The following is a 57,671-nucleotide window of genomic DNA, read 5'->3' as shown; positions in this document are numbered from 1 at the left end:
GCGCGACCCATCGTGAAGGCCATCGCCGAGAAGCTTGGCAACGCCATCGCGATGCCTGTGCTGCCGTTCTCGCCGACGGGCATGTCGGCTGATCTGCCGGGTAGCCTCGATCTGCCCGTGGGGTTGCTCGGGCCCGTGCTGGAGCAGCTTGCGGAGGACGCCATCGTGAGCGGCTTCAAGACTGTCATTTTGATGGGCGACAGCGGCGGTGGTCAGGGACCGGACGGCGTCTATGCGTCCGTCGCGAAGAAGCTGGATGACAAGCACAAGGCCAATGGCGTGCGTGTGTTCTACGCGAACGAGAGCTACACCAAAGCCAACCGCGAGTTCAGCGACATACTCGTCAAGGAAGGCTATCCGCAAGGGGCGCATGCCGGCATCCTCGACACTTCGTTGATGATGTATCTCGATACCGATAACAAATATGTGCGCCGTGACCAGATCGCGAATGCGCTCGGCGATCCTGTGCGCCCGCGCGGTGAGAAGCCCGACCCCGGCTACAAGCCGGTGAACAACGGCATCACCGGCGACGCGCGCCGCTCGAGTGTGGAGATCGGCAAACGTTTCTTCGACCATAAGGTCGAGACAGCGGTGAAGCAGATCAAGGCGCTCCAGGCCAGCCGCTGAGCTGTTTCGTAAGCCGCTTTCCGCTTAAGGTATTTTACCGATCGGCAGGATTCTGCCGATCGTCCTGAGCATTCCTCGTCCCGCACCGGGGTCCCTGGCCTTCAGGGGCGTGGCATGGGGATTGCAATCTCGCTAGTCGAGCGCGCAAGCCGGCGCGCTCAATTAATAACTTGATATGCGCGCAGTCCGCATCGCGTGCGGTCGCGCTGAACTAGCGAGGGGGACTCTGATGATTCGGTCTGATCGTAATTGGTCGGCTCGCACTACGATGCAGTTCAGAAAGGGCGCGTACCCCAATGCGTGGGCTGTGGCAGATGTCCGCCGCTTGCGAGAGCTTGCCGGGCAAGGGATATCGCCAGGGCAGGCGGCCAAGCTGCTACGCCGTTCCGAATCGGCGGTTCGCAACAAGGCCTGCCAGCACGGCATCTCATTTCAGCGGCAGGTGCAGTTGGGCCTGAGGCGTGAAGCGGCGAGAGTTTCATAGAATCGAGCGAATTCAAGTCATGCGCGTGAGCTGGGTGTACTTCAGCCGCCAATGACCGTTCTCCTTGGTCCAGACGTGCACGATCCGAACTCGGCGGTCCTGTCGTTTGCCATCCTGCGTCCAGGTGAGATGCAAGCGCCCCGCTGACAGCGCGGTATCGCCCCAGATCTTCTGCACCGGTTCTTCCATCACGTACGGATCGAGCTTGAATCCTGGAACGGTGAAGTCGGCCAGATAAGATTGTTTGTTTTGCAGCGTCGAGTCGGAGTTCACCAGCAGGTAGTCGTCGGCGACAAGCTTCCCGAGCGCGACGATATCGTTGCGGAAGGTCGCCTGCTCATGCTGCTTGATCGCTGTGGCGAGATCGGGTGGCAGGTCGGCAGTCCCTGCTGGCGCAGGCTCTGCGGCGCCGGCGATTCCCGCAACTAACGTCGGCGCGATCACGGCCATCCCGAGCAGGGTTCGTCGCGGCAAGTCGGCGCTGTCATCAAGTCGGCTTCGCATGAGTCCCCTCTGGCCTTGTATGGCCGCACCGAATCGAGCGTGCCGCAGATCCTGGTGTTTTCAAAGGTCCATTCTCCCTGTCCTTCGTAATACCACTTCGAACGACGACGCCCCCGACCCAACAGTTGCGGTACCGCTAACAATGGGCGTATGTTCGGTACCGCGTCTGGATCGACGCGGGGAGAGAGTGCAAAGGAACTGACGACATTTCATTCATGGAGGGGGGACTCCCAATGACTATTCGCACGGCCGTCACTGGCCGAATCCTGGCTATTGTCTTGACCCAGGCCATTGTCCTGGGCGCCGCGATCGTTTTCGCTCAACCGGCGCTCGCGCAGATGGCCAACGGCAAGCCGAAATTCGTCGGCAACGTCACTGGCAACAGTGTGCCGGCCAACTTCAACACGTACTGGAATCAGATCACTCCCGAGAATGCGACGAAGTGGGGTTCCGTCGAAGGCACGCGCAACCAGATGAACTGGGCCGGAGCCGATGCGGCGTACAACCACGCGCAAGCGAATGGCTACAAGTTCAAGTTCCACACGTTCGTGTGGGGTTCGCAGTTTCCGGGCTGGCTCACGGGCCTCACGCAGCAACAGCAACGCGCCGAGATCGAGGAGTGGATCCGGCTTGCCTGCGAGCGTTATCCCAACACCTGGGCGATCGACGTGGTCAACGAGCCCATCAAGACGGCGCTGCCATGGAAGGCCGCGCTGGGTGGCGATGGCGCGACGGGCTGGGATTGGGTGATCACGGCGTTTCAGATCGCGCGGCAGAACTGTCCGAATGCCAAATTACTCATCAACGAGTACGGCACCGAGAACGATCCGCCGGTGCGCACCACTTACAAGAACATCATCAACCTGCTGAAAACCCGCGGCCTCATCGATGGCATCGGCATCCAGGCGCACTACTTCAACATCGACAACATGAACCGTAGCGCGGTCACGACGATGTTGAACGACTACGCGACGCTCGCGCTCGACGTGTGGGTGTCGGAGCTCGATATCGTCGCCAACGGCAGCGATGCCGGACAGCTCGCGAAATATCAGGACGTCTTCCCAGGCTTCTGGGAACACAGCGCTGTCAAAGGGATCACGCTCTGGGGCTACATCGTAGGCCAGACCTGGCGCGACGGCACGGGGCTCGTCACGACGGGCGGACAGGAGCGCCCGGCGATGGTGTGGCTCAAGGGATACGTGTCGGGAACAACAACTCCTGGCGACGATACGCAGCCGCCCAGTGTGCCCGCTGGCCTCACGGCGCCTGCGACGACCAGCAGTTCGATCTCGCTGGCGTGGACGGCGTCGACAGACAACGTGGGAGTCACGGGTTATCAGGTGCTGCGAGCGCCGGGCGCGAGCGGAGGTACGTTCACGCAGATTGCAACCGCCAGCTCCAATTCGTTCGTGAACACGGGCTTGGCCGCGAATACCACTTTCCGTTATCAGGTGCGCGCCACCGACGCAGCGGGCAATGTTTCAGCGGTGTCGAATACCGTGACTGCGACGACTCAGACAGGAGGCGGAACGGGCGGGGGCTGCTCGGCGGCGCCGACCGTGCAAACCCAATGGCAGACGGGTTACGTGATCGAGCCGGTGCGAGTGACCAACACGGGAACGGCTACGATCAACTCCTGGACAGTCACGTTCACGTTGCCGGCCGGCCATACCGTGACCGGGTCGTGGAACACCGCGCTCACCGTCAGCGGACAGACGGTCACGGCGCGCAACGCGCCCCATAACGGAACGGTCGCGGCGGGCGGAAACACTGCGTTCGGATTCCAGGTGAGTCGTCCGAATGGCAACACGCAAGTGCCGGGCGGTTACACGTGCGCGTCACCGTAAGCCTTGCAGCGCTCATCGCCGTCCTGACGGCGGTGAGCGCTGCTCACTTTTCAGTGACCCGTGATGCAGACGAGTCGAGCCGGCAATCGGCCGCACCGGCGCCGGCGCCTATCGATACGCAGATGATGTCGAGCGCGCCATCGGCCAAAGAAATTGCTTTTGCCGCGCCAGAGCGCGATCGACAGCTCGCGTTAGCGATCGAGCGCGCGCTCGTGTCACGCGATTCGCAATATCTCGAAACAGTGTTCAACTTTGTCCTGCCTGAACTGCTGCGCGAGGAGCCCGAGCGTGTGGTTGCTATGTTTGCGCAGCAGGAGCCGGGCGAGTCACGTAATGCCCTGCGCGACGAAGTCGCGCGCCAATGGATCATGAAAGATCGCGATGCTGCTATTGAGTGGATGAGCTCACTCGAGCAGGCCGATCGCACGGCAAGTGTGATAATCGCCACGCGAGCGCTGGCAGCTATCAATCCGGCGCAGGCTATTACCCTGGCCGACCAGTTTGGCGTCGGCAGCGACGACGGCTCGCTCGAACACATAGTGCAGATCTGGGCTGCGGAAAAACCCGATGAAGCGGTGCGCTGGATCGAAGGGCAACCGCCCGGCGAACCGCGCACCGCGCAGCTACGGGCACGTATCGAGCATGGACGCTCGCGATGACGATGCAGTCTTGGGTATCACTGCGTATCCGTTTCTTGCAATACACTAATGCTTCCACCCCACAGGAATGATCCATGGATCGCAGAACTTCTCTTTCGCTGCTGACTGTTGGACTCGCCACCGCAGGGCTCAGCGGGGCGGCGACAGCCGACGACACCGGTGGAATCAAGCTGATGGTTCTTTATGGCCCCCCACCGAATCCCGAGGAATTCGAAAAGTATTACCTCGGCGTCCATATGCCGCTGGTCGCCGCCATCAAGGGGGCGCGGAGAATGGAAGCGGCCAAATGTCTGCCGCAAGCGGACGGCTCGCCGCCAGCGTTCTATCGAGTGTTCGAGATGTGGTTTGACAGCCCGGAACACATGGCGGCTGTGTTCGATACGCCGGAAGGAAAAAAGGTGCGTGCGGATGTTCCAAACTTCACGTCCGGAACGACCGTTACGCGGCTGGTTTGTAAGCGGGATTGAGCGGCGGGTGTTCCTGAGAGCGGAGCCCATCGCCGAGGGTTTATTTCTACCAGAGCGGAAAGCCACCGATCGACGCGGAAGTCATGGTGCAATAGGCATAGCCGCCGGGGAAGGTCGAGATAGTGTCCTTTATCCTGAACATTCGAACCTCTTGTCCGCTCGCCTGTGCCGCCACGAGAGTGGCCAGGATATCTTTGTAGTGCGGGGTGGAGTAGGGCAGGTACACGACCGGGCTGCCGTTGCAAGTCACTCCATCGGTCAAGCCTACGCCGATGCCCTCGAAAAAATTGACCGCGACGCTGCTGATCGGGCCGACATAATTACCGTTTGGATCGATCCAGCTGGCACTGGCAGTCGAGCTGAGCGCCGCACTCATGACTAGTGCGCAGATTGTTTTCTTCATGGTTCATCCTAAACACTTGATTGTATCGCCAAGAGGAAATTTGCAGACCGAAGCTCGCATTGTCAATGCCATGCTCGTTTTCATCTCGCTGACACGAGCAGCATCACCGCCGGCCACTCGGGCGCGCCGGCGAGGCCGTGATGCTTGCGCTCGAGGTCCGACCTACGGTAGGGTCTGCCCATGATCCGCACGACGATCAAGCGCACGAAAACAACCAAGAAGCCCAGCGGTGGGATTCTCGGGATGCGCGTGCGTTAGAAAAGTCGGAAATAACGCGAAACTCGAGGCCTCGCCGGGAAACCGACGGGGCCTTTTCATTTTCTGGAGTCACTTCGATGCAATCGTTTGCTGCCGCCGGCTCGCGCCGGGTTCCCGCCAAGCCGGTCATCGCCGTCGTCGGTGCGACGGGCGCCGTTGGTATTGAAATACTCGGATGCCTGGAGAAGCGTCGCTTTCCGCACTCGAGCATCCGCGCGTTGGCATCCGCCCGCTCGGCCGGCAAGCAGCTCTCATTCGGCGATAAGCCGCTCGCGGTGACGGAGCTCACTGAGTCATCGTTCGACGGTGTGGATCTCGCCTTCTTCTCCGCCGGCGGTTCCATTTCACGCAAGTATGCACCGATAGCGGTGTCGCGCGGCGCCGTAGTCGTGGACAACTCGTCTGCCTTCCGGATGCAGAACGACGTTCCGCTGGTCGTGCCGGAGATCAATCCGGAAATGCTGGCGCGCCATCCGGGGATCATTGCCAACCCGAACTGTGCCGCGATCATCTCGATTACGCCGCTGTGGCCCATCCACAAGCTCAATCCGATCCGCCGTCTCATCGTCTCGACCTATCAGGCAGCCTCGGGTGCCGGCGCCGCTGCGATGGAAGAGCTCCGAGAATCCACTCGCGCAGCGCTGGAAGACAAGCCGTACCAGCAGAAAGTTCTGCCTCACCCATACGCCTTCAATCTCTTCAGCCACAACACGAAGGTGGATCCCGCCACCGGTTACAACGAGGAGGAATCGAAGGTAATTGCCGAAGCGCGCAAGATCTTTGGCGAGCCCGACCTCATGGTCTCCGCCACCTGCGTGCGAGTGCCGGTACTGCGTGCGCACTGCGTATCGCTGACGTTCGAGTGCGAGCGCCCCATCACGCCGGATGAAGTGCGCACGATCCTGTCGACCGCTCCCGGCGTGCAGATCGTCGACGATATCGAGCGCAACTACTTCCCGATGCCGAAGGACGCCACCGGCGCAGACGACATCCTCGTGGGCCGGATCCGCAAGGACCTGAGCGACGTCACAGGAAAGTCCATCTCGTTGTTCTGCGCGGGCGACCAGCTGTTGAAGGGCGCTGCGCTCAACGCTGTGCAGATCGCGGAGTTGCTGCTATAGCCGAAATCTGTCTCTCTCTACTCAGCGGGACTCCCGATCCAGGATGGATCGATGGAGATGTAGCCCGGAGGCGGCGCGCTGTAGCGTGACCCGTAGCATCGTTAGCGTTGAGGACGAGGAGGTGAGTTTACGAAAAGGTACGATTCGTCGAAACCCTGAATCTCTCGGCGCGCTGTTGACATCAGAACAACCTGCCGGTAATTCTTGCGGGAAGAAAAGCAAATGCGAGCAGCTCAATGGATATGACGTCGCGCTCAATGTCACGGCGGCAGGGAAGCCGGTAAACATCCATCTTCCTCTCCGCAAAGTTCTGAGAATGTGATCTTCCAGGGCGCAATCGACCCTTGTTTTCTCTGAATTTCATCGAGGGTGTCCCGTGCAGCGGGCATCGCTTTGCTCTCTAGGGTGCTTCGGATCTCTGGTGTCGATCTGTCGAAGGTCACCGGCGGAATTTAGTTGATAAGGAGTATCGCGATGAAATCATTACGACCGCTCATCGGGGCCGCGCTTCTGATGACAGCCTCGGTCTCTGCTCATGCATACACAGAATGTCCTGGGCGGGTGATAAAGATCTTTGCGGACTCCTCGGTGTATGTTTGGTTTGATAACGGGCTCGTTTGGCAAAGGGCCGCCTGGTATGGCTCGGGCGTCGTGGAGCTCCAAAGCCAAGCCACCGTGAAGAATATTGTGGCCCTCGCAACAGTGGCGATGACTACGGGTCGGCCTTTGACAGTCAGGTTCACTGCCAACGGAGTCTCCTGTTCTGGAGACCAGCAAACTCAGGAAGTTTGGGGCGTGTATCTGAGCGACACATGACGACTCGGAGCGCGCACTCGATCAAGGTTTCCTGATCGAGCGGGACAAGCGGATCTTCGTGGCAATGACATTACCGAATAGTGGAGATCAGGAATGCGAAAGGCGTTAGTTGCGGCACTCTGCACCTTATGGGCAGGGGCCACTTCGGCCGAAATCATAGTGACCAGCACAATAGCCGCATTGCAGATTTACCCTGCGTCCAATGGCGGCTATGTGAAGCTAACCGGCCATCCAACGATCAGTTATGACTTATGTTCGGGCGAGTACGGATACGGAGATCTGAATGACGAAAAGTTCATGATTTACATCTGGCCGGCGCTGCTGCTTGCTCACTCGAAAGGTAGAACAGTAAAGATAGGTTTTTCGGGGGGGTGTGGTCCGGGGGCGGCTCCGCGAATTGCATGGGTAGAGGTCAACGCAGGCACTCCTTAGGAGCAGTCACCACTCACTTTCCCAGGCGGAAGTCGGCGACGCTGGTCTGGGTGAGAGACACATCTTCGAAGGTTGCGGAGGTGCCGTTGCCGAGCGGCGATTGAGCGCTGACGCCCAGCCAGATCTTCTCGGGATACTCATTCCTGAAGAGTCGGATGAGCTGCCAGCTCTGGTTGTCCAGAGAAAAGTAGAATCCGACAGTCTGGGTATCCGAGGATATCTTCATATGCACGCCGCGTTCGGAGATCACCTCGTGATTGTTGTCATCCGACGTCCCGGTGGTGCGAACCGTGACCATCCGAGTGCGGCGGCGCTCGTCCATCTCCATGGCCATCTTCAACCATAGATCGTCCCTGACCCAGATATAGAGCGCACCGGCGTCGTAGGTTTCGAGAAATGTCGGAGTTACGCGCGCCGTCAGCGTGAACGGCTTCTTGTTGTCGACCGCCGCCAGCAGAACAGGCGCCGTATTGTTCGACAGCTTTCCGTTGGGATCCCGGAAGTTGTCCCGTTTCGCAGCGCTAGTGAGCGTCAGTCTACTGCCACTGACCTTGGTGTTCTCGCCGGCCTCATTGAGCGAACGAGTAAAGCTGATGCCCGGCAGGGCGATGCTAACGCTGTTGCCGGGGTCCTGTGCGGAAGCCAACGCTGGTAAGCACATGGCGGCAATCAGTGCGGCAAATGGGATCTTCTTCAACATCATGTTGGCCTCGTGCGGACTTGGGGCAAGAGGTTTGACATCGCGGCGGATCGGCGGACAATGACAGCGCTTGCCAAGCCGGCCCAAGGTGGGGCGGTGAACGGACACTTGTATGGTAATGCGTACCGAGGGAAGGTGCTATGTTTCAGCTCGCCCGCGCGCTCCGCTCTGTGACGATCGCGTTCCTGAGCGGCGCTGTCATGATTCTCGCTGGCGTGGCCGCGCCGGCAATCGCAAAGGGCAACGATAGAGATGGGCAGTCTCACGTCAGATTCCATGTGAGAAGTCCGAACCCGGCGGCGCTCCGGCAGATCTATGAGCTGATTCGGCAGCGGCAGTATAAAAACGCCGAGCTCCTACTCAAGCTCGTGCTCGTGCCGCAGGCAACGTGGTTGGTCGGTGGTTCGCCCCAGGAGGTGGCGCAGGTTGCCCGACGTACATTGCTCGAGGCCAAGCTTCAGCATGCAACGCCGGTCTTCGTTCTATACAACATACCGGGCCGCGATTGCGGCAGCTATTCCGGCGGTGGTGCGCAAACGACGGCCGCATACGTGGCCTGGATCGACGCGATTGCCGGCGCCCTTCGTGACCGCGAGGCCATGGTAATTCTCGAGCCGGACGCTCTGGCCAATCTGCCGGTGGATTGTGGTTACGATCCGACGGGCGCGCTCACCGTGGATCGCTACACACAGCTGCGCCATGCAATCGATACTCTCGGCGCATTGCCAGGAACCCGTGTGTATCTCGATGCGGGTCACAGTCGCTGGCATGCCGTGGGCACGATAGCAAGTCGTCTTGTGCAAGCGGGGGTTGCCGACACTTCGGGTTTTTTCCTGAACGCGTCCAACTACCAACCCACACCCGCGCAGGTCCAGTACGGCACGTGGATCAGCAACTGCATCGCTTTCGCGAGCGATCCGTCGGACGGCGGCTGGCGGTTGGGACACTATGACTATTGCGCCAGCCAGTACTATCCGGCCAACGCAGACGATTACAGCACCTGGTCGCTCACCGACGAATGGTATGCGAACAATCTATCCGGGCCGCCGCAGAACCCGACGCATTTCATCATCGACACCAGCCGCAACGGTCAGGCACACGCTGCCAATTCACCAAACGATCCGACGTATGAGACCGAACCGCCCGGACGCATGACGCTGTACGCGCAAGCACCTTACAACCAGCCCTCGAACGTCATCTCCACTCTGGCCGCGGGCAGCTGGTGCAATTTGCCCGGGGCTGGAGCCGGCGCTCGCCCGACGGCGTCAACGGGCAATGCTCTCGTCGATGCCTATCTTTGGATCAAGATCGTCGGCGAGTCAGATGGCTCCTGCGACGCAGCTGGCGGAGTTCGCGCCTGGGATTACGGCTCCTACAGCGAGCCGGGCTGGCCGACAATATTCCTCGAGCAGCAAACATTCGATCCGTTGTGGGGGCGGAAAGATCCGAGTGCAGGGGCCTGGTTCCCGGAGCAGGCGCTGGAGCTTGCGAAGAAGGCGGTGCCCCGTTTGTGAGGGTATCGGTCCGGTCAGGCGGAGTGGTGCATGTGAAGTCGCTGTCTCAACCCGCGCGCATGCGCAGAATCGTCGGGATATCGATCTTGCCTGCGTACTCGCACAGCTCCTCGTTGGCGCACTCGACAGCGAACATCGCCATGCGATCCGCCAGCTCGTTGCCTTGCGTGCCCACGTGCGCGCTGACGTGAGTCAGGTGCACCTTGGATTCGATGCGGCTGTAGATCGCGTAGGCGGCTTGAATGATTTCGAGATTCTTGATTTCGCCGCCGGCCTTGCGCCAGCCCTTCTTTTCCCAACCCGCGGCCCACTTCGAGATGCAGTTGATCGCGTAAGTCGAATCGCAAAGTATCTGCACGGTTGAGCCGCTGGAGAGGCCGGCTTCCGCCATCACCAGGGCGCGATGCAGCGCATTGAGCTCGGCTGTGTTGTTGGTGCCAGCAGGGTTGTAGAGGCCGTGCCAGAGCTGCGCCAGCTCGCCATTGCGATAGACCGCGAGTCCGGAACCCGCCCGGCCAGGGTTCGGATCGCAGGCGCCGTCGCAGTAGATCTGTAGATCGAACGAAGCTGGGCCGGCTTGCACTGAAGCCGGCTCGCTTGCCTTGGTTGCAGCCCGGCGCACGAAGGTGGACCTGGGCGCACCGCCCGCGAAAGCTCGCTCCGCTTCTGCGCGGGTCGGGAATGACTTGTAGCGCGCACCCGCGAATCTATCGACCTGTCGATGCGTGGTGGCCCAGTCTGTGAACACGCCAGTCTGCCGTCCCGCCCAGACCACATAGAATTTCTGTGCCAACGCGCTACCTTCGTTCGATCGGATGATTGGTGGCCAAGTTTAAAGCACGCGCCGCGCGGCGAGTACTACATCGACAGTTCGCTGCCACTGCCGCACGTCGAGTCCTGCGTAACCGCACACGGCGTCGACGATTCGGCGTCTGACGAATGGCAACTTGCTGCCAAAGCCGCTGGCGATCCGGTTGGCAGTAGCACCGAATGCCCCATCCGATTCTGTCAGTGTGGCGGCGATGCGGCTGGCTGTTTCGTAGGTTCGTAGTTGGGATTCGCGTGCCGCTCGATAGGTGGCGAGCGCATCGGGTACCTGCCGCGGCGTCACATGGTGTAGTGCCGCTGCCAGAGTGATTGCATCTGCCAACGCCATGTTCGCGCCCATCCCCAACTGTGGATCGAACGCATGCGCCGCGTCGCCGATGCAGACCAGGTTCTTTGAGTGCCAAGTCTGCATTCGAACGTGTGCGAACGACCAATGCTGAAGAGCGTCGAATCCCGTCAACTCGTCGAGCGAGCTGCGTAGCTCGGGATACTTCAAGGCCAGGACCGTTCGCCAAGCGTCGAAGTCGCCTCGCTCCAGTGCCTCAACTTGAGACTGCGACTTATTGATGAACAGCGTCGCGCGGTGTTTGCCTCGTTCATCGACACCGGTCGGAAGCACGCCGATGTATTCATCGTGGCCTCGATGGATCTGCAAGAGTTGGCTCGAATCGCATCCTGACGGCAAGAGCGTGTCGACGCTTAGCGCTCCCCGCTCGCGGTGTGTAACTTCAACGGCTGGTGTTACACGATGTCGCAATCGAGAATGGACGCCATCACTAACGATGACAACGTCATAGGGGCCAGAAGTTCCGCCGTCGTCCAGAGTGAGCCACGTTGCGACATCGTTCGTTGCGATGTCTTGAACGCACACGCCGGATCGGACATCGGCGCACGCGTTCGTGAGTGCACCCCAAAGACTGCCATGAAGCGAGGGGCGGCGAATGCCCACGGCGTGGTCGTGCAAGCCCGATGGATAGACCAGGCGGAAGGCGGCGTCGCTGGTCGTATCCACCCGGCAGATGCGATCGATACGGGCGCCTTGCGATTCGATCGTGGCGAGTATCCCCAGCGCTCGCAACGCATCCAGTCCAACCGGTTGCAGCAGCATACCGGCGCCTTGCGGTACCGATGGTTGGCGGCGCTCGAACACAGTTACGCGGTGACCTTGCCGGCCAAGCAGGATTGCGACACTCATGCCGGCGATACCGGCGCCAATGACTGCGATATGTAGGGCGGTCATCGCGGCTCGCTCATCGGAAGAGGCGCCATGCGGCGCCCAAGCCTGTTGCCGACCTGCAGACCGACTGGTGATTCGAGCGGCATCAGTTCAGCTCGTGGCGGCAGATCTTCGGGCAGTCGCACATCCCACACGAGTCCAACTCTTCGCAGGGCGGCCAGTACCCACCAACCCGGGTCCCATTCGCCGTCGAACAAGCCGAGCTTTGCAGAGCCTGGGTACGCGTGATGATTGTTGTGCCAGCCCTCACCCATGGTGAGCAGAGAAGTCCACCGGATGTTCCGTCCCTGGACCGCCGCGCCGCTCACCCGATAGTGCATCTCGCCGTGATTGTGGGCGAAGTATCCGATCAACCAATGTCCGAACACTCCGGCTGTTACACGCGCACACACGCCCCAGAAAACGAAGCTCCATCCGCCCCAGACAAAGAACACCAGCGCCCATGGCAACTGCTGCAGCATCCAGGTGCGTTCGAGAAATCGGTAGAAATTATCGTTCGCCACCGCGGCTTCGATGTGAATTTCAGGCGGCGCATCGAGCTGTAGATCACAATGCAATTGCCACCAGGCGTCGCGCCAGAACCCGCTGCCGTGACGGAGGTAGTCGTGACACCTCGGCAACCGCTGCGCGTAGTCACGCAACTCGTGCTGTCGTAACAGAGAGAGCGGCCCCGACAACCCGACCAGCGTCCCGCAATACACGAACAGGTAGGCGAGCCAGCGCGGACACTGGTAGCTATTGTGGATCAGCTTGCGATGACTGCCGAGCGAATGCCCGAAGAGCAGAACGATAGCCGTGCTGATCCCGAACAGTGCGACTGCCGAAGGCGTAGCCGTCGCGAAACCGCCCACCACCGCGCCAATCAACATCATCGTGAACCATATGGATCGAGCCGGTGAATAGCGGACGTCGCCGTGACACACGGCAGCTATCCCTGCAGCCTGGACGCGGTGGCCCTCCACATGGCCCGTGGCGGGGGGGAGAGTGTTGTCATTGATCATTGCATCGCTCCTCCGCCGTTTGCTGATGTGGCTTCCGGGGCCACACGCCGACGCTGAGCGCAGATGCGATGGATTGGCTTCCTGATTGATCCGCGAGGAATAGAGAGCTCTCGCTCACCCACGCATCAATGACTTACTGACTTCCGGAAAGATCTTTTTGGAACCCGCGCCGTCTAAACCCTCGCAACTGCGCAGGCTCCAGCCGCGATCACAGATGACATAAGCGCTTTTTACGGAGCGGCCCTCGTCGCCGCGCGCAGCGTGTTATAAGGTCGCTCTCGCCGAATGACAGACAAATAACACTCGCCGGTGCGGTGGGTTCGCGGCGAAGGCATAACGGAATAGCTCAGCGGGAGCCTTGAAAAATGCGGTGTCATGCGCGCTGGTCGTCTCTGGCTGTCGGCATTCTTTGCGTTTCTCTGTTGAGTGCCTGTGGCGGAGGCGGAGGAGGAAGTGGCGGAGGAGTCACGCCGCCACCATCGTCAGACAACCCGAACACACCACCGCCTTCGGGCAATCCGAACACCCCGCCGCCTTCGAGCGATCCGAATACCCCTGACGAACCCGCGGGTTCATTCACCGTCTCGAGCGAGTCGCTGAGCTTCGTGTCCATGGCGGACAACGAATGGTCGCCGCTGCCCAGTCAGACGATCACGATGAACGTGACGGGCAGGGAGCGGAACGATGTTTACTATCAGATGGCCGTCGACGGTAGCGCCATCGAAGCCTACCTGAACTTGGGTGGATCGGTGGAGGTGAGGCCGATCCTGCCGTACCAGCTGGACCCCGGTCTGCATTCCGCGACCGTCACGATCCGGGCGTGCGCGCAAGTCGCCTGTACTCAGGAGCTCGAAGGCAGCCCGAAGACCGTCAACGTCACGTATGAGCGGCGTGGCTTGAAAGTCTCGGTGTCGCCGCTGGATTTCACAGTGCGTAATGGCGCCTCCACGAGCGAGCGCACGCGCTCGTTTACTGTGATCGGTTATCCGGAACAGACCTGGTTCCTCGATACGGATCAGTCCTGGTTGACGCTGTCCCGAACCATGGGCAGCACGGCGGATCCAACGCCTGTCGACGTGGTGGTCGACGAGTCGGGAGGCTTGCTGAAGAATGGTCTTTACCGCCCGACGCTCAGGGTGGTCGGCCCAATCCAGACCGCGTACGTCTGGGTCAACGTCAACATCGATCGAACCGAGATCCACACAGTGGCGCCGTACCTCGGTGTGCTGTTCGGAGAGCGCGAGGTCATCGTCCGCGGCGCCAACTTCAATGCGGCGGACGTCACCGGCGTCCAGTTTGGCGGCGTCGATGCGACCTCCTTCAACATCGTCAGCGCCAGCGAGATCCGGGCCACCACGCCAGGCTCGCTCGGCACCGGAAGTCACGCGATCACGCTGACGGGCAACGCGGCGTCGGCACTTTCGGATGCGAATTTCAAAGTGGTTGCGCCCGCGCCCTATGTCTCGACTCGTCTGCCGTTACCCTCGGGCGCAGCTCCGAATGCGCAACCTGGCGCGATTGCTTACGACGCGGTCGGTCAGCGCATTTTCGTCGCGGTGGATCAGCCAGAGGGCACGCCGGATTTCGTGGCCCGTTACACGTATCAACCGATCGGCGCAGGCTCGTGGGCACGCGCGAATGCCTATACGAGTTACAACTCGCTCAAGGCGATGACGCTCGCCCTCGACGGCGATTCCCTGTTGCTCAGCGAAACCGGCGCCACGTGGCCCGGTACCGCTGGCAGCAACTCGGGGATGGCATTGTCGAACTTGAAGCTGGATGGGAGCCGCTACGCGACGTTGCACAGTGGCTGGACGGACAACTTCATCAATTCCATCGCCGCCGCCAACGACGGCCGGGCAGTGATGGTGTCCGCGGCGATCAGTGGCGGGCGGCGTCCGGTCTATCGCTACTCGAGTCTCTCACCGGTCACGGACGCGGCAGGGACTTGGTACGCGCCGTCATTCGATCAGGTCGTTCTCGGGACAGGCGCGGAAGACGGTTGGTTCGACAATGGCGTGGCCGGCGCGGCGGGCGACGGCTCGCGTGTGCTCATTGCCAGTTCGGCGGCGGCTGCCCAGATGTATGAATACGATTCGGCGACGAGCACGATGCGCAGCATCGATCAGATCATGCAGGCTGCCTCCATCCAGCTCGATCGAACGGGCAGCCGTATTCTCCTGAACAATACTCACGTGTACGACCGCGATTTCCAGCTGCTGGGCCAGCTGCCCGCGAACACGATCGCCGCGGTGTTCTCGCCGAATCTGCCCCGCATCTATGCCTACGACTCGACCGGACAGCTGTCGAGCTACGATCTCACCGGCACGTCCGTCACTCCGATACGTTCGTGGTCACCCAGTGCCAGCGCCGGCGATCCGAACCGGCGTGTCGTCATGACCATCACCGCGGAAGGTTGGACGCTGCTCATCGCGGGCACCGACGGCGTGTTGGTCGAATACATTCCGGACAACGCGCGCTGAGAAAGGCCGGGCTGCGAGCCCGGCCTGCTTGATCATCTAGGCGTTGCCGCGTCACAGGACACATGCGGATTGTTGTCCGCAAAGTGGCCGGTTGGATTTTTCTTCCAGGCCCAGACATGCAGCTCATAGAAGGGGTCCAGACCGTAGCGGTTGGGAGCGGGGTTGAAGTTGAACAGCTGGTTCTCCAACGCCGCCGGTCCCTGGAAAGTGATGTATTCCACCGCCACGAGCACCAGTCTGCCGTCGGCCGTGGGTTCGTACATCACCGCTTCCGGCCTTGCGATGTCGATGACGCCGTCCTTGAGAAGGTCGCCATTGACATAGTGAATTCCCATGGCGCCGCCCTGCTGGCCGCTGGCGCAGGGAATGGGCGCATAACCTTCAGCTACTGCGACCGCGACGTCTTCGAAGCGCTGATTGGCTTTGCGCACATGTTCGACCAATGGCGCTCTCACATCGGAATGCGCCGCTGCCGAACCGGCGGCTGCCAGAGACACGAGGGCAATGACCCACGAGATGGATTCCATTTTTTTCTCCGTTTGATTGATTGTTGAATAGACGCCGACGTCCTTCAGGCAGCCGCGGCCGGGTCCGGCCGGACGATGACCGTGGTCGCTACCGGGTAGAATTCCTCACCCGGCATGCCGACGCGGCGGGCATGCTCGCGGATGGCGTCGCCATCCTCGGCTTCGTAGATGCAGAACGTGCCGATGCGGCCGTCCGCTTCGTTCACCACATAACTGCGGATCCAGCGGACGCGATCGGGCATCTCTTCGTTGCCGATCCTGGCTGACTTGGCGCCAGCCATCTCCAGTTCGGCGAGCGACGCCCAGGCGCTCGGCCGGCGAATGACATAAAGTTTCATGGATAGTTTCCTCTGAACGGCCGGGCCTTGCCCGAGCCAGCCACTGTGGTCACGCACCGTGCGTGACGAGGCGGAAACTTATGAGAGAAGGGCGCCGACCGTCCTTACCGGCGACTGATCATTCCATGATTATTCGCTCGCGCGGGCGGCGGTTTACTTTCCCACTGCGGTCAATCGCGGCGGCTGCAGAGCCGCCGCCAACTTCAAAAGTCGCTTGGAGCCTATGCGGGTGGCGATGCGCTCTGCCGCCGCGATCTCGACCTGCGCGGCGGCGTCGTTTCCCCCCTCGGCCAGGACGCGGGCCAGTTCCAGCCGGACGCGGGCTGCATGGTATTCAAGCCCGGCGCTCGCCCAGAGTTGCCGGGCGAGTATCAGGAACGGCATCGCCTCGGCTCCGCTCGCGAGCAGATAGCGCGTCTCGTTCATCAACGCATGCACCGCGGGCTGCGTCCAGCGCGCCGATTGTGCCGTCAACTCGTCCATTGCCTTGGCGGCGATATCGCGATGGCCACTCATGGCGGCAATGCGCGCCTTATGCGCCAAAAGAAATCCGCGCCGTTGAATGTGATACCAGCTCGCGCCGCCAAGTGCGCTATCCAGTGCCGCCAACGCCATGTCCACCTTGCCGGTTTCAGCAAGCAGTATCGCGTTTCCCGGCTCCGCGTCCCAACCTGCAGCGTATGCGGCGGCGTAGTCCTTTCGCGCCGAGTCCAAATCGCCAATCATTGCGTGAACGTCACCGCGCACCCGATAACCATCGCCGATAGACCAGGATTCCTCTTCGAATAACTTCGGCAGGGCCTGGTCAATGGCCACAAGCGCGCCGTTGAGGTCGCTCTTTGCTCCAAGGATTTCGGCACGGTGCAGATCGCAGGTGCCCGGAACGACCGCATAGCTCGCTGCGCACCAGCTGTCGAAACCTTCGCTCCATTGGCGGGCGCGCGACCAGTCGGGATAAGTGCGGCAGCTCCACAGAATATTGCAGTAGACAAGGCTGCCGAGGACCGGATCCACGTTGCTCGACAGAGCGATGGCCGCAGCGTGGTTCTGTTGGCTCACGCCCTCCTGCATGTGGCCAAGCGAGATGTTATAGAAGCCCATGTAAACCAATGTAAGGGCGATCAGCCCCGAATCGCCGCAGCCCATAGCGGCGCGATGGGACTTCAGTGCGAGCTCGAGCGCCTCCGCGGCATTTCCCGCGAAAATAATCTGCCGCGCTTTCATCCATAACAGATAAGCGCTCGTCCGCGGGTCGTCGGTATCGCCTAGAAGGGCTTCGGCACGCGCCATCCATCCGGAGGCTGCAGCCGGCGCCGATCGCTCGAATTCAAGCTTGGCAATTGTCACGGCCACTCTTGCGGCCAAGTTGGGCTTGCCCTCAGCGACATGCGCGGCGAGTGCGCGGGTCAGCACCGGTATCGCCGCGGCAGGACGGCCCTGGCATTCCACGGCCAGCGCCCAGACTTCGACATCGGCTGCACAGAGTTGTCCTTCCGCGTCGAGCCGTTCGAAGACCATTGCAGCGGCGTGCCAGTCTTTCTCCCGGGCAAGCTCCAGCGCCCGGGCGCGATTGGCTTCACTCGCGTCGAAGCTCGGCACAGCGACGGCAACGCCGGGTTCGTCAATTGCAAAACGATAGCCGTGCCTGACAAAGCTGCGGATCGCCTGTTCGAGCCCGCCCGCAGCGAGCGCGGCACGGGCAAGGCTGACGGCACGCTGCAGCGAGGCTTCCGTAACGGTCAGGTTCGGCCACAAGGCATCCATCAGTTCGTCCTTCGGCACCACGCGACCGGCGTTCCGGACGAGATAGACCAGCAGGTCGAAGACGCGCGGCTGCATTTTCTGAGCGACGCCCCGCAAGGTGAGGGAGCGTGCCGCTTCGTTGAGCTCGAACAATCCGAAACGATGCAACATCACGGTTCGTCTCTGCAGCAGCCCGAAAAACAACCAAATGATAAGGCAACGATCAGCCACCGATAAGGACTGGCATCGGCCTGTATCGCTAAGTTCCCGCCGCGTTGTGAGCGGAAGGCGAATGCAAGGCGACCCAATCGTGTCGGAACTTCACCCAAATGTATTGTCACCTCTGGACGGCAGCTCCGTCATGCCGGCAAAAGTGTCGGCCGGACGTTGGCGCGATGCTGCGATTGGCGCGAGTGGCTATCTCTGGGGGCTTGGCGCAGCGGCAATCTGGAGCGGCTGGTGGACCGTGACGCGCGTTGGCGTGGTCAACGACCTACCCGTCGCGGACCTCGCCGGATTGCGCTTTGGTATTTCTGGTCTTTTACTCCTGCCGCTCGCTTGGCGCGAACGGCGGGCGATAGGCGCGGTTGGGCCGCGGCTCTTGTTCTTCATGGCGGCAGGCGCCGGTGCGCCCTATGTGCTGGTCGCGGGCACGGGTGTCGCGCTTACGTCGGCCGGTCTTGGCGGTGCGATCACGGTCGGACTTCTGCCGGTGTTTACATTGATCCTGTCCATCCTGTTCCTACGCGAGAAGGTCACACGTCACCTGGCCGCCGGCATCGGCTGCATCCTCCTGGGCGCGGCCTTCGTGACCGCCGGCACATGGGAGGCGGGGCGGGGCGGTTATGGCCTTGCCCTCTTCGTGGCCGGAGCACTGATGTGGGCGGCTTATACCGTTGCGCTGAAACGTTCTGGACTGCTTCCGTTGACCGCGACCGCCGTCATCTCCGTCGCGTCACTCGCACTCTACACGCCGATCTGGCTGGCATTGTCCGGGTCGGCCCGACTGCTTGCCCACCCGGAGGAACTGCTGATGCAGATTCTTTATCAGTCGCTGCTCGCGGCCATTGGCGCACTCTACTGTTATGGACGGGCAATCAACCGGCTTGGCGCCGCGCGCGCCTCCGTCTTCGCGGCGATCGTACCGTTGTTCTCGGTGATCATCGCTGCCGTCGTTCTGCATGAAAGTCCGGGCCTGCTCGAACTGTCCGGTGCGGCGCTGCTGGCTACTGGCGCGCTTATCGCAGCCCGGCAGAAACCTTCGTCACGTTGCTAGCAAAAGAGGATCCTTCGATGTCTGACATCTACACATCCATCCTCGATACGATCGGAAATACTCCTATCGTGCGGCTGGCGCGCCTTTCGCCCGCCGGTATAGAGCTTTACGCCAAGCTCGAAGCGTTCAATCCATTGGGTTCGGTCAAGGACCGGCTGGCCCTTGGCGTGATCGAGGCCGCCGAACGCGACGGCAGATTGAAGCCCGGTCAGACCGTGATCGAGGCGACGAGCGGCAACACCGGGATCGGGCTTGCGATGGTTTGTGCACGCAAGGGCTATCCTCTGGTCATCGTGATGGCGGAGAGCTTCTCGGTTGAGCGCCGGAAGCTGATGCGGTTTCTCGGGGCGCGGGTTGTTCTGACGCCCGCTTCCGAAAAGGGCACCGGCATGATCGAGAAGGCGCGCGAACTCGCGGCGACGCACGGCTGGTTCTGGACGCGTCAGTTCGAAAACGAGGCCAACGCCGACATTCACAGTCGCACGACCGCACGCGAAATCCTGAAGGCTTTCGGGGAGACCGGGCCTGATTACTTTGTGACAGGTGCGGGCACCGGCGGCACGCTCAAGGGCATTGCGCGAGTCCTGCGAGCCGAGCGTCCGGCGACGCAGATCGTCGTTGCGGAGCCCGAAAATACCCCGATGCTGGCAAGCGGAATCAGGCAGCAGTACAAGTCTGACGGTACCCCGGCCGAGAGTCATCCGCTGTTCCGCCCGCATCCCATGATGGGATGGGCTCCCGATTTCATCCCGCAGCTCACCGCTGATGCGATCGACACCGGCCTGATCGACGTCATCCAACCTGTTGGCGGCTCAGAATCCCTGCGGCTCGCCCGCGAGCTTGCGCGGCAGGAGGGCATCTTCTGCGGCATCACCGGTGGCGCGACGCTGGCAGCAGCGCTCGAAGTTGCGAAGACGGCGCAACAGGGCAGCCGAATCCTGTTCATGGTCCCCGATACGGGCGAGCGCTACCTGTCGACACCGCTCTTCGAGTCGATCGAACAGGAGATGAACGCCGTCGAGAAAGAAATTTCAAACTCGACACCGTTGTGCCGCTTCGGCGCCCCTGCATCGCAGCCCGCGGTGGCAGCGGCTGTCGCGATCGAACCGGCGCCGGATAGCGCTCGTGACTTCGTCGAACAGGCGATCAAGGATCCGGAACAGCCCGTCGTGATGTTCGCGCTGGAATGGTGTGAGTTCTGCTGGGCGGCGCGCCGGTTCCTCCGTGACCTGGGCGTTGCATTCCGGTCGGTCGATCTCGACTCGGTGCCGATGCAGGCGAACGGACTCGGCGGAGATATCCGCAAGGTGCTGCACTCCGTGACCGGCCAACGCACCATTCCGCAGATATTCATCGGCGGCGCGCACATCGGCGGCGCGGTCGACCTCCTTGATCTTCACGACCGCGGCGAACTCGTCACGCTTCTGGGCAAGGCCGGCGTTGCGCCTGCCGGCGACCCGACGATCACTGCGCGGAGCTATTTGCCGAAATGGCTGGCCGCGAGATCCGCCACGTGAAGGATCACCGACGCTACACCCTCGGCGATCTCAGCGTGGACGAGGGACAAAGCCGAATCAGCCGTGCAGGCGTCGACTTGCCGCTGCCCAAACTGTCGTTCGACATGCTCGTCGCGCTCGGTCGCGCCGCGCCCAACGTGCTATCGCTCGACGCGTTGATGGATCAAGTGTGGCCGGGCCTGGTGGTGAGCCCGGAGACGGTGAGCCAGCGTGTGAAGCTGCTGCGCGATGCGTTGGGCGACGATCCAAGGAATCCGCGCTACATCGTCGGAGTGAGAGGCCGAGGATATCGGCTTTGCGTTGCTCCATGCCCCGATCGCGTGCTCGTCACAGGGGCTGCGTCGCGCTCGATCGCCGTGCTGCCATTCGAAAATCTGGGCAACTCACCGACCGATCACGTGATCTCGCTGGGAGTGCCCGAGGCCGTGCTCCATCTGCTCGCCAGTTTGAACGAGGTGGTCGTCATCGCACGCACATCATCGTTCGCGTACCAGGGCGCTAGGGACGCTCGCAGCATCGGCCAGGCGCTGAATGCACGATATCTGTTGGAAGGCAGCGTGCAGAGTGCCGATGGGCGACTACGCGTGACCGCTAGACTCATCGACGCACAGTCGAACGCAGATATCTGGTCCATGCGTTTCGATCGCGCTCGCGAAGACGTATTCGCTCTGCAAGACGAATTTGCCATGCAGGTTGCACACGCGCTGCAGGTGAGTTTCGATGTTTCCTCGAATGGCAGGCCGGTGTGCGAAGGGAGGCGCCTGCCGCTGGCAAGATCAGGCGGCAGGCGCGCATCCGATAGGCCATCACGCGACGCCTTCCCAGTCGTCGCGTTGACGCTGCCATTGCCGTACTAACCGGCGCTGGCAAAGGCGCCCGACGCATACTGCGCCAGGGTCGGCATGTTGATACTGAGCACAGCACGGTCGATTGCCTCTTCAGCGCATTTGCGAGCAGCGTAGACCTGCTGCAAGTCCCTGCCGTTGGGCCGCGCGCAGACGCGTTTGGCCGCCCGCTCGATGCGACGATAGAGAGAAACGACCGAGGCGGGCTGTTGCAGATTCAAATCGCCATAGTAGACCGTAACCCGCGGCACATCGTTCGGGCTGGCGTTACCGGCCGATACCGTTGCCGTGGAGGCCAGACATGCAGTGGCGCAGAGGACGGACAAAGTCAGCTGTTTGAGATTCAGGCGGGAGCGAGCATTCATGATCATCACCTTGAGTGTGTGGGTTACCCGTTGTGGGTGAGCTCAATGTGCCGCGAACCTCGCGAGGGAACATGAAGAAACGATGCAGATTGGCCAAAGAGCGGGCTTCGGCCAGCCATCGGGCGATGGCAGCCTTTCGGGTAGCTTGGCATTACACAGCAAGAATTGGAGCGCGACAGTCGACCTGCGCGACTACTGTTGAGCGGCACCGAGGCATTTGCCTTTCGCATCAACTGTAGGAGACTCCACCGTGTCCAAAGAGCAAGACAACAAAGCAATCGTCGGTCGCTGGTTCGAGGGTTTCTGGGGCAAGCAGTTCAACCCCAACATCATCGATCAGCTCGCCGCTCCCGACATGCTGCTGCAATATTCCCTGCACGAGCCGCGTCGAGGCTGGGCCGATATCAAGGCATTCATGACCGATTTCCGTGCAGCCTTTCCCGATTTGAATTTCTGGGGCGCCGCCGACCTGATTGCCGAAGGCGACTACGTGGTTGGTCGCTGGGAAGGCGGAGGCACGCACACCGGTCCGGCTTTCAGTGACTTTCTCATCGGGTCGCTGCCCGCAGCAACGGGTCGGAAGATGCATTTCACCGGGACTACAGTACTGCGTCTCGTCAACGGCAAGATCATCGAAGAGATCGGTCTCGATGATGGAGTGACGGCCTTGCAGCAGTTGGGTCTCATCACCGCATTGGCGCGCGCCGACATGCGATAGGCTTTACACGCGGAGACTGCTCCATTCATATAATCGCGATGCGCACCTGTGATGTGCGCATCACGCCTGATCGCTGGCTCGTGAGCAAGCCGTGCTCTCACCAGGGCGCGGGTTTGTAATCCTTGAGGAACTGTCCCCAAACATGCGTGCCGGTCAGTCGGCCGACGAAGATCGGATCGATGATGCGCGCGGCGCCATCTATGATGTCGAGCGGGGGAGAGAAGCCTTCCTGGGCCTTGCGGGCAGCGTGTGCGGCGGGATCCTCATCGGTGACCCAGCCGGTATCGACCGCATTCATGTGGATAGAGTCCTTCACGAAGTCCGGCGCGCTGGTGCGCGTCATCATGTTGAGCGCGGCCTTTGCCATGTTGGTGTGCGGATGTTTGTCGGTCTTGAAGGTTCGATAGAACTGACCTTCCATCGCGCTGACATTCACGATGTGCTTGTGCTGTCCGGGCGCGCGCATCATCAGTGACTTGAGGCGCGCGTTCAGGATGTAGGGTGCGATTGCGTTCACCAACTGCACCTCCAGCAATTCCGGTGTCTGCACTTCGTGCAACCGCAGTCGCCAGCTGTTCATCTCTCGCAAATCGATCTGCTGGCGGTCCTCATCGTAACGATGAGCCGGAAAGAGCGTTTCACCGCCGCGATAGTCCTCGTCGAGGTAGTGTCGCTGCGAGAGCGCGGCGCTGTGGATCAAGCCTTCAGCGGGATTGTGGTGCGCAATCGAGAGAAGTGACCCAGTCTCAGGTTGCGCGGAGTCTCGTAACGTGCGGCACAGCTCGTTGTGACCTGCCAGCGTGCTGCGCCAGGACGAGGGTAGTTCACTAAACGCGGTCGCTTCTCGAGTCAGCAGATGCTGGAAAAAGTTCGCCGGCCGTCGCACGGTTTGACATGCGTTGTTGACGATGTAGTCCAGCCGCGGCAATCGATCCGCCAGGAAGTGCGTGAACAGCTCGACACTCGGTGTGTGCCGCAGATCCAGCCCGTGGATCTCCAGCCGCTCATGAAATTCCGCGAAGTCGGCTTCCTGGGAATATCGATGGGCGGCATCGATTGGAAAGCGAGTGGTGACGATCACATGCGCACCGGCCCGCAGCAGTTTCAGCGACGCTTGATAGCCGATCTTGACACGTGCACCAGTCACCAGCGCGTAGTGCCCGCTCAAATCCGCGGTCTGTTCGCGCTTGGCATAGTTGAAGTCGCCGCACGTCTTGCACATGGAGTCGTAGTAGCGATGCACCGTGGTGAACGATTGTTTGCAGACATAGCAGTTACGCTCGAGATTCAACGTAGGCGCGTCGTCCGACGCAGCCTCTGGTGGCGGTAACCAGAGTGGCGTATAGACTGAGGAGCGCCGCTGGGTGCGCAGGCCGGTCTGTTCGACGACCTTGCGGTCCTGCTCCTTGAGCGCGGCCCGATCGGCCTTGCGAAACGCCTTGGCCATTTTCACCAAGTCGTGACGCTCAGGCTTTGCGACCAGGCCGGCCAGCGTCAGCAACTCGCGGCGTTGCTCAGGGGTGAGCTGTACCAGGTGGGAACGGTCGGCTTCGATCTCGCGCAGGATACGAATGCATGTGAGTACGTCGTCTGCGGGGAGCGGCGTACCGGAAGCGGGGGCGGTGGGGTTCATCTGATATCGGCGGAAGACAGGGGCGGGCGGGGACACAGCGTATTGTCCGCAGCGATGTGCGGAGCGCGCAAGTGAATTCAGCGGGTGAGCTGATGAGGCCGATCCGTTCCCGGCGGTCGAATTCGAGAACTGGATATACCCCTGGATCGTTCGATGTATCGCCTACCGCTATTGCCTTTCCAAACAGTCAGCCGTGACAGCAAAAGAGTGGCCCGAGTATCTGGACTCCTCGCCGTGATCGACCTGCGAGCCAAACCCGACCCACAAGTACCCAAACTTGTCGATCTCCATAACTATTGCTGATTGCCCAATGAACGACAGAATTTCGCGCTGCTCGTCTTCTGGCAAATCCTTGAGCAACCAATCCGGCACCTTGACGAGGACCACCCCGTCGCCAACGTTCAAGTCACTCATAGTGGCTTCGCTCAAAGTTACAGATCTCCTCTTTCTCCTGATGGATTCGACCGGAACACATCATAGCGCGGCCGGGCGCAAAGGCTCAGGGTGGCGCAATTCGATCTGCTGAGCTCTACGTGCGGTCGAGCGCGTTGACAGATTGGCCACCCAAGAAAATGAGATTGACAGTTTCATGGGTGCTGTTGCAAATTTAAATAAACAACAGCATCAGCGGCTACGGATAAGGACAACGGCTGCACACCCGCTCCTGGTTGCGGGCTCCCTAGGAACTAAACAAAAGGAACATGATGATGAAGCGAAGAACGATATCGGCAATTGTCGCGGCTGTTTGTTTGGGTAGCGTCAGCAGCGCTAACGCTTATCAGGTATTTGAAGGAAGAGTAGATGTGCTACAGCCGACGTATCTCCCGGCTGTCGTGACCTTCAGCATGACGGCTGGAAGCAGTTTGTGTCCGGCCGGAACCTGGTTGAGATGGCAAAACGCCAACACGGATAACAACAAAGCTGTCTACGCAACTCTATTGGCTGCCTTCACGGCCGGCAAAGGTGTGCGCCTCTACATAAACGATGGGGATACCACGTGTACGGGCGTCTTTTTGCACGTCTTCGAATAGACATCGTGCGAGCGTTTCGTAGCGGTTGGGGTTGAGAGACGGCGAAGAATCAACTCCCTTGCCTGGAACATCCCCCGCATGGTCTTGCGTCCGAACGCGCCCCATGTTTACACTGTAAACATGGATTCACGGCAGTCGATTATTCAGTGCGCGCTGCACGAGCTGGAGAGCAAAGGGTTGAGCGGCTTCAGTCTGCGTGCGGTCGGTGTCGCGGCCGGACTGTCCGCGATGGCCATCTATCGGCATTTCAAGAATAAAGAGGATCTGCTGCGAGCGGTCGGCGAGGAGGCCTTTGCCGCTTATCGGCAGCGCGTTGCGAATATTCCAGAGGGGCCGATCGAGGAGTGGCTCCGCTTGGTCGGTCGTGAGTATGTCGAGTTCGCGCTGGATGATCCGGGTCGATTCGACGCGTGCTTCGTGCTGAAAACGCAGGCGGAGCGCATCTATCCGCAGGATTTCCGGGCTGGTAAGTCGCCGGTCATTTCGTTAATGGCAAAAAAGATCGAGGCCGCGCAGGCAACTGGCCAGCTCAATTCCGGTAATGCGCTGGAGATAGCACTACTGCTGTGGGCGCAGCTGCATGGGCTCGCGATGCTGCATCGTTCCGGGCGTTTTTCGTTGAATCGAAACGCGTTTCTCGCGCTGTGCGATCGCGCGATTGAGCTCATCATCAGGGGCCTCACATGTATCCCGACGCAGCCGTCCGCGCGAACAAGAAGGCAGTTACGATGAAGTCGGGAATTCGATGCGTCTCACTCCTCTTCGGCTTGCTTTCAGCAGTCGGTGCGTTCGCCGCCGCGCCGGACCCGATACCGGAACGGTTGGCGATTGAGCATGTCACCGTTCTGCCCATGAGCAATGAAGGCACTGTGCTATCTGACATGACAGTGCTGATCCAGGATGGGCGAATTGTATCCATCGCGCCGGCGTCAACGACTCGCGCGCCGCGTGGAATGAAGCGCATCGACGGTCGTGGCAAGTGGCTCATGCCGGGCCTGACGGACATGCATGTTCATCTCGGCAACGTGCGCATGATGCGATTGTTCTTAAGGATGCCCGACCTGCAACAAAGTGCGCTGCGCACCGAAGATCTGTTCACCCCCTTTCTCGCCAATGGCGTGGTGCGGATCATGGACATGCAGTCTATGTCGGAGACCATCGGTCAACGGGTGGAAGTCGATGCGGGTCGGATGCTCGGCCCTCATATCGTTGCCGCAGCGATGATCGATGGCCAGAAACCGCTTTGGCCAGTCGGAATGACTCGAGTTGCCGTCACACCGGATGATGGACGTCAGGCCGTGCGTGACGCCAGCGCGGAAGGTTACGATGCCATTAAAGTCTACAGCCGCCTGAGTTTCGAAACGTTCAGCGCCATTGTCGATGAGGCGCGTCGCCTGAAACTACCGGTGGTCGGACACATTCCCGAGCGAGGCTCCGGCCGTACCAAAGATTTCTTCCAGCCGGGTTTCACAATGGTCGCGCACGCCGAGGAATTTGCACAACGGGCTGCCCAACCGTCCGTAGCGGCGATCCCGCAGTATGTAGACATGATGAAACAGAACGGTGCCTGGCTTACTGCGACGCTTTCGTTGGATGAGCGGCTGCTGGAGCAAACCAAGGATCCGCAATCCCTGCACAGCCGACAGGAAATTCGCGTGCTCCCGCCGTTGATGCGCGATATGGTGCTCAATCAAAATCCCTACGTCGCCGCTGCGAGTCCGCAGCGCATCGAGTTCTTGACCCAGGTCGTGGAGTTCAATCGCGAACTGGTCCGCGCGTTCGTTGCGGCCGGTATTCCTGTCGTCGCTGGTACTGACGCGCAGGTGCCGGGCGTCGTGCCGGGATTTTCCATGCACGATGAGCTTGCGGCGCTTACCCGGGCTGGCATGAGCAATCGTCAAGCGCTCGAAGCGGCGACGCGCCGGCCATGCGAGTGGCTCAACTTGTCGGCAGAGTGCGGTACGGTGGAGGTCGGCAAACTCGCGGATCTGATACTGCTCGATGCCGATCCACTCGCGGACATCGGCAATTCGCGACGCATCGCTGCTGTCATCCTTGGGGGCCGCTACCTGCCGCGTGCCATGCTCGACCGGCGCGTGGCAGCGCTCGCTGCACGCAGATAGCAGTCACTCCCGAAGGGGTGGCGATGGGCGTCATCGCGCTGACGACGCCGCACGCAACTCCGACACCACACGGCCGCCATCAATCCGAATGACTCGATCTGCCATCGCGATCGTTTCCGGACGATGCGCAATGATGATGCGAGTGACGGCGAGTTTCTGGATCGCGGCGTTCACCTGCCGTTCCCTCGCGACATCGAGGTGACTGGTCGATTCGTCGAGGAACAGCAGGGCCGGTTGTTTGTACAGTGCTCGTGCGAGCAGCACACGCTGTTGCTGTCCGCCTGAAAGGGCCGAGCCCATATCTCCGATGAGCGTGTTGTACCCCATGGGCATGGCCATGATCTCGTCGTGGATGCCGGCGAGTCGCGCGCAATGCTCGATGCGCTCGTCGTCGGGGATCGTGTCGAAGAAACAAATATTCTGCAGCAACGATCCGGCGAAAAGCTGATCGTCCTGCAGTGCCGTGCCGATCATGCGACGATAGTTCGACATTCCAATACGCGCCACCGGCACGCCGCCGACCAGGATGTCCCCGGATGCGGGCTTGAACAGTCCGGTCATCACTTTGAGGAGCGTCGTTTTGCCGCATCCGGAAGGACCGACGATCGCGACGGATTCGCCCGCCCGTATGCACAGGCTCACGCCATCGAGCACCCACGGCTCACCATCGGAGTAGCGGAAGCGGACGTCGCGCAGCTCGATCGACGGCTCGAGGGGCTCGCGAATCGCACGAGCCGGCGGATCGTCGGCTTCGGGTTGCGTAAATACGATGTCCGCGAGTCGCTCGCCTTGAAGCTGCAACATCTTCAGCTCGACCGCTTTGTCGATCAATGCGCTCACCCGCTGCGCGAACTGATCCTTGTACGCAATGAAGGCGAATAGCGTTCCGACCGAGAACTTCTGATCGAGCACCAGCAACGCTGCGAGCCAGATCACAGCCACGCGCTCGACGCCGAACAGGACGCCGTTGGCAGCCTTGTAGGCCAATGTCAGCCTTTCGGTTCTGACTTGTGCGTTGACCTGTTCGCCGAGCAGGTTCAGCCACGACGCGCGGCGCTGGTCCTCTCGGCCGAAGAGCTGGATGCTGCGTACGCCGCGCACGGTTTCGAAAAAATGACTTTGTTGTTTCGCCGCATGCACGATCTGCTCTTCCGTGGCGACGCGCAACGGCCGATACCACATCCACCGCAGCACGCCGTACGTCGCTACGGCGGCCACGGTGATCGCCGCCAAGGTGGGGCTATAGATCAGCAGCATCGCCAAGGTGATAACAGCCATCAATCCATCGAGGATCGCCTCGACGAAGCTGTGTGTCAGGATGCGTTGAATGGTCGTGGTGGATTCGAAGCGGGAATACACATCGCCCAGATGTCGCTTCTCGAAATACGCCGTGGGCAGCCGCAGCAGGTGACTGAACACGTTCGTCAGCCACTGATAATTCAGCAGGGTGCCCACGTAGACGACGACCCAGGACCGTGCAGCCGCGACCGCCTGTTGGACCAATACCAGCAGCACAAAGCCGAGGCCCAGCGCGGTCAACAGGTCGCGATCAGCTGTCGATAGCACGCTATCTACTACCCACTGCAGATAGAACGGGCCGACGATCGCGAACACTTCCAATGCCAATGCAAGCAACATCACCTGGCCTGCAGCGCTGCGCCAGCCGTGAACTTCACCGACGAGGTCGCGCAGCCTCACGCGCTGACGCTCATCGCGTGCTTTAAAGCTTCCGATGGGCCGCAGCTCCAGCACGACGCCGGTAAAGCGGCGAGAGACTTCCTCGACCGACAGCTCGCGAACGCCAATCGCCGGATCGTGCAGCACGACGCGCGATCCCCGCACCGAATGCAGCACGACGAAGTGATTGAAGTCCCAATGCAATATGCAAGGTGCTTCGAGCTGGGACAGCTCATCGAGTTCTACCCTGAGCGCGCGAGCTGCGAACTGCAGGCCCGCCGCAACCTGAACCAGGTCGGCAAGTGTCGAGCCCTTGCGTGAAACTTCGAACCTCGCGCGCACAGAACTCAGGTCGGTCCGATGTCCGTGATAGTTGGCGATCATCGTGACGCACGCGAGCCCGCATTCCGCCGCCTCGGTCTGGATCAGGACGGGCAGGGTGCGTCGACGCAGAAATTGCAGCGAGCTGAGCGATAGTCGATCAATCATGCCGATCCGCCATGCGATTGGAGAAACCGAGCACCGGTTCGAAGATCCACTCGATCAGCCGCCGCCGATCCAACAGTACCGCCGCATCCACTTGCATGCCGGCGTGCAGCGGGTAACGACGTCCGTTCACGTCGATGTGCTGGGACGGCAACTCGACCTGGACCACATAAACAGGGTCATGGTGGTGCGAGCCTTCAGATTCGCCTTCCTCCGGTGCGACGGTCGTCGCGCTCACGTCGATGACGCGCCCTTCGAATTGGCCAAACTTCTGATACGGATAGGAGTGATAGCGCAGCTGGACGCGCTTTCCCGGCACGATGAATCCGATGTCGCGGCTGGCGGCGTGCAGTTGAGCTTCCAAGGTGGCGCCCTGCGGGACGATCACCGCCAACCTCTCGTTGCTGACAACCGCGCTTCCCGGGTCGCCCCCCAACGCGGTGATGACGCCGGCCTGGTGCGCCTCCAGAACGAATTCACGCTCTGCCTCGACGCTGGCAAGCTCCTGCTCGATTTCCGCCATCTGATCTTCGATGGCGGTGAGTTGCGAGCTCAGGCGCAACGGCATCGACTCGATCTCATTGCGCAATTGAGTCGCATCTCGCTCGAGCGCGAGGCGATCGCGCTTGAGACCATGCAATGCAGCCTGCTCACTTAGACGATGCTCACGCTTCTCCTGCACCTGGACGAGAGAGACGTGACCTTCCGTGCGGAGTGTTTCGAATCGTTGCAGTGTGGCGTCGATCGATTCGAGGCGAGCGGTTTGTGCGTCGATCTGCGACTGCAACTCGCCAAACTCCGTGGTCAGGTCGGCGAGCCTGGCTCGTAGCGCCTGCTCCTCGCGCAGCATGAGTGCTTTTTGGCGGTCGCGCTCGGCCACTAGCGCGCTACGCCGTTGTCGCAGCTGAGCGCCGATCAGCGCTTGCGTTCCTTCCTGGGCGGCGCTGCGGCGCTCGGCAGACACGACGAAAAGAACATCACCCTTGCGAACGCTCTGGCCTTCTTCGACGCGTCGCTCCAGCACGATGCCGCCTGCAGGTGCGTTCACCGCGACGATCCCCTCGCGAGGAGCCAGCGTGCCTGCGATCGTCGCCTTTTGTGTGTATTCGGCGAAGAACATCACAGCGATGATGCCCAAGGCGAACAGCGCAGCCGCCGCGGTGATGAGTCTGAACGCCAGGGGCCGAACGAGCAGTATCGGGCCGAGGAATTGCTGGCCTCGCTGGGCTATGGCCTCGTCTCGGAACAACGGTCGTGTAGTCATCGCGGGCGGATCACTCCCACAACAGCACCGAGGGCAAGGACGGATCGGCCAGGCGTAGCAGTTGATAACCGATGCCGGCGGATCCGGCCAGGAAGCCCGGGTTGAACACCGTGCAGGGCAGGTTCGGGAATAGCTGATACGCACCTTTCTGCCCGGCGCGTGCAATCACATTCGCCGCGTTGACGTACGCGGTGTGGCGCCAATGATCCTGCTGACACTGTTCGGCGCCGACGAGGAGCACTTCGATGCGCCCGAAGTTCCCGCAGCACAGATGATCGATCGCGGTGAGTTCGCACGCGGCCGTCGTTTCCAGGGCGTGAGATATATCCAACTGCACCTGTCGATCGTCGATATACCGGGCCGCCCCCAATCGGCCGAGACCGATACCCGGAGCGCCGTGGCACCAGCGGATGGCGAAGATCCGCTCGGACGTGTCTGCTTTGCTGCGAAAGTCCGGCCAGTTGCCTCGCGTGGGATCGAACAGCGCGGCCTCATACGCCACGGCCTTGTTAGCGGCCATCAGACAGCTCTCGTCGCGCGTGAGATGGAAGAGGCGATACAGTGCATAGGCCACGCCCGCCGCGCCGTGCGAATATCCCGTGAGTGGACGAGGCCACAATCCCTTCCAAGCCAGCGGAAAATTCGGGTCGGCGCCCTGCCTCGAAACCAGGTGGCGCGCGCAGCTGCGGGCGATCTCCAGCGCGTCGCTGCTGCCATTGGTCTCGTACAATGCACAGAGTGCGAGCACGGCGCCGGCCGCACCACTCATGACATCGAGCTGCTCATCCGCCGCAATCAATTCCGGGGTCAGCCACGACGCCATGCGTTCAGCATCGTCCAGCAGGGCTTCGTTCCCCAGAAATCGTGCGACCTGGACCAGCGAATAAACGGTCGAGGCAATACCCGTGGCGCCGCCGATGCCGGTAAGCCGCGCCACTTGCACCTGGCTCTGACGATCGAGTGCATGAATCTGCTTCTTGATCGAGCTCAATGCGGAGTACGCTGATTCCGCGAACCGACCGTCGCCTGTCATCTTCGACAAAGCAGCAAGAAACAAAGCGACGCCGCCGCGGCCGTCGCAGAGCGAGTTGTTCAGCACGATCTGCTGAAAGCGCTCCACGTGCGGAATGAACTCGAGGCCGATCCAGTTCACACCGCCGTCGCCACTGGGAATTGCGCGCGCGGTCAGTTCCTCCCCAATACGTACCGCTTCCGCGATCAGTTGCTGTCGAGAAGGCACTGGCATTGCCTGCGCTTTCCATGTGCTGCCTGAGCGGCTGGCGACCGTTGCGATTTTGGCGTCGAACGCGCCATTGATGATGGCCACCTGCAGTGACAGGTCGGCGTCGCTCATCCTCTGGATCTGGAGGCGAACGTCATCGAAGCTGGAGCGACGAAAGTAGTCATGCACGGGCAGCGGCGAGCCGGTAGTCAGTGCATCCGCGTCCGCCGATGCGGTAAAGAGCGGCACATCCAGCTGCTGCATCGATCGATGTTCCGCACGAAGAATGGGAAACGCGGTCGGTCGGTCCTGCGCGACCAGAAAGGCGCGGGCGAGGTGGTCCAGCTCGATGCTGAAATCGGCGCCGTCGGTGAGATGCTCTGGCGCCGTGGCCGCCTCGAGGATGGCGCCGTAGGTGCGCGTGCGACGGAAGATGAAGCGCACCGGTCGGTTGCGAAGAGCAAGCAATGGACTGGGCGCCGTGAGCAAGTCATCTGCTCGGGCCGCCAGAAAACGGTACATCGCCGTAAAGCCTTCGACAATCTGCTGCTGATAGTGATGGGGCGACAAGGGTTGTTCGCCCAGCAGCGCGACGTTCTTCCCCCAGGGCGTCTGCACTTCACGCGTTACGAGTCGCATGCTGTCTGTGTTCACGTCTACCCATCGCGTGACCTGGCGGGGGCCGGCATGGTCCTCCGCTCCGCCGAGCCCACTGATGTCATAGGCGCTGCGGAGATCCTGACCTGCCTCCCAGCGTGGCAACAATCCTGTGCGCAGCACGGAGTTGAAAAGCGTCTGCACCGCGTGACCCTCGAGCTGCTCCGACATCGCCGAGTCGTCGATCAGTTTTGGCTCATGGTGCAGCAGTGTTTCCATGTCGACGAGCACTGGGAAGGCGCCGTGCGCGACGATGTTCTCGTAGTGGCAGTCCGTCGCTCTCAGAATATAAAGCAGGGCAAGCAGCGACCCTGCGCGCGTATAGAACAGTCGAGCCTCATGCTCATCTGCGCACGGGACGGCCGACATGAATTCCACCCAGCCATAGCCGCCCCTTTCCAATACCTGCGCGCTGCGCAGATGTGGCAGGCCGCTGCGTTCGTTGCACCAGCGGATGAGATCGCCAAACACACTCTCCAGCGCCACATCCTTCGGCTTGTAGACCACGCGCAGACCGCTTGCGAACGTGAGCATGGCGACACTGCGTCCGCGCTCATGCGGATCCGAGAGCGAGCAGTCGATCTTCACGACCCGGCCCGGTGTTTGCCCATCGGGCGATTCAAAGATGCGTGCAATGGCTGCCTCGTCTGCGCTCAGGCGGCTGAGCAGTTCGGCGCCTGCTTCAACCCAGAACTCGATCACGGTCGCGATCAAGCGCGCGAGCACGGGATAGCCCAGAAAGAGTTGAGTGAAGCCGTCGCGCAAGTGACGCTGGACGAACGACCGATATCGCTCAGTGCGCGGAGCGCTTTCGGCAGGACGCTCATCGAGTGCGTTGAGCAGTGCTTCCCCGAACGGCAGGTCCTTCACGAACTCGGCGTGAAACGTGGGTATGCACAGCTGAGCGAGTCGCCCCAGCAGGCTTCGCTCCAGGTCTCGCATCGCGCTGTCTGCAATCCTGTGGGAAGGATGGGATTGGTCGCGCAACCGTGTGCGGGCGACGTGAATCATCGGCAACAGCAGATCTTCGTAAGGCGTGGGATGCCGTGAATCCAGAATTGGATCGCTGATGCCGGGCTGCATATCTCGTGCGGCACTCATCATTGCCGAGGCCAAGGCAACCCAGGATGCGAAGGCGCCTTTCGCTCTCGCAGCCGGCGTGTCCAGCGCGGCCTGCGCGGCGGCCGGGTCCAGGGAGTCCCACTGCAGTCGTTTGTGTAAAGCCGCCTCGTCGCCGGCGACGTATTGCCAGCGGATCCAACGATTCAGCGCTTCGGGGGTAGACAGCCCGGTGGCGCCGGACTCGCCGACGCGTTCCCAAAGGAATCTTGCGCGCGCCTCGATCGTAGCAAGCACCGGGTGAGGCTCGGGCAGCGAGGCGGAGGAAACATCGAGTGCGGTCACGGCATTCATGAGCATCACATGCAATGGGTCGAACGAAACCGGACGACGGCGAACCACCGTCCGGCAGTTTCATCACAGAGCGAACCGGCGAGGCGGCCGGTTACGTCCTGCGACAGTCGCTCAGCCTGACCAGCAGCAGCCCGCGTGATTGCCGCCACACGAAGCGGTGTGACAAAGCTTCGGAGCGCTGTCGGAAGGCATGCCGCCGCTGACCATCAGCAACTCGGACTCGCTCAGGCCGCGCGAGCGCATCGGATTCATCGCCTCCAGGGCGCGGCTCACGCCGGCGACCGTGAAGGACAATCCGTGACTGCTGCCGGCGTCGACGAGCGTCTTGACAGCTGCTTCGCGAGAGGACGCATTGCGCACGGCGTCCCGCACTTCAGTCTTCTCAAGCAGACGCTTGATTTGGTCGAACATAACTACTCCGTATGAAAGGACGAGGTTCACGGACCGGTCGGTCCGTGGCCGGCATCAAGGCAGGCGACGAACGCCTATGAACTTGGGGCCAACATCTACCATCGCGGAATCCACATAGAATTTGGCTCACGGTGCCTGCGACGGAGCGAGGGTTGCGCGAGGCAGCGTAGGGAGGTAGGCACTGCGCATGAAGCCCATCAATGACTTAAACGCTCAACCGCTCACGCAATTACTGGTCGAATGGCGGAACGGTGATCAGCGAGCGCTGAGTCAGCTCACGGCCGTGCTCTATGAGGATCTGCGCCGGATGGCAGAGCGCTATCTGCGCCGGGAACGTCCCGATCACACGATCCAGAGAACTGCGCTGGTCCACGAAGCGTTTGTGCGACTGCTAGGTCAACAGGCGACGCACTGGCGCGATCGATCACACTTCTTTGCTTTGGCCTCGAAGTTGATGCGAGGCATCCTCGTCGATCATGCTCGCGCCCGGTTTGCAGACAAGCGCGGCGGCGGTAGGCCGGCGCTCAGCCTCGACGCCCTTGTCCAACAGCGGCCCGAGGAGGAGGGCGTATCGTGGCACATGACCACGCCCACAGCGCTGCAACACCTGGACACGCACACAGAGGAAGATGTGTCGGCAATCGACGAGGCGTTGTCGCGTCTGGAGCGCATCGATCCACGGCAAGCGCAGATCGTGGAGATGCGCTACTTCGGTGGCCTTACCATAGAACAAACGGCTCAGGTCATGGGCATTTCAGACGCTACGGTCAAGCGCGAATGGATGCATGCGCGTGCGTGGCTACGATGTGAGCTCGGAAAGATCTTGTGATGCCCTCAGAACGCTGGCGCCTGATCAAGGATGTATTCGCGTCCACTGCTGAGATTCCTCCCGATCAACGTGATGCGTTGTTGGATGTGGCATGTGCGGACGATCCCAGCCTGCGGCAGGAAGTAGAGGCGCTGCTCGGGGCTCACGACAGTGCGAACAGCTTCATCGAATTGCCCGCGGTCCGTCGCACAGGCCTGGCTCATGCCGCCACCAATTGGATCGGTCGGCGCTTCGGTCCTTATCGGGTGGTTGCCGAAGTGGACCGGGGCGGGATGAGCGAGGTATACCGCGCGATACGCGACGACAACCAATATGAAAAGGAAGTCGCGATCAAGCTGCTGCGCAATGGCTTCGATTCCGAATCGCTGCTGCGACATTTGCGCGATGAGCGCCAGATTCTCGCTCAGCTGAGCCATCCCCACATCGCGCATCTGCTGGATGGCGGCACGACTGAAGAGGGCATGCCCTATCTGGTCATGGAGTACATCCAGGGCCAGCCGATCGATGTGTATTGCGAACAACGGCAACTGGGCCTGCTCGAGAGGCTGGAGTTGATCCGCACGCTGTGCGGCGCTGTTCTGTATGTGCACCAACATCTGATGGTGCACGGCGACCTCAAGTGCAGCAACGTCCTGGTGACGGATAAAGGGGTGCTCAAGCTGCTGGACTTTGGCATCGCCAAATTGCTGAACCCGACGCCGGCTTTGACTGCCGGCGATGCGGAGGTCAGCGGGTTTCTGGCGCTGACGCCCGACTACGCGAGCCCCGAGCAACTGCGCGGTGAGCCGATCACAACCGCCAGCGATGTCTATTCGATGGGCGTTCTGATGTATCGGGTGCTTGCGGGCCGGTTGCCGTTTCAGCCCAGACACATGATGAGCCGTGAGCAGGCCATGGAGATCTGCGAGCTGCAGCCGGCGGCGCCCAGTGCGACGGCGGCATCCTTGGGCGAAAGCTACAGACGCTTTGCGCGGAGTCTGGAGGGCGACCTGGACAGCATCATCCTGAAGGCGCTCCGCAAGTCGCCGCAGGAGCGCTACGGATCGGTCGAGCAACTGTCCGATGATGTGCACCGATATCTCTCCGGGCTGCCCGTCCGTGCGTACGGCGGTGGGCCTGCGTACGTGGCGAAGAAGTTCGTTCGCCGTCATCGAGCTGTGACCGCTGCCATGTCGATGTTTGTAATTGCGCTGCTGGTCGGGGTCGTGGCCACCAGCTGGCAGGCGCACGTTGCCCAGCGCGAGCGCGCACGGGCGGAACGTCACTTCGATAACGTTCGGCGATTCGCCATCAGTTACATGACTGAAGTTCATGCCGCGGTCGAAAATCTCCCGGGCTCCACGACCGCTCGAAAACTGCTGGTCGAAACCTCGCTCCGGCATCTGACCGAGCTGGCCAAAGAGGCCGGCGACAATCCCATCCTCAGGCGAGACCTGGCCGATGCTTACGAGAAGATCGGCGACCTGCAAGGACGATTGCGTGGCGCCAACCTTGGCGATACCAACGGCGCTATCGAAAGCTACGAACTTGCTCTGAGAACGCGTGAAGCGCTGATTCGGGAAGGCGGCAAGATCGATCTGCAGCGCGATCTGCTGCGCACGCATGGCAAGCTGGCCGAACTGCTGGTGATCCAGAATGCGCCCGATCAGGCCACGGAGCATTTACGACATGTGATGCGGCTGGCGAACGCGTTTGCAGCCATGCCCGCCGCAACGACAGCCGACCGGCGCAACCTCGCGACTTCCTACCTGGCTCTCGGCTGGCACCGCGCCGCTCTCGGCCACATTGACGAAGGTACTGCGCTGATGGCTGACGCTTTGCCTCTCTTTCAACAGATTGTCGCAGCGGACCCCGGCGATCAGCGCGCCAGACGTAACTTTGCGATCACGCACCAACGCATTGGCGGCATATTGGTCGAAAGAACCCGGCGATACGACGAGGCGGCTCGATATCTTTCTCGGTCAATAGAACTGCTCGAAGAACTGCGGCAAGCCGATCTTCAGAATGCTGATTTAAAGCGCGTGCATGCATACGCGCTCATATGGATGGGTGATGCGCTTCTTGGTCAAGGCCGCGCGCAGCAGGCACTGAGCATGCACCGGCGTGGCTACGAAGTATTCGAAGCCATACGCACAGCGGATCCAGCCGACTTCGAAGCGCCGATTGCTGCCGGCTATGCGTCATCGCAGATGTCACAATCGCTCATGGCGTTGGATCGGGCGCCGCGGGCGTTGGAACAACTCAGCCACTCCGAGAAGGGGCTTCGGAATCGAGCCAAGGGTGTCGATGACGAGCTCCCGGAATCTCACTACTACATTGGGCTCCTCTATTTTCACCTCGGCAAAGTGAACGCGTACTTGGCGGCTAAGCAGGACATCCCCCAATCTGCTCGCGAACAGCATGCCCGTCAGGCGCGCGAATGGCTCCGCAAGAGCAACCAAGCAATGAAGCACGCGGTCACAGATGCCGTCCATGGCATACGCGCCAGAGATAAGATCGCAGAGGCCGAAACGCTGTTCGAGTCGCTAGCCGAGGGGCAACCAATTTCTTAGCGTGCGATGCGCGCCGTCGCCGATGGAAAACGCCGGAGCGCTGGAGCTCCGGCGTTTTCCCAACCGTGGGCCGGCTATGCGATCAGAGCCCGAGCTCTGCGCGCGGGCCCGCGCAGCGTTTGACGAGCGCCTCCACCTCGGAGGTCGGCGTCAACGTGTAGGAGTAGAAGGTAGCGCCGAAGAATCGGCTGCGCGTTCAGCCGGTAGTCAATGACCCGATCAGCGCGTTGATGTCCTCGATAGAGGCGCTCTCGCACACGAACCGTTGCAGCAACGCAAGCGCCATGGATTCGCTTTGCTCGGTATGCACCAGATTGATTTTGAGGTAATCGACCGGCACGGTGTCTTGCCAACCTTCGCCCCACGTGGCGGTCCACGCGGTCAATTGCTGGATCGCCTCGGACGGCTTGCACATCACGATGACGATGCCGCGATTGTCGGCTCGATGAACCGCGCCATAGATGTTGCAGGATTCATCCGCGATGACGCGCACCCCGGACGTTCCCCAGTCCTCCCAGCCGTTGGCGAAAGGATCACAAGGCAGCGCCGCGAAGCGCTCTCGCCAGTAGCGCTCCGCGGCGTGATAGGTCGTCAGGTCCGTCAGGAACTCGGCGAATTTTTCCGTCATGATTCGTGGCTCCAGTCCTCAGGGAGTGAAGGCTTGGCCTTCTCGCACTTCGATGTCGACGCGGATCTGAGCGCCGCGCGGGAAGCTGAGCGAGGATTTGATGTCGCGTGCGCAAACGCCACCGGAGGCGGCCGCATTTTCCATGAAACGTGCCACGCCGGCAAAGCCGACGGCTCGCTCCGCCAGTTGCTTGTCGGTGAGCTGTGCCGAGAGCGCCGCGAGCAATGCCCGGCCCAGCCGCCGCTGGCGGCGATGATCGCTGCAATCATCGCGAGGATCAGGAGCGTCAGAATGATTTGCTCGATGGACATCGACAGCGGCTGTCGTTGTTCCTCGCAACCGGCGAGCTCGCCGCCATTTGAGGCTGCCTTCGATCAGATAAGCGCCGGCGCCCGTGTCGGGATCGAGCATGACGTAACCCACGCCCGACCAGTCGAGCCGCTCAGGCGCTCGCTGCGACACCAACACGGTTTGTCCCGCCGCCACGGCCGCGGAGATCTGTGACTTCACGGCCGATGAGACCGACAGTTGCGGCAGCAGGGCGGACGCATTCGCTGCCGTCAGGCTGAACAGCGGGATGCCTTGATTGCCTGCATCGACCAACAGTTGAATGGCGCTGATGCCGCTGCCCCCGCGGAAGCCAGGCCCCGAAAGGGCCGAACCCAGAACTGATCGCAGCGATTGTCGAAATGAAGCGGCGAAACCTCGTTTCGGTTGCCGGAGCGTCGATCTCCTCCGCTGTGAGTCGCTGATCCTAAAGACTCACTGGGTGATGGTGGTGATGGATCAGTGGTGGGCCGTATAGGACTCGAACCTATAACCAACTGATTAAGAGTCACGCCAAGGCAGTAAGGAAATCCGATAGTTAGCCGCGCCAGTTTTAGGGAATGCCGGCGATAAACCTCGGGAAAAAGCATGAAATCGTAGGTGAGTTTTAGGGAGCCATTCGAGGCGCTCTCACGGGCACCGGTCCTCGCATGGGCTAGTCGTGGTCTCTACGAGCACAAATCCCGCGCTCTCATTCGTAGAGCCCTCGCAGGTAGTACATCAGAATCACGATTATTGGCGCGTATGCAAACGTCACCGTGAGTATCTCACCGTGAAAACGGACATCAGCGTCCGCGCTTCTTCGATAGTGCTTCAGCAGGAAGTAGAGATATGCGGACGCGATGATCTTCCCAAAGAAGAAATAGTGGCTACCCATGCCCATAAACTCCTCTTCGGAGGAGCGGCGGAGCAACCGCATAAATAAGGGAACGTAGATGAACCACGACAGCAGGAACGAAATGCACAGCGTGAAGACGATGAAGGAAACCAATGGGCCCATGCCTCCTCTCGAAGTGTCGGTGACGCCAGTTTCTGCCAGTGGGGTGGGGTCGAGCAATGCCTCTTCGATAGCTCAGATCGAGGCAGATCGATCGAGCGCTGGTCCAAAATGTTCTCGCGCGGTGGGCGAAAAGTGCCAGTGCTCCGAGAAGCACAAGGTGACTCTGGTGGAATACGATTTTTGGCGAGGTGCGGGGACTCGGGAATCGAACCCAACAAGAAGGGCAGGTGAATCAATAAGTTATTGATTCGCCGATGAGCGAGATCCCCTCGAACACCCTATCTCCCCCGATTTGCCACCAGATTTGCCACCAAGATACCCCTTGGTGGCGAATCAGTGGTCGGGCGCTACACTGGGGTAAATTGAGAACTATTGCGCGCCTATACGCGGGTCTCGAACCATCGAGACTTAGTTAGAAAGTTTCAAAGGAAATCGAAATATGGCGGGAGCAATTCTCCTCCGAGAGGGGCGCGGCGTCTCTATGAGCGGATTGGCGTTCGATCACATTCTTGATGCCATACGTCCCATCGTCGAATCTCACAATGCCGCTCTTGCCCGTCGGGTCTGGGAGCCCGTCGACGAAGGATGCATGGATTTCATTTCGTTTGAGGACTTAAACTCAGATGAGTTCGGCGTCTTCTATGAGAGTGTGCGCGATGCGTATGCTCGGGAATTGGACGTCAATCCGGATGCGCCATTCAAGCCCATATGGAAAGAGCTGATTGAGATGCTTTCAGCGGATGCGCGAGCACATTCGATCACATAACCGATGTCGCGTGCCCGACACGCCAGGGTGAAGAGAGAGTAAAGGCGCCGCTCGCACCAACTGATTAAGAGTCAGGGTAAACGATCAAGGAAATCGAGGGGTTGGCTGCGGGAGTTTTATAGAAACATGCCCAAAGAGCCGGGAAGCGGGGCGGGTTTGAGGACCAATTTTATAGAGGGTGCGGGCCGCGCTGATCGAGGCCCGCTCCGGTAGCGAGGGCCCGGAGTTTCGCCGAACTATCGGCGATACCGACTCTCCCCACGGTGGTTGGGGTTTCGCTGGGAAAGCGGCGAAACGCAACGTGCCCGAATTCTTGGATAGGGCGGGAGCAGAGGTAAGCCATAGGGGCTACCGACCTGCTTTGTCCAGAGCTTGCAGTCCGATCGCGATCGCGCCCATCGGACCGGCGGACGTCCCGAGTCCCGGCGGACCTAGGCGATGGGAGAGCTGCTCGGCATACCTCGCAAGCGAGCCGTAGCCGCCGATGCTTGCAGCAAGCGCGACGCGCAGCTTCCGAAACAGATGTTCGCGCGACGCCATCACGCCACCGCCGATTGCGATCCGCTCCGGCGCAGCGGTGACGACTAGATTGTGAAGCAGCGCAGTGAGATCGTGGACGAACGTATCCCATTGGGGATCATCATCGCTGAGCTCCTGCGCGGGCCGGCCGAACCGTTTGGCGATCGCCGGCCCCGAGATCAGTCCCTCGACGCAATCGCCATGGAAGGGGCAGAAGCCTGCAAAGCCATCGGAAGGGGCGCGTCGCACACGCATGTGTCCGGCTTCGCTGTGCGCTGCGCCCTGCACGGGTTGTCCGCCCGATATCAATCCGACGCCGACTCCGGTGCCGATCGTGATATAGCAATGGCTCGCTAGTCCTTGCGCCGCGCCCCAGCGTTCCTCCGCAAGTGCTGCGCCGATCACGTCCGTCTGGATAGCTAACGGTTTGCCGTAGCGCGTAGCGAACCTGCGCGTCAGGTCGGTCCCGGACCAGCCGGGCTTTGGGGTCACGCTGATCGAACCAAACTCCGGACTGACTGGATCGAGTTCAAGCGGTCCGAACGAGGCCACGCCGAGCGCATCGAATTGCCAGCGATCGAGCACTGCCTCGAGTGCGGCTAGCGTTCGTACAGGGTCGCTAGTCGGTGTCGTCTCGCGCGCTCGAATGTCTCCATTCTCGCTGCCGAGGACCGCAACGCATTTGGTGCCACCAAGCTCGAGTCCGGCGATCATAACTTTGAAACCTCGGCTCGCCCGGACGTCACGACGAAGCGAGCCAGCGTACTTACTGCGCCACCCGGCGTGATCGCCTGATCGATCACGCGCGCGCTCGACTGGACCGCGTGCGGTTCGACATCGAACAGCAGATAGCCCCGCTGATCGTGGATCATCGAGATATGCGGATTGGTTGCGGCGCGGGGATCGGCGCCGATCGGAACGCCGTTGGTGCTGATCGAGCTGATGGATGTGGCATGAAACTCGGGTGCGATTGGCGCGCTTTCGAGGTCGTGGGGCACCGAGGGCAGGTGGCCGATGAAGAACATGTGGCTATCGCCGCCGGCGATGACGACATTCTTCGGGCTGCGGGCCTGAATCAGCTCCACCAGCCGCTGTCGCGCGTCGGGGTAGCCCGTCCAATTGTCGTAGCCGTTGGAGGGAACTTTCTGCGCTGAGCGATCGAAGGGCATGACGAGACCGCCGAGCGCCAGCAGGTTCCAGGCCGAACCGCTGCTCAAGCCATCGCTGAGCCAGCGCTCCTGCGCATTCCCGAGCATCGTGTCCGAACCATCGCGCTCGTCGACACAATTGCCGTCGCCCGTTTTCTCGCATAGGCGGATGCTGCGGTAACTGCGCTTGTCCAGCACATGCGCGCGCAGCAGTCGCCCGAAATCGAGACGCCGATAGGTCTGCGGTGCGCCGTTGTACGGAAAATGGTTCATCCGCACGGGCATGTGCTCGTACCACGCTTGCATCGCAGCCGTGCGGCGCAGCTGAAAAATCTCGGGCGGCGTGTTGTCCGAGTCCAGATCGCTCGCCCAATTGTTATCCACTTCGTGATCGTCGAACGACGACAGGAAAGCTGCGGCAGCGTGCGCGGCCTTCAGATCGGGATCCATCTTGTAAAGTGCGTAACGCTGGCGATAGTCGTCGAGGCTGTAGAGCTCGTTGCCGGTGTGGCGGCGGACGATCGGCGCCTTGCCGGTCATGCCCGCTGCGGCGGCCTTCCCCTCGTAAATGTAGTCCCCGTAGTGATAAACGAAGTCCAGATCGGATTCTTGGCTGACGTGGCGCCAGGCGGTGAAGAGCCCACGTTCGTAATGCTGGCAGCCCGCGACCGCGAAGCGCAGCCGGTCCACCGCCGCGTCGGCCGCGGGCGCAGTTCGAACCGCGCCGACATCGCTCGCGATTCCTTCGATCACGAAGCGATACCAATAACGTCGATGGCTGCGCAGGCCGGAAATCTCGACATGGACTGAATGCGCCAGCTCGGGTCGGGCCAAGGCCTTCCCCGACCGCACGTTCTTGCGAAAGGCATCATCCTCGGCGACTTCCCAAGCGAGCTCGACCGCTCCGGTGGGCATGCCGCCGTGCGGCTCGAGCGGCCTGGGTGCGAGACGCGTCCAGATCACGAAGCCATCCGCTGTTGGATCGCCCGAGGCGACGCCGAGCGAGAAGGGATTTTCCAGGAACTTCGGTGCGGCGAGCACTGGCGTTCGTGCCAGCGCAGCGAACAGTGCCGCTTGCCCGCCGGCGAGTAGAAGAGTGCGGCGCTCGAGCGAGAATCGGGTCATCGCACGGTATTCTCGAGGTAGCGCAACATCGCGGCATTCACGCCCTGGCTCCAGACCAGATGCAGCGCATCCGCGAAGGCGCCAACGAACTGACGGTTGTCAGCCAGTTCCCCATAGATCGTTCGCATTCCAATCCATCGCTCGGGGTTTTCCTTCGCTGCTCGAGCCGCGGCCGTCAATGCGTTCCAACACGGGTCGTTCGGTTCGATCGTTTGTCCACGCTCATCGATGCCGTAGCAATAGCGACACCACAAGGCGCTTTCGAGAATCAATCCTCTTGGCATGACGCCTTTGTCGAGGTTGTCGCGAATCGAGGGGATGATGAACTGCGGTTGACGGTTCGAACCGTCGAAACAAAGACGCCGCACGGTGTCGGCGATCTCGGGATTGCGGAACCGTTTGAGAGTCTGTCGCTGGTACTCGAAAAGGTCCTGGCCCGCCGGGGGCGGCACGATAGGAAGGATCTCGTTCGTCAGGACCCGGTCGAGGAAAGCGGTGATCGTTTGATTCGCCGTTGCCTCGTGAACATATTCGATGCTCTTGATCCCCGCTGGGTAGGCAATGATCGCGTGCCCGCCATTGAGGATTCGGATCTTCATCGTCTCGAATGCGTGGACGCGATCGGTGAAGACGACTCCAACCTTCTCGAGGGCGGGGCGCCCTGAGGGAAACTGGTCTTCCATCACCCATTGACGGAACGGTTCACAAGTGACGGGGGCAGGGTCTTCCGCAAGGCCGAAAGCTGCAGCCATCGCACGCTCGCGTGTACCCGTCGCCGGCGTGATCCTGTCGACCATAGTGTTCGGAAAGCTCACGTTGGAGGCGATCCAGTCGGCAAGACTGGAATCGGACAAACGCGCGAGTCCGACTGTTGCGGCTCTCGCGCAGTGGCCGTTACTCCGAAGATTGTCACAGGAGAGCACCGCGAAGGGCGGGATGCCGGCAGCGCGGCGCGATCGTAACGCGGCAATGATCGCGCCGAAGGCTGTGGCCGGCCGATCCGGATTCCTGCTATCCGCAACGATCTCGGGTTTGGTCGGATCGAGCTCGCCTGTCGCGGGATCGATGAAATAGCCGCCCTCGGTCACGGTCATGGAAACGATGCGAATTTCCGGTCTGCACATCGCCTTTATCAGGGGCGCGTTCGATGGGTCGACTTCGATGAAGTCGACCATCGCGCCGCCGCGCCGCGCACGCCTTCCCTGGGGGTCCAGCTCGATCACTGTCGAAAGGCAATTCTGCGTCTTGAGCGCACTCCGCATCGCTGCATCGGCCGGCCGCACGCCTGCGCCAAGGATCGCCCAATCGTGACTCTCCCCGAGCGCGAACAGATCATCGAGGTAAACCGCCATATGGGCGCGGTGGAAGTTGCCAACGCCGATATGCACGATCCCCGGAGTCAATCGAGCACGATCGTATTGGGGCTGAGCGACGTTCATTTCATTTCATACCATGCAGCTAGTATCGACTGCGCGAGCGGCCGCCATATTCAGCAGCAGGCTCACATGGCCGGATACGTCTCCAATTCGATCGGCGCCTTGGGCTTGATGACGTTGTCGAAATCCACGACCGCGCCTTGCGCGATCAACGTATCTCGCAGGTGCTCGAAGTTCATACCGGACATGCTGTAGCCGTACTTGCAGCTCAGGGCGGCCGCCGTGCCGGCGCCTTGTCCCATCGCCATGCAGGTTGCCATTACGCGCACCGAGCCGAATCCCGGCCCGTCGGCGCTGAGACACCGGCCTGCCGTGACGAGGTTGACGCTGCCTCGCGGGACGAGGCACCGGAACGGGATGTTGTACTCCTGGCGCGGGACCACGAGTCCGTTCTGGTCATTGCTGTTGCTCGAGTGGATGTCGATGACGTGCGCGCCCTTGGCGATCGTGTCGGGGAAAGCCTTCGGCGTCAGGATGTCGTCCTTCTGCAGCGTGTAGAGACCCACGATGTGATACGACTCTCGCACTCCGGTCTGGATGCCCGACTTCACCAGCCAGCAGTTGCGGAACTCCGGGAATTCACGGCGCAGCACATCGATAATCAAGCGCAGGTTCTCTCGCAGGCTGCATTCGGTCTTCGTGAACCATTCCGGATCGCTCGCGTCGGTCGCTTCGCGTAACAGATTGATGCTGACCATGCCGTCGCGGAAGAACTTGTTGATCCAGGGGCCACCGAAAATCGGAATCTCGCCTTGCGCGTTGAGCTCGATCAAACGGCCCCGGATCTTGTCGGAGACCGGCAGGATCCCATTGACGGCGTCGCCGAACAGGGAGTCGAGCGCATCCGTGTCGACTCCGCCAAGCTGGAACCACAGGGTCGCCGGTTGCAGGACCTTGCCCTTGGTGGTCGGAAGACCCGCCGCACGCGCGAGATCCGCGTCACCGGTGCAGTCGATGAACACTTTTCCCTGATACGCAACGGCGCCCGCCTTGTTCTGCACGATGATATGAGTGATGCGGTTTCCGTCCATCACGCAATCGGAGAACCAGGAGTGGTACAGGAGCGTGACCCCGCTCTCGAGTAGCAGGCGTTGGGCGGCGAGCTTGAGGATCTCGTCGTTGACGGGATAGTTCCCGCTCTCCAGCGTGACGTTGGCGCCGCCAAGGTCCGCCGCCTTCTGCATGAGCTCGAACGGAATTCCACCGATGTGCTGCTTGCCGAAATGGCGAAATTCGCTGATTGGCGTCACGAGTGCGCTCGTGGCCATGCCGCCGACGAAACCATAACGCTCGATCAGCAAGGTCTTCGCGCCGTTGCGAGCCGCAGCTGCGGCCGCGATCAAACCTGAAGGTCCCCCGCCACATACGATCACATCGTATTGGCCAGCTACCGATACCTCCCGACTGGGTCGCCGGACCGACGTACTCTCCTCGGATCTCACCGTCACTCGATTTTCCTGTTGGCTTGATTGTTGTTCAGGGACCCAGACGGCTTGCCGTGCCGCTTCAGACGTCCCCGCTAATGATTTGCCGCGTTCCGGCGGCGAAGAGCGCGGCGGCGCGCATCTGTCGATCAGATGCTCAAACTGACACCGCCCTGCCTTTCATGCGAACCTTGTCTCGCCCCTACGAACATGCAGAAGCGAACTCAATAACGATAACGTTAACGTTATGTGCCACAGCCCCTGATTAGAGTCAATAATGATTACAGAAGTGCTTGAAGGAATTAGAAAAATATGACAACCGCTCAGAATGCAATCGGGGTATGCTTGGAAAAAAACCGCTCAAACGAGTTAACGATAGCTCGCAAAGCTAAGTTGGAGACCTAGCCTTGGCACGCCGTAAGAAGACTGTCGCTAAAGGACAAGAGGGGAGTGCAGGCGAAAAAACGCCGGCTGCCAACCACGTGCGTCGCCCGCCGACGCTTCAGGACCTGGCGGAAATCGTGGGCCTGACGGCCAACACCGTCTCGCGGGCTCTGAACGACAGGCCCGGCGTCAGCAACGCCGCGCGGGCCTTGATCAAGGCCGAGGCAGAACGGCTTGGTTACGTCCCGAACATCCACGCCCGTTCGCTCGTGCTCGGTTCGCGCAAGACGATCGGTGTGGTCGTCTCGAACATCTCCAATCCGTTCTTCGCCGACCTGGTGAGTGAGGTCGAGCTGCAAGCGCAGAAAGCCGGCTATACGGTTCTTCTGCTTCTCACCTACGAGTCGGCGGAACGTGAACGGGATGCGATCCACAGGGCCCTGCAATCAGGACTGAATGGCATAATCGCGGCGCCTGCGCAGGAGCGCTCCGACGCATGGACTCCGGTGATCAAGTCCGGCATCCCGCTCGTCCTCGTCAGTCGCGAGCTTCCCGAGCTCGGCGTCGATTTCTATTCGAACGACAACGAGGCCGGTATCCAGCTGACGACCGACTTCGTTCTCGCGCAAGGCGCGAAAGACGTCGTCCTGATCGATGAGGACATGCCGTTCTCGACGATCCGAATCCGGATCGAAGGATTCCGCCGATCCCTCGAGCGTCACGGAATCTCCTTCGACGCTCGGCGGCATCTGGTGCTTGTCCCTCCGCCTCGTTCCTTCCGCGTCGCGCAGTCATGGCATGCCGATGACGCATACCGTGTCGCGAGCGATCTCCTCGACCGAGGTCGACGACCGGACGCCTTCGTCGTCGGCGATGACTACTATGCGCTCGGTCTGTACCGCGCACTGCGCGAGCGCCGCATTCGCGTGCCCCACGATACGATGGTGATGGGCTGGGGAAACCATCCGTTCACGCGTTTCATGGAACCCCCGCTTTCCACTCTGCTTTTGCCGTTCCAGGAGGTTGCGAGCCGTGCGACACGCCGGCTTCTCAATCGCATCGAGGGTACTGCCGACAATCAAGTGGTCACGGAGCGCATCGTTCCGGAACTCATTCTCCGCGGCTCGACCACGCGCTGAGGTGCTGGCCGCCGACGTGGCGATGCGCCTCTTTGCTATGTCGCCACGCCACTCGTCGCGGCGGACTCAACGGCCGTGGTTCGCGGCTTCGGTCGGGTCCGTCCGATCACGACAAACAAAATGACCGCCGAAATCGGATGCAGGATCGCCAGTCCGGCGAATAGCGCGACATAGTCGAACTGCGCGAGGATGAACCCTGCCAGCAGGTTCAGAATCAGCGACGTGCTGGCGCCTACCGCGCCCAGCATTCCGACTGCGGATGCATTGATCTTGACCGGGAAGAGGCCGGCCAGCAGGACGTTGAATCCTACGAACCAGGTCTGGCAGACACTGACGACGATCGTGATGATGAGGAGCGCGATCGCGACGCTCGAGGTCATTGTGATCAGTGCGCCCAATGGCATCAGTGCGGCGGTAATCGCAAACAAGCGAAGTTGGATGCGGATCGGATCATGTCCACGCGCAGCGGCGCGATCAACGAAACGGCCGGCCACCAGGCACGCGAGCATCGCGACGATGTACGGTATGCTCCCGACCAGGCCGAGCTCGGACAATGACAGGCCGACACGTTCCTGCAGATAACCCGCGATCCAGAAAAGGTAGAAGTACCAGACCGGGTCGCTGATCATCCGCACGGCGATGATTGCCCAGTAGCGCTTGTCTCGGAGAAGCGCTGAGATGGACGCCGCCTCCTCGTCGGGCGCTACGGGTTGCGCGGTGTCGAGCGACGGCGGCGGAGCCTGCTTGGTATCCGCAAACCACCACAGCATCGCGATACTCACGCCGATCAGCCCAGGGATGATGAAGGCGGCTCTCCAGCCGATGCCTGCCGTCATCACCGCGACCAGCGGCGGTGCAAGGATGGCTCCGAGATTGCCCGCAGGCATGACGATGCCGATCGCGAGAGCGCGGCGTTCGACGGGCACCCAATTGAGGATGGCGCGCTGAATGATCGGGAAGACGCCAGGTTCGGCGGCGCCCAGCAACGCACGCGACGCGGCAAGTTGAGCGAAATTGTGAGACATTCCTGATGCGATGTTCGCAATCGACCAGCCGATCGCGAAGAGGGACATACATATCCTCGTGCCGAACCGTTCTATCAGCCGCCCGCTCGCCACGTACATCACGATGTACGGCAGCATGAACGCGAACGTCAGGAGCGAGTACGCCTTGTCATCCAACGTCAGATCTGCCTTGACGATAGGTTTGAGAACCGAAAGTGTTTGGCGATCGAAATAGTTGAGCACCACGAGGCTCATCAAGAGCCCGAGGACGAAGCAGACCTTCACCGGTAGTTTCCCGATCGGTCCAGCGGCGCCGCTTGTGTCTGCGCTTGAGGGTTGTGTCATCAGTTGGATCCAATGGGTTGAGCCTGCGCCGCGCGAACACGCTCACGACAGACTTCAGGGTCGAGACGATCGAGGAAACTCTCGCGACGTCCGGAGCAGCCGGAAGTCTCCATTCCGACCAGCCTTCGCGCTTCACGAGCGACGAGTGAGTTCACGGGCGCAAGGAGGGCAGGGCTGCGCCAGCACGGATGACCAGGGCGAGTGCTGTCTGCGTGCGTACGCCAACGGCATCGAGGCGTGCACGGCGCTCGCGCGCTACTTCAGTTTCTACGATGCGCGCTGCGCTCATCAGTCGCCGGCCTATCGGTCCCCCGGGCGAAGTGTATCGCGATGACCTCGCGACTTCAGCGCGGGCAGCCTGAGCTATCGCGAGCCTGAAGTTGGCAGAGCTGCGCGCGCCTGCGACGTCGACCTGGCTTTGCGCTATCCAATCGCAGAAGAGCGAAGAGGCTTGCATCGAGGCGGCTCCACATATGCGAAGGCGAAATCTGTCCCGAGACTGAAGCTGTCCCTCGCTCCTGCGGACCGACGTTGCCTGTCCGTCCGAAGCCAGCGCGCGATCTGGTGAATCAAGCCAGCGGGAAGGTATGCGATAGACCATTCGACCGATTTCACAACATTATCGTTATCGTAATTTTGCAATTCTACATTGTCAATCACACGAATTCATTGGAGAGAAATGATAAAAATGCTTATAAATCAACAGTGTCTAAATTCTTGACGGACGAGCGTAATCTGTGACAGATTACGTTAGCGATATCGATAATCCAGATTCTATGATTGGGGGGATCAAAATGGGGAGAAAAGCAAGATTTCTCGTGGCAGCGTCGGCCGCTTCGATGGGTGTAGGCGGCGCCATGCCCGTTCATGCGCAGGAGGAGGCGACAGAGGCTGAAGTCGTCGAAGCGATCGTCGTCACCGGATCCCGCATCGCGCGGCCGGGGCTTGAATCCGCCATGCCCGTCAGTGTCACCGTCATGGATGAAGGCTTCGCTCTCGGTCATGTCAGCGCCATCGAAACGCTGAAGCTGGACCCGGCGATCGGGATTGGTCAGGACTTGGCCAGCGATGTGAGGGGCTGGGATGCCGGAATTTCGGCCGTCAACTTACGCAATCTTGGCACCAACCGCAGTCTGACCCTAATCGATGGGCAGCGGCGCGTATCCAGTTCTGCGCGCTCATCCGCCGTCGATATCGGCATGATCCCCGCGGGCATGATCGACAGGGTAGAAGTCGTGAGCGGCGGTGCGGCTGCGATCTATGGCGCAGACGCGGTGACGGGCGCCGTGAACATCATCACCAAGCGCAGTATCGAAGGACTTCATTTCTCGGCCACGGGCGGTGTTGCCGAACGTGGTGATGCGGACAAATTCCTCGCGTCGCTGTCGACGGGCGGCAGGTTTGCCGATGATCGAGGTACCTTTGCGATCGGCGGCACCTATTCATCTACCTCTCCACTCATCTACACCGACCGCTTCGATTCGCAGGACTGGGTGACGTATCGGGCGAATCCGGCAAACACGGGTATCAACGACGGCATTCCGGACAGAGTCATCGCCTATCACACGCGGCAGCTCTACTTCGATTACGTGCCCACCTACTGGCTGGGCGGCCAGCGCTGGATGATCGAAGGCGACAGCATTCGCACGTCGAATTGCGACATCACCTACACGCCCGGGCAATATGCCGTCTGCGATGGAGGCGACGGCCGCAACCTGAGCGACCGCGACGAGAAGCGCATCGGCATGAAGTCGGTGGCGCTCATGGGCCGGGCAGACTATGACCTTGCCGACAACCTGAAGCTCGACGCCCATGTTTCCTATGCCCGGCAGAGAACTGACGGCACTTACAACTATTGGCGCGACGACAGTCGGACCACTTATTTCTCCGGCCCGGTCCCCGGCTCGCGTGGCGCCAGCGCCCGTTTGGACAATCCGTGGCTTCCCGACGCCCTCAGGGATGTCATGGTCGCCAACAACCTGACCTCGTTATATATCGATCGGGCCTATGGCAATTTCCCGGAACGGGAAGTCGATCATGACCGGGAGAGCACGACCTTCGGCCCGTCGCTCAGCGGCAAGCTGACCGATACGCTGCAATGGCAGGCATTCTGGCAATATGGCCGAACGAAGGACAATGTCACCGAAGCCAATGTGCCTTGGAAATCGCACTGGGTAGCGGCACGCGATGCGATCGCGGACCCGGTGACCGGGCAGGCTATCTGCCGCGATGCCGTGGCCCGCGCGTTGGGCTGCGTTCCATTCAATATCTTCGGCACGGAGCCGGCAACTCCCGAGCAGATCAAGTGGGCGATGGCCGACCGGCATGAGCTGCGCATCAACACGCAGCAGATCTACGGTGCGAACATCACCGGGGAATTGTTCCCGCTTCCTCATGGCAACGCGTCCATGGCCGTGGGTGTCGAGCATCGGGAGGAAACCCTCAAAACGCGGGATGATCCGCTCGCGCTGGCTGGCGAGCTCGTCTACGGTGCCGGTCCCACCGAGCATCCGGAACTGGATGCATCGTTCAGGGTGACTGAAGCCTATGGCGAATTGATTGTTCCGGTCGTGCGTGACCTGCCATTCGCCAAGCGGCTCGAGATCGAGGGCGCGTACCGCTATTCGGACTACAGCACGGTCGGCAGCACGAACGCCTGGAAAGCGGGTACCTTCTGGTCACCGCTCAACGGGATCAGTTTCCGCGGAGTTCGCTCGCGCAGCGTGCGCACCCCCAACTTCGGCGAGCTTTACGAAGCGAAGGTTGAGACTCTTACCGGCGCATATACCGATGCGTGCTCAGCGGCTCTCTACTACGCCTCCGACAGGCGGGCGGCGAACTGCGCCGCTCTTGGAATTCTGACGCCCGTTGCGAACTCCACAGGGGTCGGGCCGGTCGTCGTCACTGGCGGCAACCCCGACCTCGAGCCGGAAACGTCGAACAGCCTGACGGTGGGCGTCGTCCTGCAGCCGCAGTTTCTGCACGGCTTCGACCTGACGCTCGATTATTGGGACATCGACATCGAAAATGTCATCACCCAATTCTCCTATGCGACGCTGATCCAGCTTTGTGTCGATGCTCCGACGATCGAGAACCCCTATTGCGCGCGTGTCACCCGCGATCCCGTGTCTCATCTTGCCACCCGCGTCGAATCGAACCAGCTAAACGCGTCGCGCCTCTACGCGCGCGGCATCGATATCGGCGCTTCCTACACGCGGCTGCTGGGTCCCGGCAGGATCAACATCTCGTTCAAGGGAAGCAATCTGATCGAGATGGTAACGGAAACCACGCCGGGCATCCGCGAGGGCGACATCATGCGCGATGGCGAATGGCAAAACCCCCGTTTCAGGGGAACCTTGCGTACCGAGTATGAGATCGACAGATTCAACGTCGCGCTCACGACGCGGTACATAAGCTCCGCGGCCTTCGACCTGAACGTGGATTCGGACGAAGCCTATCCGCGTAATCGCGTGCCGGCCAAGATCTACAACGATCTCTCGGTGCAGGTCGACCTGTGGGATAACTATGAAGTCGGCATCGGTGTAGAGAATCTTTTCGATGTGATGCCCACCTACATGCCCACGATTTATCAGGACAACACGGTCTATGGCATCGTTGGGCGGTACTTCTATGCGACTGTCAGGGCGACATTCTAGCGGTGACGTGCATCTGAGTCGGCAGCTGCGCCGCGCGCAAGACCTGAAGGCGCGCGGCCGGCTGACGCGCTGGCGTTAGCGCACGCACTCAACACCAATCAACGTGTCATCGCTAATCAAATCGAGCCTGGGTTCGGGCTCATTGCTTGATGCTCACGCGCAATGCACGTCATTTGATTCATCGGGTAGAGCGCGATCATGCGAATGAATCGTCGTGGGCTCATTGAGGCAGGAAGACACGTCGCCGCCATGGCCGTGGCGGGTGTATTGATACTCGCCGCACCTATCGATGCGCAGGCCGCACGAAGCGGCGCCAAGGCCGAGGTGGTGCGCGGTGTCGAAGAGCGCGCCAAGCTGGCGCAGATGATCAATGACCAGTTGTTCAGCTATTCCGAACTCGGGTTTCAAGAGCATGAGACTGCGCGTCATCTGACCGCTCTGCTCGAGAAGGAAGGCTTCAGCATCGCGCGCAATGTTGCTGGGCTGCCGACAGCTTGGACGGCGAGCTGGACGAACGGCGCCGGTGGGCCAGTCATCGCGATCGGCAGTGACGTCGACGGCATCCCCAAGGCGAGCCAAATGCCCGGCATTCCGTGGCGCCAGCCGATCGTCGAGGGCGCTCCCGGGCATGGCGAGGGACACAATAGCGGACAGGCGGTGAACATCGTCGCAGCGCTGGCGGTGAAGGAGTGGATGGTCCGCACCAAGATGCCGGGCACGCTGTTGATCTGGCCCGGAATCGCCGAAGAACTGTTGGGCGGCAAAGCCTACTTCGTGCGCGAGGGCGTGTTCAAGGATGTCGACGTCGTGCTCTTCAGCCACGTGGCCAGCACGTTGGCTACGGCCTGGGGCCAGCCCAATGGGACGGGATTGGTTAGCGTCGAATATCTATTCAAGGGTGAAAGCGCACATGCAGCCCATGCGCCGTGGCGCGGCAGATCGGCGCTCGACGGCGTGATGGCGATGGCGAACGGATGGGAGATGTGGCGCGAGCATCTGCGTACCGAGCAGCGCTCGCACTATGTCATCAGCGATGGCGGCGACCAGCCCAACGTCGTGCCGCCCGAAGCGAAGATATGGTTCTACCTGCGCGAGCAAAGCTTCGACGCGATCGCCAAGATGCTCGAGAGGGCCGACAAAGTGGCCGACGGCGCAGCCAACATGACTGACACCACCGTGAGCCGCCGCGTGCTGGGCGCGGCAGCGATCCAGCATTTCAATCGGCCGCTCGCGCAGGCGGCGTACGCCAACATGGTCGCGGTCGGAATGCCGAAATGGGATAACGACGACCAGGCGTTCGCGCGCACCGTGCAAGCGAACATCGATGCGCCAGTGAAGGCTGGACTGGCGACGAAGCTGGCGCCGTTGGGTCCGCCGCCGGAGGAGCCGAAGTCGGCCGGCTCGGACGATATCGGCGATGTGAGCTGGCAGGCGCCGACGATCACGATCCGCTATCCGGCGAGCATTCCTGGCGTACCGGCGCACAACTGGGCGGCCGCGATCGCCATGGCGACGCCGATCGCGCACAAGGGTGTAGTGACAGGCGCGAAGGTGATGGCGATGACGATGATCGACGTGCTGACGCGTCCCAAGCTGCTGGTGGACGCGAAGACCTATTTCCGCGACGTGCAGACAAAGGACCAGCACTATGTCCCCATACTGACGCAGGACGATGCGCCGGCGATAGGGATGAACGGCGAGACCATGATGCGGTACAAGCCGGAGCTCGCGAAGCGGTATTACGATCCGGAACGGTATGAAACGTATCTGGAACAGTTGGGAGTCACCTGGCCGACGCTCGGGACTGGGCCGGCGAAGTCGCAGTAGTGCCAGGCGGAATCGTCGGCGCTCAACCACTCGAGCGAACACAAATAGATGAGGATATATAAGGTCATCCTGGCTCTCCTGCTGGCGGCGGCACTACCAGCCACCGCGGCGCAGGCGGAGGGATATCGGCAGGGACACTGCGGTGAATTCACCGTGGCGATGATTCCCGATACACAGAGCTATGTTGATTATCGGCACCAGGCGTGGTCCGGCTTCCCCTTCGACGCAATCGAGCAGTTCTACGCACAGATGTGGTGGGTGGCCACGAACGCGAGGAGCTCGGGCGGCGATATCGTCTTCGCCACACACGTCGGCGACGTGTGGCAGCACTATTCCGAATGGATGGACCCGGCCCATGCCGCGCGCGGTTTCAAGTGGATGCCGAATGGCGGCTCCGAAACCGCGATGTCGCCCAAGGTTCAGACGAGGGCGTTCGAGATTCCCGCCGCCGTGCAGGCCTTCAAGCTGATTGCGGACAAACTGCCGTTCTCGGTGGTGGCCGGCAACCACGACTATGACGCGCTCTGGACCGATCCCGCTCATCCACCTCGGCCCGAACGCAAGGTAGGTGTTCGCCATCTCGGCGGCCTCACCGGATTCCAGTCGGCTTTCTCCAATACGTCTTCATTCTTCGCCGGTCGGTCGTGGTATGTGGATTCGCGCGACGGCGGCCCTGACAGTGCGCAGGTGTTTACGGCCGGTCAGTGCCACTTCCTCCACATCGGCTTGCAATATCACGCACCCGACGCTTCGCTGAATTGGGCGACAGCTGTGATCGCGCGCTATCCCGGCGTACCGACCATCGTCACCACTCACGACTATCTGGGGCGGGACGGCAAGCGCAACATGACCTCCAATCCCCTGAACAGTGCGCTCGATCCCCTGGATAACGATCCCGAGAAAATTTGGGAAAAATTCCTGAGCGCACACGACCAGATATTCCTGGTGCTGAGCGGTCATGTCAGTGGACAGAGCTTCAGCATCGACACCAATCGGGCCGGGAATCCGGTGTATCAAATAATGGCCGACTATCAGGAGCGCAACCGGACCGCTATCGACGCCGGCGTTGACGGGCCAACAGGCGATGGCTGGCTGCGACTGCTGAAGTTTCGCCTGGACACGGCGCACCCAAAGATCGAAGTCCGCACCTACTCCACCCATTACGGCAAGTTCGCGGCTGAGATTCCCGAATATGGCGCGTGGTACAAGGCACGGGAGAAGCAGGGGCACCTGTCCGACGAGGATTTTCTGCGTCGGGACGAATTCACGATAGATCTTCGCGACTTCCATCGGCGGTTCGGCGCGCCCGTCGGCGCTTCGGTCCGCTGAGCCGGCTTCACGACAGAGCACGCCATGCCGCTCGATCGTCGTGCCATTTTCTTACCGCTAGCACACGAGGCTCGCCAGGCCCGAACTGGCGCATTCGTTTCACGTCGAGGTTTCGGGCGCCGATCGGCGCTGCGAGTCGAGGAATCACTTGATGTTTGATCGCATGGTTGCCTTGGCGGCCGCCGCAGTATTGGCAACGGTCGGCGTCGCGAGTCACGCCGCGGACAATGCTTACGGCGGCTATCTTACGCCCGGTGAATTGGATGCCACATCGGTGATCGAGCCGGCGCCCCGTCCGGGCGATCCGAGATACGAAGCGGATCGAAAGATATTCCGGGCGACGAGGCGTCTCGTCGGATCGCCGCGCTGGGAGCTGGCCACAAACGACGCCGACATGAGTGTGCCGGCGATGCTACGCAACTTCAGTTGCGCGGTGGGTGTCGAGTTGACGCCCGCAAACGCGCCGATGCTCGTCGCTGTGGTCCGACGGGCAGGGTTCGATACGTCGTATCAAACAAGGATCGCCAAGGAAGCCCATAAGCGTCAACGTCCATTCACCATCGACAAGGGGCCTGTCTGCCAGCCGCAGTCCGAGCTCTACGAGAAGAAGGCGCAGCGGATGAGCTACGATTATCCATCGGGTCATACTGGTTGGGGCTGGACCTGGACGCTCGTTCTCTCATCGATAGCGCCGGACCGGGCGCAGCAGATTCTCGAACGCGGACGCGTCTATGGAGACAGCAGATTCGTCTGCGGAGCTCACAATGAAAGTGCGGTCGAAGCGGGCATGCTGTTGGCCTCCGCGACGATGGTGCTAGTGGCGACCAAATCTGAGTACCAGACTGACCTCGCAGCGGCGCGTGAGGAGTTCGACGCGTTGCGCGGCGGCGCGCCACCAGCGCAGAATTGCGAAGCGGAATCCGCTCTCTTGAGCCAACGCGTCATGCCAAAGTTAGAAACGAAATCCAGGCGTTGACGCAGCCCAAACGCTCTGCCGGATTCAGGCTGTCCTCCGCAAAAATTCGATCTGGCCTCTGAAATGGCGCTGGGGCGCAACCGTGGCATGATCATGGCTGCTGGGCGCGCTCGCCATAATCGTCCGACTGGCATGGGATCTGATCCTGTGGTGCGGGTCTTGCTTCGGCCGGGCGAGTCGTTGGAGGCTCGGCTGGCATGGGGCGGGCTTCCGAGTCTTCTGGCGATGGAAGTCGCGAGCGGGGCGGCCACGATTCCGAAGGAACTTAGCGAACTGATCCGACGGATGGCGGAGGAGAATCTGCCAGAGCAAGCTCATCCTAATCCGCGACCGCCGTCGCGGAGCTCGATCCATTCATTTACAACCCCGATGTCGTTGCCGTGTGGGCGCTTGTCTTTTCGCCCGATGCGTATTGAGGGAGCGCCTCATGAAGAACTTGTCGATGCCGGATTCCAATCAGCTCTGGCAGCAATCGGAATGCGTATAAGTGATTAGAATCGGATTGCACCGATTGATCCTACCCACTATCGCATCCATTCGTTGAGCGACCAATTGTCAACGCCGGGTTAAAGCTGCACAGATCTGGCGGACGATAATTGCACACATGTTCATAGTCTCAATGAGGTGTGG

The 57,671-nt window shown here is 61.0% G+C and carries 45 protein-coding genes (1 of these 45 running past the window's edge); 21 read left to right on the top strand and 24 right to left on the bottom strand.

The window, feature by feature from the left end; translation table 11 throughout:
* Nucleotides 1–627, top strand: the 3' portion of a protein-coding gene (locus GYH35_RS23975; RefSeq protein WP_161811901.1) for a creatininase family protein. The gene continues 234 nt to the left of window position 1, outside the view; 627 of the gene's 861 nt are visible here — the last part of the coding sequence; its start codon lies beyond the left edge, outside the window; the stop codon is at nt 625–627.
* Between the two features lie 496 nt (nt 628–1,123).
* Here GYH35_RS23975 and GYH35_RS23970 read toward each other — a convergent pair whose 3' ends face one another.
* Nucleotides 1,124–1,615, bottom strand: a complete 492-nt coding sequence (locus GYH35_RS23970; RefSeq protein WP_161829674.1) for a nuclear transport factor 2 family protein — start codon at nt 1,613–1,615, stop codon at nt 1,124–1,126.
* A 233-nt stretch (nt 1,616–1,848) separates the two neighbouring features.
* Between GYH35_RS23970 and GYH35_RS34655 the strand changes: the two genes are divergently transcribed.
* From GYH35_RS34655 to GYH35_RS23955, 3 genes are all read left to right on the top strand, one after another.
* Nucleotides 1,849–3,462 carry an endo-1,4-beta-xylanase gene (locus tag GYH35_RS34655; protein ID WP_202624584.1) on the top strand — a complete coding sequence of 538 codons (1,614 nt, stop codon included), beginning with the start codon at nt 1,849–1,851 and terminating at the stop codon, nt 3,460–3,462.
* Entirely contained in the window at nt 3,447–4,121 is a 675-nt protein-coding gene (locus tag GYH35_RS23960; protein ID WP_161829673.1) for a hypothetical protein, read from the top strand. Before GYH35_RS34655 ends, GYH35_RS23960 begins: the two co-directional genes overlap by 16 nt.
* Before the next feature lie 74 nt (nt 4,122–4,195).
* Entirely contained in the window at nt 4,196–4,588 is a 393-nt protein-coding gene (locus GYH35_RS23955; protein ID WP_161811904.1) for an EthD family reductase, read from the top strand.
* Between the two features lie 46 nt (nt 4,589–4,634).
* Here the strand turns inward: GYH35_RS23955 and GYH35_RS23950 are convergent, their stop codons facing one another.
* Complete coding sequence (locus tag GYH35_RS23950) at nt 4,635–4,991, bottom strand: hypothetical protein (RefSeq protein ID WP_161811905.1); 357 nt, start codon at nt 4,989–4,991, stop codon at nt 4,635–4,637.
* A gap of 335 nt (nt 4,992–5,326) precedes the next feature.
* On the opposite strand from GYH35_RS23950, the gene GYH35_RS23945 reads away from it, so the two are divergent.
* Entirely contained in the window at nt 5,327–6,370 is a 1,044-nt protein-coding gene (locus GYH35_RS23945; protein ID WP_161829672.1) for an aspartate-semialdehyde dehydrogenase, read from the top strand.
* 1,261 nt (nt 6,371–7,631) lie between these two features.
* On the opposite strand, the gene GYH35_RS23940 is transcribed toward GYH35_RS23945, so the two are convergent.
* Nucleotides 7,632–8,321, bottom strand: a complete 690-nt coding sequence (locus GYH35_RS23940; protein ID WP_202624582.1) for a DUF1349 domain-containing protein — start codon at nt 8,319–8,321, stop codon at nt 7,632–7,634.
* 137 nt (nt 8,322–8,458) lie between these two features.
* Between GYH35_RS23940 and GYH35_RS23935 the strand changes: the two genes are divergently transcribed.
* Nucleotides 8,459–9,832, top strand: a complete 1,374-nt coding sequence (locus GYH35_RS23935; RefSeq protein WP_202624580.1) for a glycoside hydrolase family 6 protein — start codon at nt 8,459–8,461, stop codon at nt 9,830–9,832.
* Between the two features lie 46 nt (nt 9,833–9,878).
* Here GYH35_RS23935 and GYH35_RS23930 read toward each other — a convergent pair whose 3' ends face one another.
* The 3 genes from GYH35_RS23930 to GYH35_RS23920 are packed head-to-tail and all read right to left on the bottom strand — an operon-like array spanning nt 9,879 to nt 12,769.
* The gene (locus tag GYH35_RS23930) at nt 9,879–10,625 is read right to left on the bottom strand and encodes a ribonuclease H family protein (RefSeq protein ID WP_161829671.1); all 747 of its coding nucleotides are present in this window, start codon (nt 10,623–10,625) and stop codon (nt 9,879–9,881) included.
* A gap of 39 nt (nt 10,626–10,664) precedes the next feature.
* A complete protein-coding gene (locus GYH35_RS23925; protein ID WP_235936858.1) occupies nt 10,665–11,855 on the bottom strand; it encodes an FAD-dependent oxidoreductase in 1,191 nt (396 codons plus the stop codon).
* A 41-nt stretch (nt 11,856–11,896) separates the two neighbouring features.
* A complete protein-coding gene (locus GYH35_RS23920) occupies nt 11,897–12,769 on the bottom strand; it encodes an acyl-CoA desaturase (RefSeq protein WP_202624578.1) in 873 nt (290 codons plus the stop codon).
* Nucleotides 12,770–13,509: 740 nt separating this feature from the next.
* Between GYH35_RS23920 and GYH35_RS23915 the strand changes: the two genes are divergently transcribed.
* Complete coding sequence (locus GYH35_RS23915; protein WP_161811910.1) at nt 13,510–15,381, top strand: IPT/TIG domain-containing protein; 1,872 nt, start codon at nt 13,510–13,512, stop codon at nt 15,379–15,381.
* Nucleotides 15,382–15,413: 32 nt separating this feature from the next.
* On the opposite strand, the gene GYH35_RS23910 is transcribed toward GYH35_RS23915, so the two are convergent.
* The 3 genes from GYH35_RS23910 to GYH35_RS23900 all read right to left on the bottom strand — a co-directional run bounded on the left by GYH35_RS23910 (nt 15,414) and on the right by GYH35_RS23900 (nt 18,160).
* On the bottom strand, nt 15,414–15,908 hold the full coding sequence (locus GYH35_RS23910; protein WP_161811911.1) for a hypothetical protein: 495 nt from the start codon (nt 15,906–15,908) through the stop codon (nt 15,414–15,416).
* Between the two features lie 44 nt (nt 15,909–15,952).
* Nucleotides 15,953–16,246, bottom strand: coding sequence for a nickel-binding protein (locus GYH35_RS23905; RefSeq protein ID WP_161811912.1), 294 nt, complete (start codon nt 16,244–16,246; stop codon nt 15,953–15,955).
* Nucleotides 16,247–16,399: 153 nt separating this feature from the next.
* Nucleotides 16,400–18,160 carry a winged helix-turn-helix domain-containing protein gene (locus GYH35_RS23900; RefSeq protein WP_161829668.1) on the bottom strand — a complete coding sequence of 587 codons (1,761 nt, stop codon included), beginning with the start codon at nt 18,158–18,160 and terminating at the stop codon, nt 16,400–16,402.
* Between the two features lie 190 nt (nt 18,161–18,350).
* On the opposite strand from GYH35_RS23900, the gene GYH35_RS23895 reads away from it, so the two are divergent.
* The 3 genes from GYH35_RS23895 to GYH35_RS23885 are packed head-to-tail and all read left to right on the top strand — an operon-like array spanning nt 18,351 to nt 21,639.
* Nucleotides 18,351–19,265: a DMT family transporter gene (locus tag GYH35_RS23895; RefSeq protein ID WP_161829667.1), complete on the top strand. Its 915-nt coding sequence runs from the start codon at nt 18,351–18,353 to the stop codon at nt 19,263–19,265.
* Between the two features lie 17 nt (nt 19,266–19,282).
* Nucleotides 19,283–20,782, top strand: a complete 1,500-nt coding sequence (locus GYH35_RS23890) for a pyridoxal-phosphate dependent enzyme (protein WP_161829666.1) — start codon at nt 19,283–19,285, stop codon at nt 20,780–20,782.
* Nucleotides 20,755–21,639, top strand: a complete 885-nt coding sequence (locus GYH35_RS23885) for a winged helix-turn-helix domain-containing protein (RefSeq protein ID WP_161829665.1) — start codon at nt 20,755–20,757, stop codon at nt 21,637–21,639. The genes GYH35_RS23890 and GYH35_RS23885 overlap by 28 nt, the downstream gene beginning before the upstream one ends.
* Here the strand turns inward: GYH35_RS23885 and GYH35_RS23880 are convergent.
* On the bottom strand, nt 21,636–21,992 hold the full coding sequence (locus GYH35_RS23880) for a UrcA family protein (RefSeq protein ID WP_161811917.1): 357 nt from the start codon (nt 21,990–21,992) through the stop codon (nt 21,636–21,638). The two genes, GYH35_RS23885 and GYH35_RS23880, sit on opposite strands and share 4 nt — an antisense overlap.
* A 250-nt stretch (nt 21,993–22,242) precedes the next feature.
* Between GYH35_RS23880 and GYH35_RS23875 the strand changes: the two genes are divergently transcribed.
* A complete protein-coding gene (locus GYH35_RS23875; protein ID WP_161811918.1) occupies nt 22,243–22,710 on the top strand; it encodes an ester cyclase in 468 nt (155 codons plus the stop codon).
* Nucleotides 22,711–22,807: 97 nt separating this feature from the next.
* On the opposite strand, the gene GYH35_RS23870 is transcribed toward GYH35_RS23875, so the two are convergent.
* Nucleotides 22,808–24,343 carry an SDR family NAD(P)-dependent oxidoreductase gene (locus GYH35_RS23870; protein WP_161811919.1) on the bottom strand — a complete coding sequence of 512 codons (1,536 nt, stop codon included), beginning with the start codon at nt 24,341–24,343 and terminating at the stop codon, nt 22,808–22,810.
* Between the two features lie 168 nt (nt 24,344–24,511).
* On the bottom strand, nt 24,512–24,757 hold the full coding sequence (locus tag GYH35_RS23865) for a hypothetical protein (protein WP_161829664.1): 246 nt from the start codon (nt 24,755–24,757) through the stop codon (nt 24,512–24,514).
* 695 nt (nt 24,758–25,452) lie between these two features.
* Between GYH35_RS23865 and GYH35_RS23860 the strand changes: the two genes are divergently transcribed.
* Both GYH35_RS23860 and GYH35_RS23855 read left to right on the top strand, forming a co-directional pair.
* Nucleotides 25,453–26,106, top strand: coding sequence for a TetR/AcrR family transcriptional regulator (locus GYH35_RS23860; RefSeq protein ID WP_308683811.1), 654 nt, complete (start codon nt 25,453–25,455; stop codon nt 26,104–26,106).
* 221 nt (nt 26,107–26,327) lie between these two features.
* A complete protein-coding gene (locus tag GYH35_RS23855) occupies nt 26,328–27,497 on the top strand; it encodes an amidohydrolase family protein (protein WP_202624576.1) in 1,170 nt (389 codons plus the stop codon).
* Nucleotides 27,498–27,527: 30 nt separating this feature from the next.
* Here the strand turns inward: GYH35_RS23855 and GYH35_RS23850 are convergent, their stop codons facing one another.
* The 4 genes from GYH35_RS23850 to GYH35_RS23835 form a co-directional block, all read right to left on the bottom strand.
* Nucleotides 27,528–29,663, bottom strand: a complete 2,136-nt coding sequence (locus GYH35_RS23850; RefSeq protein WP_161829662.1) for a peptidase domain-containing ABC transporter — start codon at nt 29,661–29,663, stop codon at nt 27,528–27,530.
* Nucleotides 29,656–30,924 carry an HlyD family efflux transporter periplasmic adaptor subunit gene (locus GYH35_RS23845; protein ID WP_161811924.1) on the bottom strand — a complete coding sequence of 423 codons (1,269 nt, stop codon included), beginning with the start codon at nt 30,922–30,924 and terminating at the stop codon, nt 29,656–29,658. The genes GYH35_RS23850 and GYH35_RS23845 overlap by 8 nt, the downstream gene beginning before the upstream one ends.
* Before the next feature lie 10 nt (nt 30,925–30,934).
* On the bottom strand, nt 30,935–34,216 hold the full coding sequence (locus tag GYH35_RS23840) for a type 2 lanthipeptide synthetase LanM family protein (RefSeq protein WP_161829661.1): 3,282 nt from the start codon (nt 34,214–34,216) through the stop codon (nt 30,935–30,937).
* Between the two features lie 111 nt (nt 34,217–34,327).
* Entirely contained in the window at nt 34,328–34,627 is a 300-nt protein-coding gene (locus GYH35_RS23835; protein ID WP_161811926.1) for a hypothetical protein, read from the bottom strand.
* 187 nt (nt 34,628–34,814) lie between these two features.
* Between GYH35_RS23835 and GYH35_RS23830 the strand changes: the two genes are divergently transcribed.
* Entirely contained in the window at nt 34,815–35,456 is a 642-nt protein-coding gene (locus GYH35_RS23830) for a sigma-70 family RNA polymerase sigma factor (protein WP_161811927.1), read from the top strand.
* Entirely contained in the window at nt 35,456–38,008 is a 2,553-nt protein-coding gene (locus GYH35_RS23825; protein WP_161829660.1) for a serine/threonine-protein kinase, read from the top strand. The genes GYH35_RS23830 and GYH35_RS23825 overlap by 1 nt, the downstream gene beginning before the upstream one ends.
* Before the next feature lie 196 nt (nt 38,009–38,204).
* Here GYH35_RS23825 and GYH35_RS23820 read toward each other — a convergent pair whose 3' ends face one another.
* The 3 genes from GYH35_RS23820 to GYH35_RS23810 all read right to left on the bottom strand — a co-directional run bounded on the left by GYH35_RS23820 (nt 38,205) and on the right by GYH35_RS23810 (nt 40,020).
* The gene (locus GYH35_RS23820; RefSeq protein WP_161811929.1) at nt 38,205–38,636 is read right to left on the bottom strand and encodes a hypothetical protein; all 432 of its coding nucleotides are present in this window, start codon (nt 38,634–38,636) and stop codon (nt 38,205–38,207) included.
* 18 nt (nt 38,637–38,654) lie between these two features.
* On the bottom strand, nt 38,655–39,239 hold the full coding sequence (locus tag GYH35_RS23815; protein WP_161811930.1) for a hypothetical protein: 585 nt from the start codon (nt 39,237–39,239) through the stop codon (nt 38,655–38,657).
* Nucleotides 39,240–39,654: 415 nt separating this feature from the next.
* Nucleotides 39,655–40,020: a hypothetical protein gene (locus tag GYH35_RS23810; protein WP_161829659.1), complete on the bottom strand. Its 366-nt coding sequence runs from the start codon at nt 40,018–40,020 to the stop codon at nt 39,655–39,657.
* A 382-nt stretch (nt 40,021–40,402) separates the two neighbouring features.
* Here GYH35_RS23810 and GYH35_RS23805 point away from each other — a divergent pair, with 382 nt between their 5' ends.
* Nucleotides 40,403–40,729, top strand: coding sequence for a hypothetical protein (locus tag GYH35_RS23805; RefSeq protein ID WP_161811932.1), 327 nt, complete (start codon nt 40,403–40,405; stop codon nt 40,727–40,729).
* Between the two features lie 348 nt (nt 40,730–41,077).
* Here GYH35_RS23805 and GYH35_RS23800 read toward each other — a convergent pair whose 3' ends face one another.
* The 4 genes from GYH35_RS23800 to GYH35_RS23785 form a co-directional block, all read right to left on the bottom strand.
* On the bottom strand, nt 41,078–41,962 hold the full coding sequence (locus GYH35_RS23800; protein WP_161811933.1) for an ROK family protein: 885 nt from the start codon (nt 41,960–41,962) through the stop codon (nt 41,078–41,080).
* Nucleotides 41,959–43,521: an alkaline phosphatase D family protein gene (locus tag GYH35_RS23795; RefSeq protein ID WP_161811934.1), complete on the bottom strand. Its 1,563-nt coding sequence runs from the start codon at nt 43,519–43,521 to the stop codon at nt 41,959–41,961. Before GYH35_RS23795 ends, GYH35_RS23800 begins: the two co-directional genes overlap by 4 nt.
* Nucleotides 43,518–44,960, bottom strand: a complete 1,443-nt coding sequence (locus GYH35_RS23790; protein ID WP_161811935.1) for a mannitol dehydrogenase family protein — start codon at nt 44,958–44,960, stop codon at nt 43,518–43,520. Before GYH35_RS23790 ends, GYH35_RS23795 begins: the two co-directional genes overlap by 4 nt.
* Before the next feature lie 62 nt (nt 44,961–45,022).
* The gene (locus tag GYH35_RS23785) at nt 45,023–46,330 is read right to left on the bottom strand and encodes an FAD-dependent oxidoreductase (RefSeq protein WP_268894958.1); all 1,308 of its coding nucleotides are present in this window, start codon (nt 46,328–46,330) and stop codon (nt 45,023–45,025) included.
* Nucleotides 46,331–46,788: 458 nt separating this feature from the next.
* On the opposite strand from GYH35_RS23785, the gene GYH35_RS23780 reads away from it, so the two are divergent.
* Nucleotides 46,789–47,904: a LacI family DNA-binding transcriptional regulator gene (locus GYH35_RS23780; RefSeq protein ID WP_161811936.1), complete on the top strand. Its 1,116-nt coding sequence runs from the start codon at nt 46,789–46,791 to the stop codon at nt 47,902–47,904.
* Nucleotides 47,905–47,939: 35 nt separating this feature from the next.
* Here the strand turns inward: GYH35_RS23780 and GYH35_RS23775 are convergent, their stop codons facing one another.
* Complete coding sequence (locus GYH35_RS23775; protein ID WP_161811937.1) at nt 47,940–49,193, bottom strand: MFS transporter; 1,254 nt, start codon at nt 49,191–49,193, stop codon at nt 47,940–47,942.
* Nucleotides 49,194–50,071: 878 nt separating this feature from the next.
* Between GYH35_RS23775 and GYH35_RS23770 the strand changes: the two genes are divergently transcribed.
* From GYH35_RS23770 to GYH35_RS23755, 4 genes are all read left to right on the top strand, one after another.
* On the top strand, nt 50,072–52,909 hold the full coding sequence (locus GYH35_RS23770; RefSeq protein ID WP_161829658.1) for a TonB-dependent receptor domain-containing protein: 2,838 nt from the start codon (nt 50,072–50,074) through the stop codon (nt 52,907–52,909).
* A gap of 204 nt (nt 52,910–53,113) precedes the next feature.
* Entirely contained in the window at nt 53,114–54,736 is a 1,623-nt protein-coding gene (locus GYH35_RS23765) for an amidohydrolase (protein WP_407700227.1), read from the top strand.
* A 159-nt stretch (nt 54,737–54,895) separates the two neighbouring features.
* Nucleotides 54,896–56,065, top strand: coding sequence for a metallophosphoesterase family protein (locus GYH35_RS23760; protein ID WP_407700226.1), 1,170 nt, complete (start codon nt 54,896–54,898; stop codon nt 56,063–56,065).
* A gap of 151 nt (nt 56,066–56,216) precedes the next feature.
* Nucleotides 56,217–57,041, top strand: a complete 825-nt coding sequence (locus GYH35_RS23755) for an acid phosphatase (protein ID WP_161829657.1) — start codon at nt 56,217–56,219, stop codon at nt 57,039–57,041.
* Nucleotides 57,042–57,671: the final 630 nt, after the last annotated feature.

This window comes from Steroidobacter agaridevorans (assembly GCF_009932555.1).
GTDB classification, from domain to species: domain Bacteria; phylum Pseudomonadota; class Gammaproteobacteria; order Steroidobacterales; family Steroidobacteraceae; genus Steroidobacter; species Steroidobacter agaridevorans.
Note: the sequence above shows the minus strand (reverse complement) of the source record. Positions and strands in the feature narration are given on the sequence as shown.

Coding starts and splice junctions, on each gene's coding strand:
- GYH35_RS23760 (WP_407700226.1), top strand. CDS start 54,896: ATGATTCCCGATACACAGAGCTATGTTGATTATCGGCACCAGGCGTGG.
- GYH35_RS23830 (WP_161811927.1), top strand. CDS start 34,815: ATGAAGCCCATCAATGACTTAAACGCTCAACCGCTCACGCAATTACTG.
- GYH35_RS23905 (WP_161811912.1), bottom strand. CDS start 16,246: ATGAAACTTTATGTCATTCGCCGGCCGAGCGCCTGGGCGTCGCTCGCC.
- GYH35_RS34655 (WP_202624584.1), top strand. CDS start 1,849: ATGACTATTCGCACGGCCGTCACTGGCCGAATCCTGGCTATTGTCTTG.
- GYH35_RS23850 (WP_161829662.1), bottom strand. CDS start 29,663: ATGATTGATCGACTATCGCTCAGCTCGCTGCAATTTCTGCGTCGACGC.
- GYH35_RS23920 (WP_202624578.1), bottom strand. CDS start 12,769: ATGATGTTGATTGGCGCGGTGGTGGGCGGTTTCGCGACGGCTACGCCT.
- GYH35_RS23835 (WP_161811926.1), bottom strand. CDS start 34,627: ATGTTCGACCAAATCAAGCGTCTGCTTGAGAAGACTGAAGTGCGGGAC.
- GYH35_RS23845 (WP_161811924.1), bottom strand. CDS start 30,924: ATGACTACACGACCGTTGTTCCGAGACGAGGCCATAGCCCAGCGAGGC.
- GYH35_RS23955 (WP_161811904.1), top strand. CDS start 4,196: ATGGATCGCAGAACTTCTCTTTCGCTGCTGACTGTTGGACTCGCCACC.
- GYH35_RS23945 (WP_161829672.1), top strand. CDS start 5,327: ATGCAATCGTTTGCTGCCGCCGGCTCGCGCCGGGTTCCCGCCAAGCCG.
- GYH35_RS23880 (WP_161811917.1), bottom strand. CDS start 21,992: ATGAATGCTCGCTCCCGCCTGAATCTCAAACAGCTGACTTTGTCCGTC.
- GYH35_RS23940 (WP_202624582.1), bottom strand. CDS start 8,321: ATGATGTTGAAGAAGATCCCATTTGCCGCACTGATTGCCGCCATGTGC.
- GYH35_RS23870 (WP_161811919.1), bottom strand. CDS start 24,343: ATGAACCCCACCGCCCCCGCTTCCGGTACGCCGCTCCCCGCAGACGAC.
- GYH35_RS23895 (WP_161829667.1), top strand. CDS start 18,351: ATGCCGGCAAAAGTGTCGGCCGGACGTTGGCGCGATGCTGCGATTGGC.
- GYH35_RS23805 (WP_161811932.1), top strand. CDS start 40,403: ATGGCGGGAGCAATTCTCCTCCGAGAGGGGCGCGGCGTCTCTATGAGC.
- GYH35_RS23900 (WP_161829668.1), bottom strand. CDS start 18,160: ATGTTGCATCGTTTCGGATTGTTCGAGCTCAACGAAGCGGCACGCTCC.
- GYH35_RS23925 (WP_235936858.1), bottom strand. CDS start 11,855: ATGAGTGTCGCAATCCTGCTTGGCCGGCAAGGTCACCGCGTAACTGTG.
- GYH35_RS23910 (WP_161811911.1), bottom strand. CDS start 15,908: ATGGAATCCATCTCGTGGGTCATTGCCCTCGTGTCTCTGGCAGCCGCC.
- GYH35_RS23865 (WP_161829664.1), bottom strand. CDS start 24,757: ATGAGTGACTTGAACGTTGGCGACGGGGTGGTCCTCGTCAAGGTGCCG.
- GYH35_RS23950 (WP_161811905.1), bottom strand. CDS start 4,991: ATGAAGAAAACAATCTGCGCACTAGTCATGAGTGCGGCGCTCAGCTCG.
- GYH35_RS23855 (WP_202624576.1), top strand. CDS start 26,328: ATGAAGCGCATCGACGGTCGTGGCAAGTGGCTCATGCCGGGCCTGACG.
- GYH35_RS23795 (WP_161811934.1), bottom strand. CDS start 43,521: ATGACCCGATTCTCGCTCGAGCGCCGCACTCTTCTACTCGCCGGCGGG.
- GYH35_RS23800 (WP_161811933.1), bottom strand. CDS start 41,962: ATGATCGCCGGACTCGAGCTTGGTGGCACCAAATGCGTTGCGGTCCTC.
- GYH35_RS23915 (WP_161811910.1), top strand. CDS start 13,510: ATGGCGGACAACGAATGGTCGCCGCTGCCCAGTCAGACGATCACGATG.
- GYH35_RS23860 (WP_308683811.1), top strand. CDS start 25,453: ATGGTCTTGCGTCCGAACGCGCCCCATGTTTACACTGTAAACATGGAT.
- GYH35_RS23970 (WP_161829674.1), bottom strand. CDS start 1,615: ATGCGAAGCCGACTTGATGACAGCGCCGACTTGCCGCGACGAACCCTG.
- GYH35_RS23825 (WP_161829660.1), top strand. CDS start 35,456: ATGCCCTCAGAACGCTGGCGCCTGATCAAGGATGTATTCGCGTCCACT.
- GYH35_RS23890 (WP_161829666.1), top strand. CDS start 19,283: ATGTCTGACATCTACACATCCATCCTCGATACGATCGGAAATACTCCT.
- GYH35_RS23935 (WP_202624580.1), top strand. CDS start 8,459: ATGTTTCAGCTCGCCCGCGCGCTCCGCTCTGTGACGATCGCGTTCCTG.
- GYH35_RS23790 (WP_161811935.1), bottom strand. CDS start 44,960: ATGAACGTCGCTCAGCCCCAATACGATCGTGCTCGATTGACTCCGGGG.
- GYH35_RS23820 (WP_161811929.1), bottom strand. CDS start 38,636: ATGACGGAAAAATTCGCCGAGTTCCTGACGGACCTGACGACCTATCAC.
- GYH35_RS23755 (WP_161829657.1), top strand. CDS start 56,217: ATGTTTGATCGCATGGTTGCCTTGGCGGCCGCCGCAGTATTGGCAACG.
- GYH35_RS23840 (WP_161829661.1), bottom strand. CDS start 34,216: ATGAATGCCGTGACCGCACTCGATGTTTCCTCCGCCTCGCTGCCCGAG.
- GYH35_RS23765 (WP_407700227.1), top strand. CDS start 53,114: ATGAATCGTCGTGGGCTCATTGAGGCAGGAAGACACGTCGCCGCCATG.
- GYH35_RS23885 (WP_161829665.1), top strand. CDS start 20,755: ATGGCTGGCCGCGAGATCCGCCACGTGAAGGATCACCGACGCTACACC.